The 56357-nt window shown below is 61.7% G+C and carries 52 protein-coding genes, 2 tRNA genes and 3 pseudogenes (1 of these 57 only partly in view); 22 read left to right on the forward strand and 35 right to left on the reverse strand.

The annotated features are described in order from the left end of the window. Both AC1DMK_RS18945 and AC1DMK_RS18950 read left to right on the forward strand, forming a co-directional pair. A protein-coding gene (locus tag AC1DMK_RS18945) for a L,D-transpeptidase (protein ID WP_477861048.1) crosses the window boundary here: on the forward strand, positions 1–471 show its 3' portion. 270 nt of this gene lie to the left of the window's left edge; the window shows 471 of its 741 coding nt (coding positions 271–741); its start codon lies off the left edge, out of view; its stop codon occupies positions 469–471. A 135-nt stretch (positions 472–606) separates the two neighbouring features. Further along, on the forward strand, positions 607–1287 hold the full coding sequence (locus tag AC1DMK_RS18950) for a L,D-transpeptidase (protein WP_037059656.1): 681 nt from the start codon (positions 607–609) through the stop codon (positions 1285–1287). A gap of 45 nt (positions 1288–1332) precedes the next feature. On the opposite strand, the gene AC1DMK_RS18955 is transcribed toward AC1DMK_RS18950, so the two are convergent. From AC1DMK_RS18955 to AC1DMK_RS18970, 4 genes are read right to left on the reverse strand one after another with little or no spacing between them, the layout of a single operon-like run. Then, positions 1333–1773 (reverse strand): hypothetical protein, encoded by a 441-nt coding sequence (locus tag AC1DMK_RS18955; RefSeq protein ID WP_477861051.1) that lies wholly within the window; start codon positions 1771–1773, stop codon positions 1333–1335. 35 nt (positions 1774–1808) lie between these two features. Then, the gene (glcF, locus tag AC1DMK_RS18960; RefSeq protein WP_477861053.1) at positions 1809–3122 is read right to left on the reverse strand and encodes a glycolate oxidase subunit GlcF; all 1314 of its coding nucleotides are present in this window, start codon (positions 3120–3122) and stop codon (positions 1809–1811) included. 3 nt (positions 3123–3125) lie between these two features. Further along, a complete protein-coding gene (locus AC1DMK_RS18965) occupies positions 3126–4331 on the reverse strand; it encodes an FAD-binding protein (protein ID WP_477861055.1) in 1206 nt (401 codons plus the stop codon). Beyond that, complete coding sequence (locus AC1DMK_RS18970; protein WP_037059648.1) at positions 4328–5767, reverse strand: FAD-linked oxidase C-terminal domain-containing protein; 1440 nt, start codon at positions 5765–5767, stop codon at positions 4328–4330. Before AC1DMK_RS18970 ends, AC1DMK_RS18965 begins: the two co-directional genes overlap by 4 nt. Before the next feature lie 135 nt (positions 5768–5902). On the opposite strand from AC1DMK_RS18970, the gene AC1DMK_RS18975 reads away from it, so the two are divergent. After that, on the forward strand, positions 5903–6799 hold the full coding sequence (locus AC1DMK_RS18975) for a LysR family transcriptional regulator (protein ID WP_477861057.1): 897 nt from the start codon (positions 5903–5905) through the stop codon (positions 6797–6799). A 4-nt stretch (positions 6800–6803) separates the two neighbouring features. On the opposite strand, the gene AC1DMK_RS18980 is transcribed toward AC1DMK_RS18975, so the two are convergent. Then, the gene (locus AC1DMK_RS18980; protein WP_037060017.1) at positions 6804–7655 is read right to left on the reverse strand and encodes a LysR family transcriptional regulator; all 852 of its coding nucleotides are present in this window, start codon (positions 7653–7655) and stop codon (positions 6804–6806) included. Between the two features lie 101 nt (positions 7656–7756). Between AC1DMK_RS18980 and AC1DMK_RS18985 the strand changes: the two genes are divergently transcribed. After that, complete coding sequence (locus tag AC1DMK_RS18985; protein ID WP_477861059.1) at positions 7757–8755, forward strand: zinc-dependent alcohol dehydrogenase family protein; 999 nt, start codon at positions 7757–7759, stop codon at positions 8753–8755. Positions 8756–8770: 15 nt separating this feature from the next. On the opposite strand, the gene AC1DMK_RS18990 is transcribed toward AC1DMK_RS18985, so the two are convergent. Further along, entirely contained in the window at positions 8771–9928 is a 1158-nt protein-coding gene (locus AC1DMK_RS18990; protein ID WP_477861061.1) for an adenosylhomocysteinase, read from the reverse strand. 457 nt (positions 9929–10385) lie between these two features. Here AC1DMK_RS18990 and AC1DMK_RS18995 point away from each other — a divergent pair, with 457 nt between their 5' ends. The 5 genes from AC1DMK_RS18995 (at position 10386) to AC1DMK_RS19015 (ending at position 15683) form a co-directional block, all read left to right on the forward strand. Then, positions 10386–10898: an NUDIX hydrolase gene (locus tag AC1DMK_RS18995; RefSeq protein WP_477861063.1), complete on the forward strand. Its 513-nt coding sequence runs from the start codon at positions 10386–10388 to the stop codon at positions 10896–10898. Positions 10899–10962: 64 nt separating this feature from the next. Beyond that, on the forward strand, positions 10963–12462 hold the full coding sequence (locus AC1DMK_RS19000; RefSeq protein WP_037059640.1) for an inorganic phosphate transporter: 1500 nt from the start codon (positions 10963–10965) through the stop codon (positions 12460–12462). Positions 12463–12475: 13 nt separating this feature from the next. Next, on the forward strand, positions 12476–13213 hold the full coding sequence (locus AC1DMK_RS19005; protein ID WP_477861066.1) for a 16S rRNA (uracil(1498)-N(3))-methyltransferase: 738 nt from the start codon (positions 12476–12478) through the stop codon (positions 13211–13213). 146 nt (positions 13214–13359) lie between these two features. Further along, positions 13360–14733, forward strand: a complete 1374-nt coding sequence (locus tag AC1DMK_RS19010) for a glutamate--cysteine ligase (RefSeq protein WP_477861068.1) — start codon at positions 13360–13362, stop codon at positions 14731–14733. Positions 14734–14819: 86 nt separating this feature from the next. After that, positions 14820–15683: a DUF937 domain-containing protein gene (locus AC1DMK_RS19015; RefSeq protein WP_477861070.1), complete on the forward strand. Its 864-nt coding sequence runs from the start codon at positions 14820–14822 to the stop codon at positions 15681–15683. Positions 15684–15769: 86 nt separating this feature from the next. Here AC1DMK_RS19015 and AC1DMK_RS19020 read toward each other — a convergent pair whose 3' ends face one another. Beyond that, positions 15770–16069 (reverse strand): YjiS-like domain-containing protein, encoded by a 300-nt coding sequence (locus AC1DMK_RS19020; protein WP_037059634.1) that lies wholly within the window; start codon positions 16067–16069, stop codon positions 15770–15772. Between the two features lie 201 nt (positions 16070–16270). Between AC1DMK_RS19020 and AC1DMK_RS19025 the strand changes: the two genes are divergently transcribed. Then, on the forward strand, positions 16271–17227 hold the full coding sequence (locus AC1DMK_RS19025) for a LysR substrate-binding domain-containing protein (protein WP_037059633.1): 957 nt from the start codon (positions 16271–16273) through the stop codon (positions 17225–17227). Between the two features lie 3 nt (positions 17228–17230). Here the strand turns inward: AC1DMK_RS19025 and AC1DMK_RS19030 are convergent, their stop codons facing one another. From AC1DMK_RS19030 to AC1DMK_RS19060, 7 genes and pseudogenes are all read right to left on the reverse strand, one after another. Beyond that, positions 17231–17860: a TetR/AcrR family transcriptional regulator gene (locus tag AC1DMK_RS19030; RefSeq protein WP_037060016.1), complete on the reverse strand. Its 630-nt coding sequence runs from the start codon at positions 17858–17860 to the stop codon at positions 17231–17233. Between the two features lie 166 nt (positions 17861–18026). After that, positions 18027–18403 (reverse strand): annotated as a pseudogene (locus AC1DMK_RS19035) (catalase-related domain-containing protein); the annotation flags it as partial. A gap of 12 nt (positions 18404–18415) precedes the next feature. Further along, a complete protein-coding gene (locus AC1DMK_RS19040; protein ID WP_477861073.1) occupies positions 18416–19291 on the reverse strand; it encodes a dienelactone hydrolase family protein in 876 nt (291 codons plus the stop codon). A 101-nt stretch (positions 19292–19392) separates the two neighbouring features. Next, the gene (locus tag AC1DMK_RS19045) at positions 19393–19815 is read right to left on the reverse strand and encodes an MAPEG family protein (RefSeq protein ID WP_477861143.1); all 423 of its coding nucleotides are present in this window, start codon (positions 19813–19815) and stop codon (positions 19393–19395) included. 243 nt (positions 19816–20058) lie between these two features. Then, the gene (locus tag AC1DMK_RS19050) at positions 20059–20625 is read right to left on the reverse strand and encodes a hypothetical protein (RefSeq protein ID WP_037059630.1); all 567 of its coding nucleotides are present in this window, start codon (positions 20623–20625) and stop codon (positions 20059–20061) included. Further along, positions 20625–22109 (reverse strand): IMP dehydrogenase, encoded by a 1485-nt coding sequence (gene guaB / locus AC1DMK_RS19055; protein WP_037059628.1) that lies wholly within the window; start codon positions 22107–22109, stop codon positions 20625–20627. Before guaB ends, AC1DMK_RS19050 begins: the two co-directional genes overlap by 1 nt. Positions 22110–22563: 454 nt before the next feature. Next, positions 22564–23179: pseudogene (locus tag AC1DMK_RS19060) on the reverse strand (MBL fold metallo-hydrolase). 253 nt (positions 23180–23432) lie between these two features. Here AC1DMK_RS19060 and AC1DMK_RS19065 point away from each other — a divergent pair. Further along, positions 23433–24845 (forward strand): MFS transporter, encoded by a 1413-nt coding sequence (locus AC1DMK_RS19065; protein WP_477861076.1) that lies wholly within the window; start codon positions 23433–23435, stop codon positions 24843–24845. Between the two features lie 13 nt (positions 24846–24858). On the opposite strand, the gene AC1DMK_RS19070 is transcribed toward AC1DMK_RS19065, so the two are convergent. The 3 genes from AC1DMK_RS19070 to AC1DMK_RS19080 are packed head-to-tail and all read right to left on the reverse strand — an operon-like array spanning position 24859 to position 27574. Then, on the reverse strand, positions 24859–25242 hold the full coding sequence (locus AC1DMK_RS19070) for a VOC family protein (protein ID WP_477861077.1): 384 nt from the start codon (positions 25240–25242) through the stop codon (positions 24859–24861). 58 nt (positions 25243–25300) lie between these two features. Continuing rightward, positions 25301–26020 carry an RlmE family RNA methyltransferase gene (locus AC1DMK_RS19075; RefSeq protein WP_037059625.1) on the reverse strand — a complete coding sequence of 240 codons (720 nt, stop codon included), beginning with the start codon at positions 26018–26020 and terminating at the stop codon, positions 25301–25303. A gap of 9 nt (positions 26021–26029) precedes the next feature. Then, positions 26030–27574 (reverse strand): Ppx/GppA phosphatase family protein, encoded by a 1545-nt coding sequence (locus AC1DMK_RS19080; protein ID WP_477861079.1) that lies wholly within the window; start codon positions 27572–27574, stop codon positions 26030–26032. Between the two features lie 246 nt (positions 27575–27820). Here AC1DMK_RS19080 and AC1DMK_RS19085 point away from each other — a divergent pair. From AC1DMK_RS19085 to pepT, 5 genes and pseudogenes are all read left to right on the forward strand, one after another. Then, a tRNA-Gln gene (locus tag AC1DMK_RS19085) sits at positions 27821–27894 on the forward strand. 39 nt (positions 27895–27933) lie between these two features. Next, positions 27934–28115 (forward strand): annotated as a pseudogene (locus AC1DMK_RS19090) (potassium-transporting ATPase subunit C); the annotation flags it as partial. Positions 28116–28315: 200 nt separating this feature from the next. Next, positions 28316–31018, forward strand: coding sequence for a DUF4118 domain-containing protein (locus tag AC1DMK_RS19095; protein WP_477861081.1), 2703 nt, complete (start codon positions 28316–28318; stop codon positions 31016–31018). Continuing rightward, the gene (locus AC1DMK_RS19100) at positions 31015–31716 is read left to right on the forward strand and encodes a response regulator transcription factor (protein ID WP_037059621.1); all 702 of its coding nucleotides are present in this window, start codon (positions 31015–31017) and stop codon (positions 31714–31716) included. The genes AC1DMK_RS19095 and AC1DMK_RS19100 overlap by 4 nt, the downstream gene beginning before the upstream one ends. 74 nt (positions 31717–31790) lie before the next feature. Next, positions 31791–33023 carry a peptidase T gene (gene pepT, locus AC1DMK_RS19105; protein WP_037060010.1) on the forward strand — a complete coding sequence of 411 codons (1233 nt, stop codon included), beginning with the start codon at positions 31791–31793 and terminating at the stop codon, positions 33021–33023. Between the two features lie 64 nt (positions 33024–33087). Here the strand turns inward: pepT and AC1DMK_RS19110 are convergent, their stop codons facing one another. After that, complete coding sequence (locus AC1DMK_RS19110; RefSeq protein WP_037059620.1) at positions 33088–34710, reverse strand: ABC-F family ATP-binding cassette domain-containing protein; 1623 nt, start codon at positions 34708–34710, stop codon at positions 33088–33090. Between the two features lie 217 nt (positions 34711–34927). Between AC1DMK_RS19110 and AC1DMK_RS19115 the strand changes: the two genes are divergently transcribed. Continuing rightward, on the forward strand, positions 34928–36991 hold the full coding sequence (locus tag AC1DMK_RS19115; protein WP_477861145.1) for an ATP-dependent helicase: 2064 nt from the start codon (positions 34928–34930) through the stop codon (positions 36989–36991). 170 nt (positions 36992–37161) lie between these two features. Here the strand turns inward: AC1DMK_RS19115 and AC1DMK_RS19120 are convergent, their stop codons facing one another. The 3 genes from AC1DMK_RS19120 to AC1DMK_RS19130 are packed head-to-tail and all read right to left on the reverse strand — an operon-like array spanning position 37162 to position 39154. Then, a complete protein-coding gene (locus AC1DMK_RS19120; RefSeq protein WP_477861083.1) occupies positions 37162–37959 on the reverse strand; it encodes an anti-sigma factor family protein in 798 nt (265 codons plus the stop codon). Next, positions 37956–38561 carry an RNA polymerase sigma factor gene (locus tag AC1DMK_RS19125; protein ID WP_477861085.1) on the reverse strand — a complete coding sequence of 202 codons (606 nt, stop codon included), beginning with the start codon at positions 38559–38561 and terminating at the stop codon, positions 37956–37958. Before AC1DMK_RS19125 ends, AC1DMK_RS19120 begins: the two co-directional genes overlap by 4 nt. A 47-nt stretch (positions 38562–38608) precedes the next feature. Then, the gene (locus AC1DMK_RS19130) at positions 38609–39154 is read right to left on the reverse strand and encodes a tetratricopeptide repeat protein (RefSeq protein ID WP_477861087.1); all 546 of its coding nucleotides are present in this window, start codon (positions 39152–39154) and stop codon (positions 38609–38611) included. Positions 39155–39320: 166 nt separating this feature from the next. Here AC1DMK_RS19130 and AC1DMK_RS19135 point away from each other — a divergent pair, with 166 nt between their 5' ends. From AC1DMK_RS19135 to AC1DMK_RS19145, 3 genes are all read left to right on the forward strand, one after another. After that, the gene (locus tag AC1DMK_RS19135; RefSeq protein ID WP_037059611.1) at positions 39321–40373 is read left to right on the forward strand and encodes a type III polyketide synthase; all 1053 of its coding nucleotides are present in this window, start codon (positions 39321–39323) and stop codon (positions 40371–40373) included. Next, on the forward strand, positions 40370–40873 hold the full coding sequence (locus AC1DMK_RS19140) for an isoprenylcysteine carboxylmethyltransferase family protein (RefSeq protein ID WP_037059609.1): 504 nt from the start codon (positions 40370–40372) through the stop codon (positions 40871–40873). The genes AC1DMK_RS19135 and AC1DMK_RS19140 overlap by 4 nt, the downstream gene beginning before the upstream one ends. A 77-nt stretch (positions 40874–40950) precedes the next feature. Continuing rightward, positions 40951–42198, forward strand: coding sequence for an NAD(P)/FAD-dependent oxidoreductase (locus AC1DMK_RS19145; protein WP_037060006.1), 1248 nt, complete (start codon positions 40951–40953; stop codon positions 42196–42198). Between the two features lie 26 nt (positions 42199–42224). On the opposite strand, the gene AC1DMK_RS19150 is transcribed toward AC1DMK_RS19145, so the two are convergent. The 8 genes from AC1DMK_RS19150 to AC1DMK_RS19185 form a co-directional block, all read right to left on the reverse strand. Next, the gene (locus AC1DMK_RS19150; RefSeq protein WP_037059608.1) at positions 42225–42758 is read right to left on the reverse strand and encodes a gluconokinase; all 534 of its coding nucleotides are present in this window, start codon (positions 42756–42758) and stop codon (positions 42225–42227) included. 57 nt (positions 42759–42815) lie between these two features. Continuing rightward, positions 42816–43655: a dipeptide ABC transporter ATP-binding protein gene (locus AC1DMK_RS19155; RefSeq protein ID WP_037059606.1), complete on the reverse strand. Its 840-nt coding sequence runs from the start codon at positions 43653–43655 to the stop codon at positions 42816–42818. After that, positions 43652–44506: an ABC transporter ATP-binding protein gene (locus tag AC1DMK_RS19160; protein WP_477861090.1), complete on the reverse strand. Its 855-nt coding sequence runs from the start codon at positions 44504–44506 to the stop codon at positions 43652–43654. Before AC1DMK_RS19160 ends, AC1DMK_RS19155 begins: the two co-directional genes overlap by 4 nt. A 1-nt stretch (position 44507) precedes the next feature. Further along, a complete protein-coding gene (locus AC1DMK_RS19165) occupies positions 44508–45395 on the reverse strand; it encodes an ABC transporter permease subunit (protein ID WP_037059605.1) in 888 nt (295 codons plus the stop codon). A 9-nt stretch (positions 45396–45404) separates the two neighbouring features. Continuing rightward, positions 45405–46409, reverse strand: a complete 1005-nt coding sequence (locus tag AC1DMK_RS19170; RefSeq protein WP_477861093.1) for an ABC transporter permease subunit — start codon at positions 46407–46409, stop codon at positions 45405–45407. A gap of 89 nt (positions 46410–46498) precedes the next feature. Next, complete coding sequence (locus tag AC1DMK_RS19175) at positions 46499–48094, reverse strand: ABC transporter substrate-binding protein (protein WP_037059601.1); 1596 nt, start codon at positions 48092–48094, stop codon at positions 46499–46501. A gap of 338 nt (positions 48095–48432) precedes the next feature. Next, on the reverse strand, positions 48433–48915 hold the full coding sequence (gene rirA / locus AC1DMK_RS19180; protein ID WP_037059600.1) for an iron-responsive transcriptional regulator RirA: 483 nt from the start codon (positions 48913–48915) through the stop codon (positions 48433–48435). A 173-nt stretch (positions 48916–49088) separates the two neighbouring features. Then, the gene (locus AC1DMK_RS19185; RefSeq protein WP_037059599.1) at positions 49089–50585 is read right to left on the reverse strand and encodes a CoA-acylating methylmalonate-semialdehyde dehydrogenase; all 1497 of its coding nucleotides are present in this window, start codon (positions 50583–50585) and stop codon (positions 49089–49091) included. Between the two features lie 111 nt (positions 50586–50696). Between AC1DMK_RS19185 and AC1DMK_RS19190 the strand changes: the two genes are divergently transcribed. Then, complete coding sequence (locus tag AC1DMK_RS19190; RefSeq protein ID WP_037059598.1) at positions 50697–51578, forward strand: LysR family transcriptional regulator; 882 nt, start codon at positions 50697–50699, stop codon at positions 51576–51578. Here the strand turns inward: AC1DMK_RS19190 and AC1DMK_RS19195 are convergent. The 3 genes from AC1DMK_RS19195 to AC1DMK_RS19205 all read right to left on the reverse strand — a co-directional run bounded on the left by AC1DMK_RS19195 (position 51575) and on the right by AC1DMK_RS19205 (position 52712). Next, positions 51575–51820, reverse strand: a complete 246-nt coding sequence (locus AC1DMK_RS19195) for a hypothetical protein (RefSeq protein ID WP_477861147.1) — start codon at positions 51818–51820, stop codon at positions 51575–51577. The two genes, AC1DMK_RS19190 and AC1DMK_RS19195, sit on opposite strands and share 4 nt — an antisense overlap. Beyond that, entirely contained in the window at positions 51783–52274 is a 492-nt protein-coding gene (locus AC1DMK_RS19200; RefSeq protein ID WP_477861096.1) for a DUF4174 domain-containing protein, read from the reverse strand. The genes AC1DMK_RS19195 and AC1DMK_RS19200 overlap by 38 nt, the downstream gene beginning before the upstream one ends. Before the next feature lie 192 nt (positions 52275–52466). Beyond that, on the reverse strand, positions 52467–52712 hold the full coding sequence (locus AC1DMK_RS19205; protein WP_037059595.1) for a helix-turn-helix domain-containing protein: 246 nt from the start codon (positions 52710–52712) through the stop codon (positions 52467–52469). Positions 52713–53097: 385 nt separating this feature from the next. Between AC1DMK_RS19205 and AC1DMK_RS19210 the strand changes: the two genes are divergently transcribed. After that, on the forward strand, positions 53098–53985 hold the full coding sequence (locus AC1DMK_RS19210) for a universal stress protein (protein ID WP_037060002.1): 888 nt from the start codon (positions 53098–53100) through the stop codon (positions 53983–53985). Positions 53986–54144: 159 nt separating this feature from the next. Here AC1DMK_RS19210 and AC1DMK_RS19215 read toward each other — a convergent pair whose 3' ends face one another. The 3 genes from AC1DMK_RS19215 to AC1DMK_RS19225 all read right to left on the reverse strand — a co-directional run bounded on the left by AC1DMK_RS19215 (position 54145) and on the right by AC1DMK_RS19225 (position 56344). After that, complete coding sequence (locus AC1DMK_RS19215; RefSeq protein WP_477861099.1) at positions 54145–54849, reverse strand: alpha/beta fold hydrolase; 705 nt, start codon at positions 54847–54849, stop codon at positions 54145–54147. Further along, positions 54830–55822: a carbon-nitrogen hydrolase family protein gene (locus tag AC1DMK_RS19220; protein ID WP_477861101.1), complete on the reverse strand. Its 993-nt coding sequence runs from the start codon at positions 55820–55822 to the stop codon at positions 54830–54832. The genes AC1DMK_RS19215 and AC1DMK_RS19220 overlap by 20 nt, the downstream gene beginning before the upstream one ends. Positions 55823–56267: 445 nt before the next feature. Beyond that, positions 56268–56344: transfer RNA gene (locus tag AC1DMK_RS19225), tRNA-His, on the reverse strand. Between the last annotated feature and the right edge of the window lie 13 nt (positions 56345–56357).

Below are 56357 nucleotides of genomic sequence, written 5' to 3' on the forward strand. Positions count from 1 at the left end.
ATCCGTCAGCGGGTCGAGCCGCAGTTCCTTCCGCAAATCGTCAGTTACGAGACAAGGGAACGACCGGGTACGATCGTCATCGATACCAACAACCGCTTCCTCTACCTCGTCATGGACGGCGGCAGGGCGCGGCGCTATGGCGTCGGCGTCGGCAAGCCCGGCTTCGAATGGGCGGGCGCGCACAAGGTCACCCGCAAGACTGAGTGGCCCGACTGGACGCCGCCTTCCGAGATGGTCAGCCGCGAGGCCGCAAAGGGGCACTACCTTCCGGCGCGGATGGACGGCGGCCCTGAGAACCCGCTTGGCGCCCGCGCCATGTATCTCGGCTCGACGCTCTACCGTATTCACGGCACCAACGCGCCATGGACGATCGGCAGCGCCGTATCTTCCGGTTGCATCCGGCTGCGCAATGAAGATGTCGTTGACCTTTACGAGCGCGTAAAGGTTGGAACGCGCGTCATCGTCATGTAGTGGGCTTGCCAATACTGCTGCGGGGCAAGAATAGACGCCGGATGGCGCCGAAATTGCCTTAATCGGCACCCAAGACCTTGAATCGGATCGAAGTTCGGGTAGCTTCGATCCGATTTTGCTTTGAGGGAATCAAACATGACGAAATTGACGACGGCTCTTACAGCCGCCGGGCTTATGCTCACCTTACTGTCGACTGCCGCTATGGCCCAGCCGAACACACCCGCCCAACAGGGCAGTCCGGTGGTTCGCGTGGCCCAGATGCCAAAAACCGTGAAGCCGCAATTCAAGCGCCAGAGCGTCCGCCTGGTGACGTCCGAAGCGCCGGGCACGATCATCATCGACACCAACCACAAGTATCTTTACCTCGTCGAAGGCAGGAACCGCGCTACGCGCTACGGTATCGGTGTCGGCCGCGAAGGTTTCGGCTGGTCGGGCGTCGTGAAGATCGGCCGCAAGGCTGAATGGCCGAGCTGGACACCACCGGCGGAAATGCGCGTTCGCGAAGCCGCCAAGGGCCATATCATTCCCGCTTTCCAGGAAGGCGGCGAAGACAATCCGCTCGGCGCACGCGCCATGTATCTCTACAAGGGCGGCAGGGACACGATCTTCCGCATCCATGGCACCAACCAGCCCTGGACGATCGGACTCAACATGTCTTCAGGGTGCATCCGCATGATGAACCAGGATGTGACGCACCTCTATGATCGTGCGCCTGTCGGTACGAAGGTTATCGTCGTCGGCCCCGGCAACAAGCAGGGCGAGGTCAGCTTCGATGACCGCGGTATCGACGTTCTGCGTACGATATTCGGCGGCTGAAGCCCCGACGATCGACAAGCCAGAGGCGGCTGACGCGTCGGCCGCCTACTTGGAGCCGCAACTGACCTTGCCGACGGCGGCAATGGGCTTTGCGCCACCTTCCACCACCATTTCGTAGGTCCCGGAGAATGCCGCAGCAGACTTTCCAGGCTGCTCGGCCGCGATCGCAAGGTTTAAGGTCTGCCCGCCGGCTTCATCGCCACCATTGTAGAATATCTCGAGCCGCAGCTCGCCGCCGTGCGACCAATGGTGCATCAGATTCGATGACGTGAGCACGATCTTCCTGAAGGCCGGCGTGAGTTCGGCGGTCTTGACCTGAATGGCGCCGCGAAAGTGATTGAGCTTGTGTCCCGCATCCGCCTCGAAGCCGCTTTCAATCGTAAAGCGCACATCCTTGTCGTCTGCCGAACAGAAGAACCGGCTGTCGGCGTGAGCGAGCTGGGTCGCTCCACATAGAACCGTTAGCGCGAGGATTGTGCGACGCATGCTGAGCTCCTGAGACTGCCGGACATCCGGCGGCGCTAACCTAGCGCCAGATCTCTTAATTTTTCCGGTACGTTGCCACCGTAGGCCCAGTCGAGCAGCTGGACCGTGTGCACGATCGGAATTGCAGTTCCGGATGCGATCTGGGTCATGCAGCCGATATTGCCGGTTGCGATGACATCAGGCTTCGTTGCCTCGATATTCTTGACCTTGCGCGTTTTGAGCACCTCGGAAATATCCGGCTGCATGATGTTGTAGGTGCCGGCAGAACCACAGCAAAGATGGCCCTCAGCCGGATCGCGGACGGTAAAACCTGCGGCCTTGAGAAGCAGCTTTGGCGCCGTCGTGATCTTCTGGCCGTGCTGCATCGAGCAGGCCGAGTGATAGGCAACGGTTAGGCCCTTCGTCAGTTGCGACGGCAGATCGAGCGTGGCTAGGTACTCGGTGATGTCCCTGGCCGTCGACGATACGCGGGCGGCCTTTTCGGCGTAGGCAGGATCCAGGCGCAGCATGTGGCCATAGTCCTTGATGGTCGTTCCGCAACCGGACGCCGTGATGATGATCGCATCGAGACCGCCGGTTTCGATCTCGCGTGTCCAGACGTCGACATTGGCGCGCGCGCTCGCCAGGGCTTGCTGCTCGCGTCCCATATGATGGACAAGCGCGCCGCAGCAGACCTCACCTTCCGGGAGGACGACCTCCACACCGAGGCGGGTCAGCAGCCTGATCGTCGCCTCGTTGATTCCAGGGTCGAGCACCGGCTGCGCGCAACCCGTGAGAATTGCGACGCGCCCCCGCTTTTCGGCGCCGGCTTCATGGATTCCCGGCGTGGAATAGGGCGAGGCGGCCGGCACACTGCGCGGCGCCAGCGCCAGCATCGCCGCGAACGGCTTGAGCGTCGGACTGCGCCGCAAGAAACCCGCAAACGGCCTTCCGAGGCGCGCCAGGGTGAGCGCCAGCCGGAAACGGCTCTGATAGGGCAGAACCGAGGCGAGAATGGCACGCGTCAGGCGATTCATGAACGGCCGTTTGTAGGTCTTCTCGATATGGACCCGGGCATGATCGACGAGATGCATATAGTCGACGCCGGAAGGACAGGTGGTCGTGCAGGCAAGACAGGACAGACAGCGGTCGATGTGGGTGACGACTTCGGCGTCCGCCGCCCGGCCGTTTTCCAGCATGTCCTTGATGAGATAGATGCGCCCGCGCGGGCTGTCGAGCTCGTTGCCGAGCGTCACATAGGTGGGACAGGTCGCGGTGCAGAAGCCGCAATGCACGCATCTGCGCAGGATCTGCTCGGACTCCGCCACATCAGGATCGGCAAGCTGGGCCAGGGTGAAGTTGGTCTGCATCGCCTAGGTCCCCGTCATCTTGCCCGGATTGAAAATGCCGGCCGGATCGAGCTTTGCCTTTACACGCGCAGACAGCAACTCCACCGCCTCCGGCTGCGGCTGGAAGGCGTTGGTGGTCACCCTAGCCTGCTCTGGGGCACGGATCAGCGTCGCATGACCGCCGCCGAGGGCCTTGAGGAAACGACGCAGCAGATCGGCTTCGGCATCCGCTTCCATCCGCATCCAGACGAGACCGCCCTGCCAGTCGTAGAAAGCGTCGACGCCTGTTTCGAGGCGAAGTGCCGCGACAAGCTGGTGGCCGACGCTCGGGGCAACGGAGACGCGCCAGACCGGGCGGGGCGTGCCGTCGGCATAAGGCAGGACATCGCGCACCTCCCGCCAGAGTTGGGCGCTGTCATTGCGATCCAGGTGCGAAACACGGCCGAACGCAGCCATTGCTGCAACAAGCTTTGCCGCCCTCGCTTCCACCGGACCGGGCAGGCCCTCGATCCTGAGGACGGTGGCCTCGGTCGGCGGCAACGTTCCGTCGAGAAACTTCCACGTGACCGTCATCGGCAGATGGGCCGCGCCCGAAACCTCCACCGGCAGCGCCATCGCCGTCGCCATGGCGTTCGTCGCCTCTGCGTCATTGAGCCCTTCGACTATGATCGTCGCTTCCGCCTTCGGCCGTGGCGGCGCCCGGAACGTGACTTCCGTGAGGAAGCCGAGCGTACCATGCGAGCCTGCCATCAGCTTGACGAGATCGAGGCCGGTGACATTCTTCATGACCCGGCCGCCGGACTTGATCAGTTCACCCTTGCCGTTGACGAAGCGCACACCGAGCAGGCTGTCACGCGCCGCACCCGCGACGACTCGGCGCGGTCCGGAGACGTTGGCAGCGAAGACGCCGCCGATCGTCGGTTCGCCTGCCGTCGCCATGACCGGCCGGTGGTCCATCGGTTCGAAGGCCATCATCTGGCCGTTTTCCGCCAAAGCTGCCTCAATCTCCAACAACGGGGTGCCCGCCCGCGCCGTCAGGACCATTTCGCCGGGATTGTAGGCGACGATGCCCGAAAGGTTGGTCGATCGAAGGCGGCTGACAGCCGTGACGGCATTGCCGAAGCCGGAACGCGTGTTGCCGCCACAGATCGCAAGCGTCTTTCCCGCCTGCGCGTGCGAGCGAACGATGTCGGCTGCGTCCTCTTCTGTCGTCGGGAACAGATCGATCATGCGGCAGAGCGTCCGTCGAGCGGGAAAACCTTGGATGGATTGAGAATCCAGTCCGGATCGAAGGCAGCCCGAACGGCCATCTGCTGCGCAAGGTCCGCCTCGGTATATTGGTGGCGCATCAGGTCGCGCTTCTCGATGCCGACGCCATGCTCTCCCGTCAGACAGCCGCCGGCATCGACGCAAAGCTTCAGAATGTCCATTCCCGCAGCTTCCGCCCGCGCCGCGTCCTCCGGATCGTTTGCGTTGAAGAGGATCAGCGGATGCATGTTGCCGTCGCCGGCGTGAAACACGTTGGCGACGCGCAAGCCGTAGTGCTCCACTATTTCAGCGGTCTTCCTCAAGACATAGGAGAGCTGGCTGAGGGGCACCGTCCCGTCCATGCAGATGTAATCGGCGATGCGTCCGGTGGCGCCAAAGGCAGATTTGCGGCCTTTCCAGATCAGCGCCGCCTCGGTTGCCGACTGACATTCGCGCACGGTCTTCACGCCATGCTTGCGGGCGATCTCGACAATGCTTTTCAGTATGTCGTCCATCTCCGCGTCAGACCCCTCGACTTCAACGATCAGCAGTGCGCCGACGTCAAGCGGATAGCCGGCCTTCGCGAAGGCTTCGCAGATCTCGATGGCCGGCTTGTCCATGAATTCGATGGCGACGGGAATGATGCCTGATGCAATGACGTCGGCAACGCAGGATCCTGCCTCCTCCGACGTTTCGAAGCCGAAAAGGACGGGACGCGCGCCTTCCGGCTTGGCGATCAGGCGAACGGTTGCTTCGGTGACGATGCCGAGCTGACCCTCGTGGCCGCAGACGAGGCCGAGAAGATCGTAGCCCGCCGCATCGAGCCCCTTGCCGCCGAGGTCGACCACCGTGCCATCGGTCAGCACCATCTTCACGCCAAGCAGGTTGTTGGTGGTGACCCCGTACTTCAGACAGTGCGCGCCACCGGAATTCATGCCGATGTTGCCACCGATCGTGCAGGCGAGCTGCGAACTCGGATCAGGCGCGTAGAAGAAACCGTCCGCCGAGACGGCTTCCGAGATATTCAGATTGGTAACACCCGCCTCGACGACGGCAGCGCGGTTCGCAAGATCGATGTCGAGAATGCGGTTCATTTTCGAAACGCAGACGACGACCGCGTCCTCTTGCGGGATCGCGCCGCCCGAAAGCGAGGTCCCGGCACCGCGCGGGACGACGGGAATGCCGTAGCGGTGGCAGTATTTCATCACCGCGGCGACTTCGGCCGTGCTTCGCGGGAGAGCCACCGCCAGCGGCACGCGACGATAGGAGACAAACGCGTCCGTCTCGAAAGGCACCAGTTCGCGCGCCTCATGCACCAGACATTCCGGCGGCAGCAGATCGACGAGGTCGGCCACGATGTGCCGACGGCGGGCAATCACATCGGCGCGTAGAGCGAGAAACGGAATGGCGTCGGACATGGCTCTCTCCCTTCGCCGGCGGCGACGAAAACCGGAGGCGATCCTCCTTGCCGCCGATCGCATGGGCTTAGCACTTTCCCTGATGTGGCGCAAATGCTAAGCACTTATGACAAAAGAAGAATATATCAGGTTCGCATGACCAATCTGGGTGATCTCGAAATCTTTGCCAAGGTCGCGGCGACCGGCAGCATGTCGCTGGCCGGCCGCGCGCTCGGCTTCTCGCCGGCCGTCGTTTCCAAGCGCATCAAACGGCTGGAAGACAGGCTCGGAACACGGCTCCTGCAGCGCACGACCCGGCAGATTTCGCTGACCGAGGCGGGCCAAGGTTTCTACGACCGCGTGCTCGGCATCCTCGCCGGGCTGGAGGAAGCGGAGTTTTATATTTCCGGCCGTTCCGCACAAATGCATGGGACGCTGAAAGTCTCTGCTCCGACGTCATTCGGCCGGATGCATATCGCCCCGCATCTGAAGGCCTTCATGGACGCGCATCCGGACCTCGCCATCAACCTGGTCCTGAGCGACGAGTTCAGCGACATCGTCGGCGGCGGGTTCGATCTCGCGATCAGGATCGCCGAATTGACCGATTCCAGCCTTGTCGCGCGGCGGCTTGCACCGGTGCGGCGCGTGCTGTGCGCCTCGCCGCTCTACCTGGCAACCCATGGCGCGCCAAACAGCATCGAAGACCTCAAGCATCACCGCTGCCTGCCAGCCCACAACAACGACATCTGGCGTCTGGATGGACCCGAAGGCGCATTGTCGATGCGGCCCGAGGGCATGCTCATCACTAATTCGAGCGAGGTCATTCGCGAGGCCGTGATCGCCGGGCTCGGCGTTGCGCTGCGCTCCACCTGGGATATCGGCGCGGAGCTGAAGAGCGGCCAACTCCTACAGGTGCTTCCGGCGTACGAGGGTTCGCGCAGCGTGACGCTCTCCGCGGTCTATCCAAGCCGCCAGTTTCTGCCGGCAAAGGTGCGCCTGTTCATCGACTATCTCGCCGAGCTCTATGGACCGGTTCCCTACTGGGAGCGGTGACGCTTCAGCGCGCCAGGCGTTCGAGGACGAGATCGAGCAAGGCGCGCAGCCGCGCCAGCCGTTTCATGTCACGGTGATAGCCGACCCAGGTGTCGCGGCCCGGCGGCGCTTCGCCAAGATCGACACTCTCGATGGCCGCGATCGAATCGCCAAGCGGCCGTGGCAGCACGGCGAGCCCTGCGCCATTGACGCAGAGTGCCGCCTGCACATCGCGGTTGTTGCTGCGCATGACGATCTCGGCCTTCGGCAGAATGCCCTTCAGCCAGACCACATCTGGCATGCCCCCGAATGCCTCGTCCATCGTCACCAAACGTGCGGCTGTTCCTTCGCCCGCCTTCGGGTGCTCGACGCCACGCCTTACATAGAGGCCATACTCGATATGAAGAAGCTTTCGCGAGATCACCTCCACCTCTGTAAAGGGCGCGATGCGAAAGACAAGATCGGCCTCCCTCCGGGACAGACTCAGCAGCCGGCTGTCGGTCAACAGTTCGACGACGACTTTCGGGTAGGCCTGCGAGAATTCCGCGAGAACCGGCGAGAGGACGTGCGCGCCGAACCAATCCGACGACGACAGCCGCAGGAAGCCGGTGAGCTGGCGGTCTTGCCCCGCGAGTTCGCGCTCCAGCCCGAGCGCTTCTTCCTCCATCCGTTCGGCGCGCGCAAGGACGGTCGCCCCCTCGTCCGTCAGCACAAAACCATCGGCTGTTCGCTGGAAGAGTGGCTGACCAAGCGACGCCTCCAGGACGCGCAGGCGCCGACCCATCGTCGGTTGGGTCAAACCGAGGCTGCGAGCGGCTGCTCCCAGGGTCCCGAGCCTGGCGATCGCCAGGAACAGCTTTAGGTCACTCCATTCCATGCGCACCCATACGAAATTGCATGATCCTTGTTCAGTATCTTTGGTTTCCATTCCCATTTCAACGGCGCAGTCTCCTCGCAACAAAACGAAAGGAGATTTCCATGTCCTCCAATACGCGGATGAAGGCACTTCTGGTCGAGTCGCAGAATGGCGCCTTCCGGCCGGTCCGGTTGGCCGTGCCTGTAGCTCGTGACGGTGAAGTCCTGGTTCGGATCGGCGCGAGCGGCGTCAATCCGCTCGACACGAAAATCCGCGCCGGTAATGCGGCCCATGCCCGCCATCCCTTGCCTGCAGTCCTCGGCATCGACATGGCCGGTGTCGTGGAGGACGTCGGACCCGGCGTTTCCGGCTTCCGACGCGGCGACGAGGTGTACGGCATGACGGGCGGCGTCGGCGGCATCCAGGGGTCGCTCGCAGAATTTGCGGCCGTCGATGTTCGCCTGATTGCGTTGAAACCCCACAATCTCTCGATGCGCGAAGCCGCAGCCCTACCGCTCATTTCCATCACGGCATGGGAAGGCTTGGTCGACCGCGCCAAGGTTCAGGCTGGGCAGCGCGTTCTCGTGATCGGCGGTGCGGGCGGCGTCGGCCATATGGCCGTGCAGATCGCCAGGGCCGCCGGCGCAGAGGTCTACGCGGTCGATGGCGCATCGAAGGCGGACTACATCAGCAGCCTTGGCGCCACACCCATCGACCGTGCGACTGATACCGTGGAGGACTTTGTGGCCAGGTATACCGCAGGACACGGCTTCGACATCGTCTACGACACCATTGGCGGCGACGGGCTGGATACGGCATTCAGCGCGGTCAACCGGTTCGGCCATGTCGTCAGCGCGCTCGGCTGGGGCACGCATGCGCTTGCGCCGCTGTCGTTCAAGGCCGCGACCTATTCCGGCGTCTTCACGCTGCTTCCGCTTCTGACCGGCGAAGGCCGCGCGCACCATGGCGAGATCATGCGGGAGATGACCAAGGTTGTCGAAGCGGGGCAGTTGGCGCCACGCCTGGACGACCGACGTTTCGGCCTCGCCAATGCTGCCGAAACGCATGAGTTGATCGAAACCAGCCAAACGAGAGGCAAGCTCGTCATCGAAATCGATTGAACAGAAGACGCGCCATTATCGCGCCAGATCGAGGTAGGCGCTCGCCACCATCGCATCGATATCCGCAGGCACCGGAACGATGCACGATTCAGCGCCGGCTTGGCGCCTGGCGACCCTTTCCAGGCAGCGAACCTGCAAAGCGAACCCGAGGTCCATCGACTCCACCGAGTTGCCGAGCGGTCGCGGGCCGGCAAGATTGGCCATGTGACCGCCGCCGAGAACGTGGATGGCGCGGCCGTCGTTCAGATGCAGCGTCTCGATGCCGTCAGCCTCGTACCGGTCGACCCCGATGACGTCGGCATGCTGCCTGAAGGCCGCGACATCGATCTCATTGGGAAAATGCCCGCCGTTCATCAGGATCGCGCCGTTCTTGATCAACGGCAGATCCTCGGCGGTCACGATGCCCGGATGGCCGGTGACGGTCACAAGGACATCGGCCGAGCGGATCGCATCGACACGCGACTGCGTCGCGAAGCCATCGAGATGAGCCTCGAGCGCCGTCACAGGATCGATTTCGACGACGCTGACCTGCGAGAAGGCATTGCGGAAGCAGGCGGCGGTCCCCTTGCCACAGGCGCCATACCCGAAGACCGTCACGCGCTTGCCGTTCGTCGAGCGGTTGGTGAAGCGCATGTAGCTTTCGAACAGGCTCTGCCCGACCGCATGCCTGTTTTCGGCGAACTGCTTGATCGGGCTGTCGTTGATGACGAGGATCGGCATGTTCAAACTGCCGCGCATCGGCAGGAGGCGCGTGCGGCCGGAGGTCGTCTCCTCGGTGCCGCCGAGAAGATTGGCATAGGGACGCTCTGCCGCGATGGCGAAGAGATCGCCGCCATTGTCCAGCAGCAGATCGGGCTTCTCGGCAACTACGGCTTCGAGGCTCTGGTGGTGGGCGACGGGGTCGGTCGTCTGCGTCGCGAAGACGGTCATCCCTTCGGAACGCAAGAAATCCACGGTCGAGGGCTGCGTGCTGTTGAGATTGCCGGTGCAGACGAGACGTGCGCCGCCGGCGCGCAGCGTCATCAGAAGCGCCACGGTCTTCGGCTCGAGGTGGATGCCGGTACCGATCGTCAGACGGTCGAATGGTCTCGTCTCCCTGAACTCCGCGGCTGTTGCCTGCAACAACCGGCAACCGTTGCTGATCCATTCGATGCGCGTTGCGCTTCTTGACATGGGTTGATCCTTTCGCTTTGCGGCATTGTTAGGCCGAATGCGATCTGGCGAACATGGACATATTTCTACGAAAAGCGCAGAAAATCTGCTTGGCCTCCCGACTGCATTCGACCAAAAACGGGTCGCCACGGCGCACTGAAAAACCTGCCGGCAATATTAGCCGGCAATCTTTTTTACGCATTCCGGACGCATAATCACCATAGTGCCGACTTAACGGTGCACGACATGCCGGCGTCATTGATTGCAGTGCGATGGAAGCGCATATTCATTGGCGTGTGACGTGACGGAATCAGAGCATTTCATGACGGTTTCCTCAACTCGAAACCAAAACGAAACGCTCTATTGGTAACTATGAATGCTGATACGAAGAACTGCGACGCATGGATCGCGCAAGCTTTCCATAAGATACTAGTAATATAATCGACCAACGAACCAAACGATAAAGGTGACCCGACCGTTGACTCTTCTTGCCCGCCTGGCCTCCGATGTGCAGCTGATGTTCCGGCGCCCCCCGCGCCAGCAGTATGCTGCGCTCTGCTACAGGGTAAAGCAGAAGACCACCGATCTCGAGGTGCTTTTGCTAACAAGCCGCGACACCGGCCGCTGGGTCATTCCCAAGGGCTGGCCGATGGAGGGACGCACCTCCTATGAAGTGGCTGCGCGCGAAGCCTACGAAGAGGCCGGCGTGCGCGGCACGGTGGAGAGCCAGACGATCGGCTGCTATCACTATCCCAAGGTCCTCAAGAACGGACTGACGGTGACCTGCAAGGTTCAGGTCTACGCTCTTGAAACCGCGACCATCGCCAAGAATTTCAAGGAGAAGGGCGAGCGTCGCTTCGAATGGGTCTCCTGCGACGAAGCTGCAAAGCGCGTTCGCGAGCCCGAACTTCGCGATCTCTTCCTGCTGTTCAAGCGCCGTATGACGGAAGAGCTTGCCGGACGGTTGCCCAAGCAAATTCCGGCGGAATGAATCCTGCCGCCTTGCGCTGTCGAACGGGACGGCGCTAAAGCAGGATTCAGCCACAGGGAACAGCATGCCAGACCGCCCCACCACTCTCACAAAACGAACGCTCGACAAGGATCTCGACAGGCTGACGCAGGTTGAGGACGCGGCGAAGCATGTTTCGCGGAAGCTCGTCGGGCCCGGCATCGGGTTGGTCTTCCTCGGCCTCGCGATGCTGTTTGCGGGCGTCTATGTCTTCAACCGGCCTGGCGCCGTTCTCGTGATTGCCGCAGTAGCGCTCGCCGCCTACATGGCCATGAACATCGGCGCGAACGATGTGACGAACAATGTGGGCGCAGCCGTCGGCGCACGCGCCATGACCATGGGCCAGGCGCTGGTCATTGCGGCAATTTTCGAAATTCTCGGCGCTACCATCGCCGGCGGCGAGGTGGTGAAGACGATCTCGTCCAGCATCATCGATGCCGTTCAGGTGCCGGCCGGCATGCTAGCTTGGATCATGATGGCGGCGCTGATGGCGGCCGCGTTGTGGATCAACCTTGCCACCTGGATGAACGCGCCGGTCTCGACCACCCACTCGATCGTCGGCGCAGTGATCGGCGCCGGCATTGGTGCGGTCGGACCCGGTCCGGTGAATTGGCGCGTGATGGCGGAGATCACATCCAGCTGGGTGACGTCGCCGTTGATCGGCGGGATCATTGCCGCCGGCCTGCTCTACCTGGTCAAAACCCTCATCATCTACCGCGAGGACAAGATCGCCGCCGCAAAGCGTTGGGTGCCGGTTCTGATCGCCGTCATGGTCGGCGCCTTCACCGCTTACATGATCCTCCAGCTCGAATCCACCGGAACGTTCTCCTCGACAACCATCGCCCTGCTGGGCGTGGCTGCGGGGTTCATCGCCTGGTTTGTCGGACGACCGCTGCTCCATCGGCGGGCGCAGGGCCTGGAGAACCGCAACAGCTCGCTTCGCGTCCTTTTCCAGCTCCCGCTGATCGGATCGGCGGCGCTGCTGTCCTTCGCCCACGGCGCAAACGACGTCTCCAACGCGGTCGGACCGCTGTCGGCCATCGTGCGCGTTTCGATCGGGCAGCCGCTCGGCGACGACGCTCCTCCTCCGCTTTGGGTCATGCTGATCGGGGCGCTCGGCATCTCGGTCGGCCTGCTGCTGTTCGGCCCGCGCCTGATCCGGCTGGTCGGCGAACAGATCACCAAGCTCAATCCGATGCGTGCCTATTGCGTGGCGCTTTCGACAGCATTCACTGTCATCGTCGCCTCATGGCTCGGGCTTCCCGTCAGCACGACGCATATCGCCGTGGGCGCCGTGTTCGGCGTCGGCTTCTTCCGCGAGTGGTATACCCGCCACTCGAAGCGCCGGATCGAATACATGCGCCGAAAGGCGGAGGTCTGGATGGTCGAGGAACCGGACGACCCGAATACCCACGAGGTTCGCCGCCGCTTCCTCGTTCGTCGCTCGCATTTCATGACGATCATCGCCGCCTGGATCATCACCGTGCCTGCGTCCGCCGCGCTTGCAGCGATGATCTATTGGGTTATGTTCGCGCTCTTTGTCTAGGCAGGACTTTTCGATGCGAGCCAATTTCCGGATGCAACGCCTGTTCGTCGATGCGCCTCTCGCTGCGGGGGGACCCGTCGATGCCACCGCGGACCAGTTCAACTATCTCGCAAACGTGCTGCGGATGCCCGACGGTGCTGAGATCCTCGTCTTCAATGGCCGCGACGGCGAATGGAAGGCCCGCGTCTCCTTTCCGACCCGCAAGCGCATCCTGCTTGTTGCCGAGGAACAGACCCGGCCGCAGCCTGATACCTCCGATCTGCACTACCTGTTTGCGCCGCTGAAGGTAGGGCGGCTCGACTATCTCGTGCAGAAGGCCGTAGAAATGGGCGCCGGCCTGCTGCAGCCAGTGATGACGCAGCATGTGCAAGGAAAGATCACCAACGTCGACAAGCTCAAGGCCAACGTCATCGAAGCGGCCGAACAATGCGGCATCCTTGGGATCCCCGACGTCCAAGAGCCGATCAGGCTGTTCGATCTGCTCGACGGATGGTCGCCTGAGCGGCGGATCATCTATTGCGACGAGGGCGATGCGGGGCAAAACCCGCTGCCGTTGCTCTCCAGGATCATGGAGCGCAAGCTTGCGCTGCTCGTGGGGCCGGAGGGCGGCTTTTCCGAGGAGGAACGCTCGCGCCTGCGCAGCCTCGACTTTGTCACCGCCATTCCGCTCGGCCCGCGGATCCTGCGCGCGGATACGGCCGCTGTCGCCGCCATGGCGGTCATCCAGGCAGCGATCGGCGACTGGAATTGAGCTTCGAGGAGGTTCGTCGCGAATGCGCTGCTATTTTTTTGATGAGCCGTTGAAACATTTTCACTTGCAACATACCTGCCAGCGGTCCTAATCACCCTTCCAATTGTCCGCTCCCCCCGGGCGTTTTCCAAATACAGGTTACTTGAATGGCTCGCGACACCACCGACCAGACGCCGCTCTCTTCGGTTCAGGAGCTGACCGATTATCTTGCTGCGGGCAACAAACCAAAAGAGAACTTCCGCATCGGTACGGAGCACGAGAAATTTGCCTTCTTCCGTGCCGACAACAGCCCGGTTCCGTACTTCGGCGAAAGCAGCATTTCGGGCCTGTTGAAGGGGTTGCAGCAGAAGAGCGGCTGGGATCCGATCCTTGACGGCGACAACATCATCGGGCTTGGCGCGCCAAATGGCATGGGCGCGATTTCGATCGAACCCGGCGGTCAGTTCGAACTCTCGGGTGCGCCGCTGGAAACGATCCACGAGACCTGCAAGGAATCGAATACGCACCTGGCAACACTCCGGGAAATCGCCGAACCGATGGGCATCCGTTTCCTCGGCATCGGCGGCAGCCCGAAATGGACACTCGCAGAGACACCCGTCATGCCGAAATCTCGCTACGAGATCATGAGCCGCTACATGCCGAAGGTCGGCACCAAGGGCCTCGACATGATGTACCGCACCTGCACGATCCAGGTGAATCTCGACTTCTCGTCGGAAGCGGACATGCGCAAGAAAATGCGCGTCTCGATGAAGCTGCAGTCGCTGGCAACCGCGCTCTTTGCCTCCTCCCCGTTCACCGAGGGCAAACTCAATGGCCTGCTGTCCTGGCGCGGCGATATCTGGCGCGATACCGACAACCGTCGTTCCGGCCTGCTTGACTTCACCTTCCGCGACGACTTCGGCTTCCATGACTATGTCAAATGGGCGCTCGACGTGCCGATGTATTTCATCGTCCGTGACAGCCGCTACCATGACTGTACCCACGTCACCTTCCGCCAGTTCATGAACGGTGCACTGAAGGGCGAGGTTGCCGCCTGGGAGCCGACGATGGGCGACTGGACGAACCATCTCTCGACGCTGTTTCCCGATGTGCGCCTGAAGCGCTTCCTGGAGATGCGCGGTGCGGACGGCGGTCCCTGGAGGCGCATCTGCGGGCTGCCGGCGTTCTGGGTCGGACTGCTCTACGACGACGGGGCGCTCGATGCAGCTGACATGCTGACCAAGGACTGGACGTTCGACGAGGTGGATGCGCTACGCAACGCCGTTCCGGCCGAGGGTCTGAAGGCGAAGTTCCGTGGCCATGCGCTCTACGAGACGGCGCGCGAAGTCATTGCCGTTTCGAAGGCTGGCCTCAAGGCACGCGGCAGGCTCAACAAGGAAGGTCAGGACGAAACGATCTTCCTTTCCCCACTCGATGAAGTCATGGCGAAGAAGGCGACTCTCGCCGAGGATCTGCTGGCGCTTTACCACGGCCGCTGGGGCGGTTCGGTAGAACCGGTGTTTGACGAGTATCAATACTAACCCCTTCTGCAAAAAGCGGTTTGCGCGTCCCTTTTTCGGGCTATAGTGACACGATTGAGCGTCGCGAACCGGGGAAAGGGATTTCCATGCTGCCACTCTTCGACATGATGATGCAGGCGCAGAACGGCGCGGCGATGGACGCGGTCTCCAAGCAGTTCAATCTCGCGCAGGAGCAGGCGACCAAGGCCATGGCAGCCCTGATGCCGGCCTTCTCTGCGGGATTGAAACGCAGCACCAGCAACCCCTACGACTTCATGGGGCTGATGCAGGCTGTGTCCTCGGGCAACTACGCGACATACTTCGAGGACATGGGCCGGGCCTTCACGCCGCAAGGCATTTCCGACGGCAACAACATCCTTGCGCAGCTGTTCGGCTCCAAGGAGGTTTCGCGTGCTGTGGCCGCGCAGGCAGCCCAGATGACCGGCATCGGCCAGGAGATCTACAAGCAGATGCTGCCGGTCATGGCAGGGACGCTGATGGGCGGCCTGTTCAAGCAGTCGATGGGGCAGATGAGCGCGCCGGTGAACCCCTTCGTGAACACCGCCATGGGGGAATCCATCCAGAAATGGCTGGAGAGCACCGGCTTCGCCCCCAAGCAGAACACCGCTCCCGAGCCCAGCATCTTCGACAATCCCTTCACGCAGGCCATGCAGCTGATGTTCAGCGCCGCGAAGCCGGTGCCAGAGAAGCCGGCGGCGAACCCGTTCCTCGACAATCCCTTTGCCAAGGCTTTCCAGGAAATGATGGGCAACCTCGGAAAGCCCGTCGCGCCAAAGCCTGCCGAGCCGCCAAAAGAGGAGGCGAAAGCGGCGACGGAAGGTTACATGGATATGTTGAACACGATGTTCGACAGCGGCCTCGAAGTGCAAAAGAGCTATCAGAAGAACATGGAAGCGATCTTCGATACCTATACGCCGAAGGCGCCCGCCGCCCCTCCTCCAAAGGCATAAAAAAACCCGGAGACGGCTGGGAGGCCGGTCACCGGGCAAGAGGCAGGGCTATTGGCTATCACCCTGCGGGGAAAACTGGACCGGCCCTATTCCTTGTGGGACCGGAAGATCGAATTGCGCCCGCGATTGCGCACGGTACGCGTCAGGTGATCCGACGGGTCCTCGAAGAAGGTCGACGCCAGGAACGCCGAGGTCAGATCGGCCCTGCTAAGGCCGATATCCTTCAACTGATTGTCGTCGAGCTCGTGCAGCCGGTTGATCTCCATACGATTGCGGAACACGCGCAGTACGGATGCCAGCGTTGCGAAACCGTTTGCGAGACGTCGGGAAAACGTCATCGTGGTCTGGCTGCAGTCGAGTTCTAATATCCGGTCTGTCGTGCGCATGGGACGATCCTTTCATTGGCGCGCAACAACCCACCCCTCCCGCGAGGTCGAACGGGAGGAAGTCAGGTTGAAATCGGGGCGGACAGTCAGGGTGTCCGTCCATCACTTTCTTGATTTGCATCCCGAAGATGCCAAACGCCTATTGATCAGTCCAACGAATGTTTCTAATGATTATCATCAGAGATCGTTATAGGTGGGATCATGGCCGCGCCTCTTGATATTGACCAGTTGCAGACCTTCATCGCAATTGTCGACTCCGGCAGCTTCACCAAGGCCGCCGACCGGGTCTACAAGACGCAGTCGGCGGTCTCCATGCAGATGCGACGGCTGGAAGAGCGCGTCGGCAAGCAGTTGTTCATCAAGGACGGGCGCGGCAACCGGCTCACCGTCGAAGGCGAAAAGCTGCTCAATTACGCGCGGCGCATCATCCGCCTCAACAACGAGGCGATCGCAGCCTTCGACGACAATCGCCTCGAGGGCATGCTACGCATCGGCACACCCGATGACTATGCCGACCGCTACATGCCGGAGATCATCGGACGTTTCGCCAAGACGCATCCGAACGTGGAACTCTACATCGTCTGCGAACCTTCGGTGGACCTTGCAGAGCGAATGCATCGCGGCGAGCTCGATATCGCGCTGGTGACGCATAACCCGCGCGAGCGCATGTCCGATGTCGTGCGGACGGAACCGCTCTGCTGGGTCGGCTCTGCCAACCATCCGATCCGTGACGACGCGCCGGTGCCGCTTGCGGTGGGCCGTCGCGACTGCCAGTGGCGCCAGCTCGCCTGCTCGGCGCTCGATGCGGTAGGCCGCGAGCATCAAATCCTGTTCACCAGCTGGTCATGCACGGTTGTTGCTGCTGCGGTTCTTGCCGGCATGGCCGTGTCCGTCATGCCGGAATCGGCGCTGCGCACTGGCATGAAGGTGCTGAGCCAGGCGGACGGCTTCCCCGCCCTGCCCCCGGTTCAGATCGGCATCATGAAGCGGCCGGGCGTTTCGATTTCGTTGATGAACGCGATCACGGCGCACATCACGGCCTGTCTCGACAACATCACGCCGGCGGTTGTCGACGACAATCTCGAAGCCGACCTGAAAAACGCCTATGGCCGGGTACAACCCCGGCTCAAGGTCGCAAATACGGTGACCAGCTGGTGAGCTTCAGACAGCTGCTGTCGAGAAGAAGGATGAGCGGACCACAGCCTTCCACTCGTTCAGAATGCGCTTGGCCAGCGAAGCCTCGCTAACGACGGCAAGCCGGATCGACGCACCGATCAGGTGACTGAAGAGATAGGTGCGGGCCTGCATGTCGACAGCTGCCAGGTCCGGCGCAACGCGCCGCACCGTATCGTGGAAAATGTCGGCAATTCGGGTGCTGTGTTCGATATTCAGCTGCAGCAGATCCTGATCGGTCTCCGTCCCCATCCAGATACCGAGATAGCTGGCATCGCTGCGGCAATCGTCATAGTGCCAATCGATCGTTGACGCGAGTACGTCGAGCGCGTGCTCGACGGACTGAACTGACGCAAAGGCTTCCGCTATTCTTGCCTGAATGGCGGAAGCATGCCGATCGAAGAGCGCTTTGACGATGGCGGCCTTTTCCGGGAAATACTGATAGACGGAACCGATGGGAACCTGGGCGGCGACGGCCAGTTCGGTCATGCGCATGGCGCTGACGCCCTTTTCGGCAATCAGCCGCGCCGCAGCGGATAAGATGAGATCCAGTCTCTGGATACTGCGTTCCTGTTTCGGCTTCCTGCGCAGTCCAATGCGATCCAATGCGACGTTCATGTCGTTCCCCATCCACCTTTATTTGCATTCAAATCGGTGCTTTTGGCGGATATGACATGCAGGTCTTCAGGGTGGGTAAACGACAACAGTCGGATTTTAACGATTTCGAAAAGCATAAACAAATCGGGGTGATACACCCCGATTTGGTCGTTTTTCGATGGTGGGCCTACTCGGCGGCGGCCGGCTGTGCGTTGATCGTATCGACCTTGTAGCCGTGCTGCTTTTCAAGGGCCGCGCGAACACCTGATTCGTAGTCCGGGTGGACCAGCTCGAAGTGTGCGAGCTGGCGCTCGACGATCGTGCCCGGTACGCCGCCCATCGCCGCCGCGACGTTGGAGAACAGCCCTCCTGCTCAACGTCGAACAGATTGAACAGCGCCCGCACCTAGCCGTAGTCGTCGTTGCCGACGCGATGATTGTAGCGGGCAACGTCGCCGTCGACCTTCAGCGGCGGCTCCTTGGTGGATGCATCCTCGAAGGGGCTACCATTGAGATGGAGGCGCTGGCGGAGGCAATCATAGCGATCGCCCCCGCTCCGCACGCCGTCGCGGCCTGATCAGGCGAGGTTCTTCTTCAGGAACTCGACCGTGCGGCCCCAGGCAAGGTCCGCCGCCTTCTTGTCGTAGCGTGCCGCCGAGGTGTCGTTGTTGAAGGCATGGTTGGCGCCGTCGTAGACGAAGATCTGGACATCCTTGCCGTTTGCCTCGAGCGCTTTCTTGTACGCATCGATGCCGGCATTGATCCGATCGTCCAGGCCCGCATAGTGCAGCATCAACGCGGCCTTTATGTTTGGCACCTCGGCCGCCTGCGGCTGCGCTCCATAGTAGGCGACGCCGGCCTTCAGCTCCGGAGACTTCGTCGCGAAGTTGTTGACAAGCCCGCCGCCCCAGCAAAAGCCAACGGCTCCTACCTTGCCGTTTGCGTCCTCCAGCTTCGACACATAGGCGAGGCTCGCTTCTGCGTTGGCCACGGTTACGGCAGGATCGAGCTTGCCGAACATCTCGCGTGCCTGATCCTCGTTCTCGGGCGTGCCGCCGGCGGGCGACAGGAAATCCGGTGCGAGTGCAATGAAGCCTTCCAGGGCCATGCGGCGGGCGACGTCGCGAATATGCGGGTTGAGGCCGCGGTTTTCGTGAATGACGATCACCGCGCCGAGTTTGCCGGGGGGGTCCTTCGGCTCGACCAGGTAGCCTTTCATCTCACCGCCGCTGCCGGGATAGGTGACGTCTTCCGCCGTCAACCGTTCATCGCCGGCTGGGACCATCTCGGCGCTCGCCTTGCTTGCGGCCAGCATCGGCGCGATGGCGGCGGCGGCACTGGCGGAACCGGCAAGCTTGGCCAGCTTGTCCATGAAGTTGCGCCGATCGAGCGTCAGGTGCGTGTATTCGTCATAGGCGTTTATCATCGCCTGCGTGATTTCCGGCTTTTCCATTTCAGCCTCCTCTTCCCTACCCAGGCATTTGCCTGAATGAAGATAAGCCAGTCACCGGTAACGCAGGAACAAAACTGCGTTACTTCACGCTGCCGAAGACATCACCCGTTCGGGAAGGCCATCCATACGGCAAGCCAGACCCACATGGCGCCGAGAACGATGTAACCGACGGCAAACAGGGGGCTGCGATAGCGGATGCGGTTGCTGGTGACATGCACGAAGGCCTGGGCGTAGCGAAGCGCCACGAATATCCACGCGAGGATCACCGCGACGAGGTTATCGGCTTCAGTAACATATAGAAGGATGCAGCAGGCGTAGAAAAGCACCGGCAGCTCGAACTGGTTTGCGATGCAGTTTTTGACGAACAGGCTTTCAGGCGGTTCGTCGCGGTTTTCGCGGTAACTTGAGAGTCTGACTTTCCCGGCCTGGACCACTTTCCGGCGGCGGTAGCCGAGCAGCATGTAGAGGATATAGATCAGGGCCACGTGGGCGATGATTGGCCAGAACATTTCGTAGCCGGTCATTGCGCTCATATGGTCTTCTCCTTGCCGCTTCTGCTTTGATTTCAGAGCTGTAGAGGAAAAGATTCGGCCTTTCCAGTCAAATGCCCGCCGCAGACGGCGCGGCGGGCATGCCTTGATCAGGCCTGGGCGATAGAAATACGGCTGCCCCAGCATCCGCGCGATCTGGCCGCACATCATTGCTATGCCTACGGCCCGCGGCGGGACGTCTGGCGGCGACGAGGAAGTCGTGGCCGCGCTGATCGACTATTGCGCACCCTGATCGCCGGGAGGTATCAGGCGCACGATGGCAAAGCGGATGATGACGATCAGCGATATGGCGAGGGCCGCGAATTTCAGACTGCTCGCCCATGGCAGCAGGGCTGCGGCGAAGCTCCAGGCAACACCGTCATCGAACACGTTCGTCGTCAGTATGTTCTCGGCATAGTCGGCGACACCGTAGATCAACGGCAGGGCATAGAACGCCCCGATCAGAAGAGGATGCATCGGGCGGCCGAAATAGACCCCGCCCGGCTGCAGCTTGACGATGACCGCGACGATCAGCACCGTCATCAGTGCGGGAAAGACGAGTTCCGGCCCGGCATGCATGCCGAACAGAAGATCGCGCGCTGCGGGCGTCCTGGCGAAAACGCCGCGCATGGCATCGATGTCGGTCGCATCGTAGCCGGCCAGGCGCGTTTCGAGCATCCACGTCCTCGTCAGCTCCCGGAAGGGCAGAACAAAACCGAAGGCCGACCATGCGAACACGGCGAGGCATAGGGCTGCGAGCAGCGCGACGATCCCAAGTGGAATACGGCTGCCCGCGTTTGCCATCAAGCGCCGGAGCCAGGGTAGTTCGGGCTCTCACGGGTGATCGTCACGTCATGCGGATGGCTTTCGCGAAGGCCGGCGCCCGAAATGCGCACGAAGGTCGCGCGTTCCTGGAACTCCTTGAGGTCCTTGCCGCCGACATAGCCCATCGCCGCCTTGAGCCCGCCCGCGAGCTGGTGCAGCACGCCGGAGACCGGCCCCTTGTAGGGAACCTGACCTTCGATGCCTTCCGGCACGAGCTTCAGCGTGTCGCGTACTTCCGCCTGGAAGTAGCGGTCAGCCGAGCCGCGGGCCATTGCGCCGACGGAGCCCATGCCGCGATAGGCTTTGAACGAACGACCCTGGTAGAGGTAGACCTCACCCGGGCTTTCATCGGTGCCGGCGAGCAGCGAGCCGATCATGACGGCGGAAGCGCCGGACGCGATCGCCTTGGCGACATCGCCGGAGAACTTGATGCCGCCGTCTGCGATGACGGGAATGTCCTGCGCCTGCGCGGCTTCGACAGCCGACATGATGGCGGCAAGCTGGGGAACGCCGACACCGGCGACGATGCGCGTCGTGCAGATCGAGCCCGGGCCGATACCGACCTTGACCGCATCCGCGCCGGCATCGATCAGCGCCTTGGTGCCCTCCGATGTCGCCACGTTGCCGGCCATGATACGCACCGAGTTCGAGAGCTTCTTGACGCGGGTGACGGCTTCGAGCACGCGCGCCGAATGGCCATGCGCGGTATCGACGACGAGCAGGTCGACGCCTGCCTCGATCAACCGCTCGGCGCGCTCGAAACCATCTTCACCGACGCCGATGGCAGCTGCGGCGCGCAGCCGGCCCTGAACATCCTTGGAGGCATTCGGGTTCAGCTGGGACTTTTCGATATCCTTGACGGTGATCAGACCGACGCAGCGGCCTTCGCCGTCGACAACCAGCAGCTTCTCGATGCGGTGCGAGTGCAGCAAGCGCTTAGCTTCCTGCTGATCGACGTTTTCCTTGACCGTGATCAGGCCTTCGCGCGTCATCAGTTCGTAGATTTTCTGCGACGGATCGGACGCGAAGCGAACGTCGCGGTTGGTCAGGATGCCAACGAGACGACCGGACTTCTCGACAACCGGAATGCCGGAGATGCTGTAGGTTTTCATCAGCCCAAGCGCATCGGCCAGCGTCGCATCGGGGCCGATCGTCACCGGGTTGACGACCATGCCGCTTTCGAACTTCTTGACCTGGCGGACCTGTTCGGCCTGTTCGACCGGCGACAGGTTCTTGTGGATGACACCGAGCCCGCCTGCCTGCGCCATGGCGATGGCAAGACGGCTTTCGGTGACGGTATCCATGGCCGAGGAGATGATCGGGATGTTCAGCTCGAAATCGGTCGCGATCCGCGTTGCGACGCTCGTCTGGCCGGGCAGGACCTCCGAATGACCGGGCTGCAGCAGCACGTCGTCGAAGGTGAGAGCGTCTAACCCGGTTGGCGTTTCGATGATGCGAGCCATGGCCAATTTCCTCAATTACGAAAAATGCGACGCCACCCGGAACGAATCGTCCGCACCGGCGGTGTGCAAGGGTTGCTTTGGAAGTTGGCGAGGGCTGGTAACACGTCTATGACACGAAGGGAATAGAAAAAAGGCGCGCGGGGCCGCCGAAGCTGGATCGCAGGCAAAGCCGATTGTGCGCGCCACAAAACGTTCGACGAGCGATGGCTCCCATTCGGCGGGCCCCTAAAACGCCCCTCGTCCCTGTGCTCGTCAAAGTGATCCAGCGCATTCAAGTCCTTGGGTGTAAAAGACTCTTCTCAAGGCACCGACGCGCCGTGGCTGAATTCTTGTGACAAGCACAGGAATGTCGGCCGGAGGAAAGAGGTTGCTAAAAAAGGACTACAACAGATCGATTTCAGTGGCATGAACCCGGGGTGTCCGGCGGGCTTGGTATGGCTGCCATGCAGCAACGTCACAGATCGAACTGATAGGTCTTCGGTACGAAGCGGTATCCGGTGTCATATGTCTCGACAAAGCCCACGGCCGGGAACGGCATGTGGTAGCCGAGGAAAGCGACCCTGTCGGTCGCAATCATGTCGAACACCTTTTTTGCGCGATGCGGCTGCTTGCGCCTTGTCCATGTCGCAACGGACCTCCCATTCGGGTTTTTGCAGCGACAGAATGTAGTGGTTGGCGGTGTCGCCGGTGGCAACGAGACGTTTGCCGTCGGATTCGACATGAAAGACCATATGGCCCGGCGTGTGGCCCGGTGCCAGCATCGCCGCGATGCCGGTTGCGACCTTGTCGCCTTCTCCGATGAAGGTCGTCTTTTCGGCGAGCGGCACGACATTTGCCAACACCGCCTCGGCAGGAAGTTCTTCGCCAACAACTCCCGGACCGTTTCCGGCTTATGATTTGTGCCAGCCGAGCTTGAACTGATTGAACCGGGGCTGCGTCGTCGCATCCATCTTGGTCGTGTCTCCGCTTGCGGCCATTGCGGCCGTTTGTCTCAAAATCACCGGCGCCGCCAGCAGGCCAACGCCTGCAGCAAAGAACGCACGCCGCCTTATCCTCGTCGACACTGCCATATCCCGTCCTTCCAATAGCGCACGACGTCGTCATCGCACAGACCTCCGTCGCGACGGACCGATGCCGTGTTGCAATCGGCCGCGACAGACATATGTCAATCTTGATCGTTGAAATTGCTGGGCAAGCAGTCTCACGCAGACGTGATGCAAACCTGTCTCCGCAGCCTGTTGAGGGGTTGGCAGAGGCTGATGCGAGGACTACAGAGCAGTGGCTTTCCGAGCCGCCTTCGCCAGACCTTCAAGGCATTCGTGTATGAACCGCGTCGTCCCGTTGATCCTCGCCGTCGCTCTCTTCATGGAGCAGATGGACTCCACCGTTATTGCAACCGCTCTGCCCGCGATCGCCAATGACCTGCATGTCGGGCCGATCACCCTGAAGCTGGCGCTGACCTCCTACATGGTCTCGCTCGCGGTCTTCATTCCGATCAGCGGCTGGATGGCGGACAGGTTCGGCGCCAAGCGCATCTTCCGGCTGGCGATCTGCGTCTTCGTCATCGGCTCGATCTTCTGCGCGGCATCCTCCGGCCTCATCGAATTCGTCTGCGCCCGCTTCTTGCAGGGCATGGGCGGCGCGATGATGACACCTGTCGGGCGGCTGGTTCTGCTGAGAACGACGAAGCGAAGCGATCTCGTCTCCGCCATGGCGCTGCTGACGATCCCCGCCCTCGTCGGGCCGCTTGCCGGACCGCCGCTCGGCGGCTTCATCACCACCTATTTCACTTGGCACTGGATTTTTCTGATCAACGTTCCGGTCGGCATCGTCGGCGTCTGGCTTGCAACGATCTTCCTGCCGGAGGTGGAGGCAACGGCTCCGCCGAAGCTCGACGTCACCGGCTTCGTGCTGACCTCGTTTGCCGCCGCCGGCGTGGTCCTCGGACTGTCGGTCGTCAGCCTGCCGGCGCTGCCGCCGATCATCGGCATCGGCGCAACGGCGATCGGCATCGTCTGCGGCGTGCTTTACGTGCGTCACGCCAAGCGGCATCCGGCGCCGATCCTCAACCTCAAGCTCTTCCGCAATCCGACCTTCCGGGCATCGACGACCGGTGGAACACTGTTTCGCATCTGCATCGGCGCCATGCCTTTCCTGACCCCACTGATGCTGCAGCTCGGTTTCGGGCTGACGCCTTTCCAGTCCGGCCTCATCACCTTTGCCGGCGCGATCGGCGCGATCACCACGAAATTCATGGCGCGGCGCGTTTTTGCGGCTGTCGGCTTCCGCACGACGCTGCTTTCAGCGGCTGCCGTGACAACCGTGGTGACCGCCACGACCGGGTTTTTCACGCCGGAAACGCCGCATCTCGTCATCATCGGCATTCTTCTGATCGGCGGCTTCTCGCGTTCGTTCTTCTTCACCGGCGTCAATGCGCTCGCCTATGCGGACATCGATGATGCGCAGGCAAGCCAGGCAACCTCGATGAGCTCGGTGATACAGCAGATCAGCCTGGCGCTCGGCGTTGCTGTTGCCGCGGCGATCTTGGAAACCTCGATCTACCTGCGCGGCGAAACCCTGCAGGTGGTGGATTTCCACGTCGCCTTCTACGTCATCGCGTTGCTGACCGTGGTGGCCACCATCCCGTTCATCCGAATGGACAAAAGCGCCGGCGCGCTGGTGTCGGGCCACCGCGCGACGCCGATGACCGCAGCTGCGGTGGAGGCCGAGCAGTAGGCAGTGAAGTAGCCTATTCCGGCGTTTCGCAGACCGCGCTCAGCTTGTTGCCGTCCGGATCGCGTACGTAGGCGGCATAGAAGCTCGCATGAAACGGCCGGAGCCCCGGCTCGCCCTCGTCGGTGCCGCCGGCGGCTATGGCCGCGGCATAAAAGGCATCGACATCGGCTCTCGTTTCAGCCGCAAGCGCGACCATGGAGCCGTTGCCATTCGAGGCCCGTCGACGATTGAAAGGCGTCACGATCCAGAGCCGGCAACGGGTGTCGCCATCGGCCGCATAGCCGATTTCCTCCTCGGAATAGCGCTGGCGCCTATAGCCGAGCAATGGCAGCACGACGTCGTAGAAACGCCGGGCCCGATCGATATCGTTTGTTCCGAGAGTAACGTAGAGCAGCATTATCAGCGGGTCATTCCGGTCATGGGAAGCTCATATTCCACCCAGAACGGCCCAAAGATCAAGCTTCCGTCACGTCAGGCTGCACTTTACGGCCTTTGAAGCCCTTTGCGAGCAGGAACATTTCGACCGATTCGGCACGCGACGATGCCGGCTTGACGTGCACCACCTGCTTGAAATGCTGCTTCAACATGGTCAAAAGTTCGCGCTCGGCGCCGCCCTGGAAGGTCTTGGCCAGGAAATGACCGCCTTCGCCAAGGACTTCGACCGCGAAATGGGCCGCGACCTCGCAGAGATGCATGGTGCGCAGGTGATCGGTGCGGTGGTGGCCGGTGGTCGGCGCCGCCATGTCGGAGACAACCAGATCCGGCGTACCACCGACAGCTTCCAAAAGCTGAGCCGGCGCGGATGGATCGAGGAAGTCGAGCTGCAGGATCTTGACACCCGGGATCTGGGCCATCTCGAGAAAGTCGATCGCCGCAACGCGGATATCGTCGTCGGTGGAACCCGTGACCTTGGCGGCAATCTGCGACCAGCTGCCCGGTGCTGCGCCAAGATCGATGATGCGGCGCGCACCCTTCAGGATGCCATGCTTCTCGTCGATCTCCAGCAGCTTGAATGCGGCGCGGGCGCGATAGCCTTCCAGCTGGGCACGCTGCACGTAGGGATCATTGATATGACGCTGCAGCCACTGCCGCGACGACGCCTTCATCTTCTTGTTCTTGACGCGCTGGCCGAGCTTGCGGCCGGTGCGGTTGCCCGCAATCGTAGGCTTGGTCATGCTTGTCCCCTATTTGCCGCGCTGACCGCGGCGGTTGCGGTTGCGCCGCCAGACGCCGTCGTCGGCCATCATGTCCGTCAGCAGGCCCTCCCTCAAGCCGCGATCTGCAACACGCATGCGCGGGCTCGGCCAGCGGCGTCGGATCGCTTCCAGGATCGCGCAGCCGGCAAGAACGAGATCCGCCCGGTCCGGCCCGATGCAGGGATTGGCGGCGCGGCTCGCAAAATCCCAAGAGAGCAGCTTGGCCTGCATCGCCGAGACCTCGTCATCGGACAGCCATATGCCGTCGACCTTGCGCCGGTCATAGCGCGGCAGATCGAGATGCACGCCGGCAAGGGTCGTGACCGTGCCGGAGGTGCCGATCAGGTGAAAATCCCCCTGTTGTCCGGCGTCGATCGCGGGGCAATCGAAACCGGAGAGCATGCCTGCAACCTCCAGCACCATGCCCTCGAACACGTCAGGCGTGACGTCGCGGCCGCCATGCCGCTCCGACAGGGTGACGACGCCGACGGGCAGCGACGTCCAATGCGTGATGTGATTGGCCAGCCTGTTGAACCTGCTGTCGCCGATGCGGATGACGGCAATTTCGGAGGACCCGCCGCCGATATCGAAGAGGACGACGGAGCGGGTTTCGCGGCCGACCAGCGAGGCGCAGCCGGAAACGGCAAGGCGTGCTTCGGTCTCGCGATCGATGATCTCAAGCTCGAGGCCGGTCTCCGCCACCACCCGCTCGAGGAACTGCGCACCGTTGCTCGCCTGGCGGCAGGCTTCGGTCGCAATCAACCGCATGCGGCGAATTTCGCGGTTCTTCAGCTTGGATGCGCAGACGCGCAACGCATCGACGGCACGATCCATCGCGTCGTCGGACAAGCGGCCGCTCGCCGCCAGGCCTTCGCCGAGCCGAACGATACGGGAAAAGGCATCGACGACGCGAAACTGACCCGGCCGGGTTGGCTGCGCGATCAGAAGGCGGCAATTGTTGGTTCCCAGGTCAAGCGCGGCATAGAGCTCATCGGGCCAGGGCTGCGCGGAAGCGGGGCGCTGCTCGCGCTCGGCATGACGCACCTGATTGTCGTTCTGGCCGATCCGGCCATCATTCGCAACGCCGCGCACGGCAAGTGCCGGCTGCTGCACGGTCTGACCGGCTGGTTTCGACTGGGCGAGCGGCCGCCCCTGCAAGCCGCGCTTGCCCCGGTGCTTGCGACGGTTGCGTTTGCTGGACGCCGATTCGCCGTCATCGCGGGCGGCACGCTCCGCCGAAACGGCGCTCGTGTTTTGCGGTTGATTTGCCGCGGTCTCGCCCGGCCGGCCGGAAGCCCGACGCCGCCGCTTTCGCTTGCGCGCCGAACCTTCGGCGGCATTGTCTGCTGTATTGTCCAATGGGCGCGCTGCCTCGCCGACACTGCCGGAGGGGACCTGCGAAGCGGGCTGGCTCGCATTGCGGGATTGCCCGCCACGCTTGCCTTTACGGCGCCTGGATTTTTTTCCATCCCTGCGCCCTGCCGCCGACGCCCCGTCAGATTGCGGCTTTACGCCGCCTTCGGGGTCTTCCACGTTCGTTTTCCATCGCGCCGCGCAAGTTCCCTGGAGGTATGCAGCTGGCGCTCATTCGATTTTGCGTTGCGGCAAGAATATCAGTGCGCGGCGGAATCACCAAATTCTTTTTGCTTGCGCTCCCAAATCCCACTCCGGAAGCCCTCAAAAGCACCGGGCGATTTTTTTCAAAACAGGTATTTGCAATCCGCGAGCTTTTGGTTATAAGCGCCGCACAGCAGCCAAGCCGCACGCGGCAGCGCCTGTTGGGGAATAGTTCAATGGTAGAACGACGGACTCTGACTCCGTTAATCTTGGTTCGAGTCCAGGTTCCCCAGCCAAATTTTCCGCAACGATTTGACGTGAGTTGAGAGGGTGCCGATCTGGTGAGCGGCTTCGATAGCGGCCTTGATCCCTACATCTCCCCCGCAGCCGTCTAATTCCGGGTACCGCGCGTCGCCAAACTGCGCGCCGTGGAGGGCGTGAACTCGGCTTCCTCGGCGAGCCTGTCGTCAATGTTCTAGCGTTGAACCGGAGCCTTGATGCTTCTATGACTCAGTAAAAGCAGGAGGTTGGGCGCTTGCTTTTTTTCCCTCATTCCTGTGTTCGCCACAGGAACCAGCTACGCGATGTCCTTCGCGCGAAGGAGGTTTCCCGCGCTGCGGACGCGGCGCTGCTGGAACCCCGCGACAAGCACAGGAATGGGGGGCGTTTGATGCGTACCCAACTTTGAATTCGGCATCATGAAAGAGACCAGACCGCATGCCAGACGACAACCGCGACCAGGCCGGCAGGCCCTCGCCCGATGCTCTTCTTGAGAAGGCCCGGGCCGAAACGCGCGGGCGTCTGAAGATATTCCTCGGCGCGGCGCCCGGCGTCGGCAAGACTTACGAGATGCTGGTGTCCGGCCATGCGAAGATCGCCGACGGCGTCGATGTCGTGGTCGGCGTCGTCGAAACCCATGGACGCATGGAAACGAAGGCACTGCTCGACGGCTTCGAGATCGTCCCGCGCGTGCAGATGGACTACAAGGGCCGGCTGCTGGAGGAAATGGACCTCGACGCCATTCTTGCCCGCGGGCCCGGCCTCGTTCTCGTTGACGAGCTTGCGCACACCAATGCCGAGGGCAGCCGCCACCCGAAACGCTATCTCGACGTCAAAGAGCTGCTGGATCGCGGCATCGACGTCTATTCGACGCTGAACATCCAGCATGTCGAAAGCCTGAACGACGTCGTGTCGCAGATCACCCGTATCCGCGTGCGCGAGACGGTCCCGGATTCGGTGATCGACATGGCCGACGACGTCGAGATCATCGATCTCACGCCTGACGACCTCATCAAGCGGCTGCATGACGGCAAGGTCTATGTCACGAAGACGGCCGAAAAGGCGCTGACAAACTACTTTACGCCCGGCAACCTGACGGCGCTGCGCGAACTGGCGCTGCGTAGGACGGCCCAGCGCGTCGACGACCAGTTGCTCATCCACATGCAGGCGCATTCGATCTCGGGGCCATGGGCGGCGGGAGAGCGCGTTCTGGTGTCGGTCGACCATCATCCGAGCTCCGCGTCACTGGTGCGCTACGCCGCGCGCATGGCCTCCCGGTTGCGGGCGCCGTGGGTCGCGGTCAACGTCGAGACCAACCGCTCGATCAACCTGACGGAGGCGCAACGCGACACGATCGCGGCAACCCTGCGTCTTGCCGAGCAGCTGGGCGGCGAAGCGATCACGGTTCCCGGACGCGAGACATCCGAGGAGCTCATGCGCTATGCGGCTGCGAACAACGTCACCCACATCGTGAGCGGCGCACCGAAGCAGCCTGCGTGGCGCGAATGGCTCCATCCCTCGACCGCCAGCCTGTTGATCCGCAAGGCGGGCGACATCAGCGTCCACGTCATATCGGGCGCCGCCCAGCGGGAGACCCCCCGGCGTAGCGTGAAAGCGGCGGCACCGGCGCTCGATGTCCGGGCCTACCTGCTCGCAACCGCCTATGTGGCCATTGCGCTTGCCGCGGGGATCGTGCTCGATCAGGTGCTGGACGTGCGCAACCTTGCCCTCGTCTTCCTGATGGCGGTTCTCACCTCGGCCGTCCTGCACGGACTGCGTCCGGCGCTCTATTCCTGTATCCTCGGCGCGTTTTCGTTCAATTTCTTCTTCCTGCGGCCGCGCTACACGCTGACGATCAACGATCCGGACAGTGTGCTCGCACTGTTTTTCTTCCTTGGCGTTGCGATCATCGCCAGCAATCTGACGGCAACGGTCCAGCGGCAGGCCGCAGCGGCCCGACAACGGGCGCGTAAGACGGAAGACCTCTACCTGTTTTCGAAGAAGCTTGCCGGGACCGGCACGCTCGACGACGTGCTCTGGGCAACGGCATTCCAGCTTGCCTCGATGCTGAAGGTTCGTGTCGTGCTGCTGCTGCCCGAGGACGGAACGATTGCCGTCAAAGCCGGCTATCCGCCCGATGACACGCTCGACGACGCAGACATCGCTGCTGCCAGCTGGGCCTGGGAACACAATCATCCGGCGGGTCGGGGCGCAGATACCCTGCCCGGCGCCAAGCGCCTTTATGTGCCGCTGCGCACCGGCCGGACGGCGGTCGGCGTCATCGGCCTCGACGGCGACCGCCGCGATGGTCCACTGCTGACGCCCGAGCAGCAGCGCCTGCTCGACGCACTGGCCGATCAAGCCGCCCTTGCCATCGAACGCATCCAGCTCGTTGCCGCCATGGACCAGGCAACGCTTGCGGCCGAAGCCGATCGGCTTCGTTCCGCCTTGCTGACCTCGATCTCGCACGACTTGAAGACGCCGCTTGCTGCAGTCCTCGGCGCATCCACGACGCTGCGCGATTACTTCGCCCCGATGTCGGAAGAGGACCGTAAGGACCTGCTCTCGACCATCGTGGACGAATCGGAGCGCCTCAATCGCTTCATTGCCAACCTCCTCGACATGACGAGGATCGAGTCTGGCGCGATGGAACCGAATTATGCGCTGCACGATATCGGCGACGTCGTCGGCAGCGCCTTGCGGCGGGGCGCGAAGATCCTCGGCGGGCATGCGGTCAACGTACGGATCCCCGAGGATCTGCCTGTTGTGCGCGTCGATCCGGTCCTCTTCGAGCAGGTGTTCTTCAACCTGCTCGACAACGCCGCGAAGTATGCCCCGGAGGGCTCCACGATCGACATCACCGGGTGGACCGGGACCGACGCCATCGTCGTGCAGGTCGCCGACGCGGGGCCAGGCATTCCGCCAGGCGACCTCGATCGCATCTTCGACACATTCTATCGGGTGCGCAAAGGCGACCAGGTTCGCGCCGGCACCGGCCTCGGCCTCTCCATCTGCCGCGGCTTCATCGAGGCGATGGGCGGGACGATCACAGCGGGCAACCGGACGGATCGCGCGGGAGCCGTCTTCACCATACGCCTGCCCAAACCCAACGATGTTCTCAAGCTGGATGAGCTCAAATGACCGGTTCGCCCGTTAAGATCCTCGTCGTCGACGACGAGCCGCCGATCCGCAAACTGCTCCGCGTCGGCTTGACCGCGCAGGGATATGAAGTGCATGAGGCCGCCGACGCCGCGGCCGCCCGCCGTACCACGCAGGAAGCCTCGCCCGACCTCATCGTGCTCGATCTCGGCCTGCCGGATCAACCCGGCCATGACCTCCTTAGGGAATGGCGTGAGCAGGGGCTTGCGACGCCCGTCGTCATCCTATCGAGCCGCACCGACGAAGCCGGCATCGTCAAGGCACTCGAAACCGGCGCCGACGACTACGTGACCAAGCCGTTCGGCATGAACGAACTCGGCGCCCGCATTCGCGTGGCGTTGCGCCACCGCCTGCAGCAGCAGGGCGAAAGTGCCGTCTTCCGCACGGGGGGCCTGTCGATCGACCTCGTCAAGCGCATCGTCAAGGTCGACGATCACGAGATCAAGCTGTCGCCGAAGGAGTACGACATCCTGCGGGTGCTGGCACAGCATTCCGGTAAGGTATTGACGCACCAGTTCATGCTCAAGCAGATCTGGGGACCGGCGGCCGACGTGCAGTATCTGCGCGTCTATGTGCGCCAACTCCGCCAGAAAATCGAAGCGAGCCCCGATCAGCCCCAGTACATCACCACCGAGGCCGGCGTCGGCTATCGGCTCAGGGAAGCCGACCTGACCACGTAAGCGACGAAAATGCTTCACGCAGAGGCGGAGGAAGGCTACAGCGGTTGGTTGACGCACAAGAACTGGACGGGCCCATGACCGACACTGTTACCGATCGTTTCCTTCGCTATGTCGTTATCGACACGCAGTCGGACGCAAAGTCACCGACACAACCCTCGACCGACAAGCAGAAGAATCTTGGCCGTGTGCTGGTCGAGGAACTGCTGGCGATCGGCCTTTCGGATGCGCATCTCGACGAGCATGGCTACATCTATGCGACCATTCCATCCAACGTCGACAAGCCGGTGCCGGTCATCTGCTTCTGCTCGCACATGGATACGGCACCTGACTTCAGCGGGACGGACGTCAAGCCGCAGATCGTGCGGAACTACGGCGGCGGCGACATCCAGCTTGCCGGCGATCCGCAACAAATCATCCGCGTCGTCGATCATCCCGCGCTCGAGGATCAGATCGGCAACGACCTCGTCACTACGGATGGCACGACGCTGCTCGGCGCCGACGACAAGGCCGGCATTGCCGAGATCATGACGGCAGCGCAGTTCCTTGTTGCCAATCCCGAGATCAAGCATGGGACGATCAAGATCCTGTTCACGCCGGATGAGGAAATCGGCCGCGGGGTCGACAAGGTCGATCTGGCCAAGCTCGGCGCGCAGTTCGCCTACACCATGGACGGCTCAACGGCCGGCCACATAGAGGACGAGACATTCTCGGCGGATGGCGTGGAGATTAATATCCAGGGCGTCGCCATCCATCCGGGCTTTGCCATCGGCAAGATGGAGAACGCCATCAAGATAGCCGGCGGGATAATCGACCGGCTGCCGAGGGATGTCGCTCCGGAGACGACATCGGGCACGGAAGGCTTCGTGCATCCGACCGGCGTGACCGGTTCGATGGAAAAGGCAGCCATCGGCCTGATCGTCCGCGACTTCAGCGATGATGGCCTCGCTACCAAGGAAGCCATGCTCGAGGCGATCGTGAAGGAGGTCATGGCTGGCTATCCCGGCTCGACCTACACCTTCGACGTGACGCAGCAGTATCGGAACATGAAGGTGGTGCTCGACCGCCATCCGGAGATTGTCGACCACGCCGTGGAGGCCATACGGCGCGCCGGCATGGAGCCGGTGCGCGGCAGCATCCGCGGCGGCACCGACGGGTCGCGGCTGTCGTTCATGGGCCTGCCCTGCCCCAATATCTTCGCTGGCGGCCACGCCTTCCACTCGCCGCTCGAATGGGTCAGCCGGCAGGACATGGAAAAAGCAGTAAAGACGATCGTCGAGCTGGCCAGGGTCTGGGAAGAGCGCGCCTGAGCGCGCGCCTTTCCGCGAGGTTTGCCGGGTCTCGCGGCCCGGCAAACATCCGTAGCGTCAACACTCAGCCGCGCAGGCCGGGCGCTTCCTGGCCGGTGCGTTCCACGTATTCGGTGTAGCCGCCGCCATATTGCTGGATGCCATCCGGCGTCAGTTCCAGGACGCGGTTCGACAGGGCCGCCAGGAAATGGCGGTCGTGCGAGACGAAGAGCATGGTGCCTTCGTACTGCGACAGCGCCTTGATCAGCATTTCCTTCGTGTCGAGATCCAGATGGTTGGTCGGCTCGTCGAGCACCAGCAGGTTGGGCGGGTCGAAGAGCATCTTGGCCATGACCAGCCGCGCCTTCTCGCCGCCCGACAGCACGCGGCACCTCTTTTCCACGTCGTCGCCGGAAAAGCCGAAGCAGCCTGCCAGTGCGCGCAAGGGCGCCTGACCGGCCTGCGGGAAGGAATCCTCCAGCCACTCTAGCACCGTGCGTTCGCCATCGAGGAGATCCATCGCGTGCTGGGCGAAGTAGCCCATCTTGACGCTGGCGCCTAGGGCGACGCTACCCTGATCGGGCTCCGCAGAGCCTGCCACCAGCTTCAGCAGGGTCGACTTGCCGGCGCCATTGATGCCCATGATGCACCAGCGCTCCTTGCGGCGGACCATGAAGTCCAGGCCTTCGTAGATGGTCCGGCTGCCGTATTTCTTGTGCACGTTCTTCAGGTTGATCACGTCTTCGCCGGAACGAGGTGCCGGAAGGAAGTCGAACGCGACGGTCTGACGGCGCTTGGGCGGCTCGACGCGGTCGATCTTCTCCAGCTTTTTCACACGGCTCTGCACCTGTGACGCGTGCGAGGCGCGCGCCTTGAAGCGCTCGATGAACTTGATTTCCTTGGCGAGCATCGCCTGCTGGCGCTCGAACTGCGCCTGCTGCTGCTTCTCGTTTTGAGCCCGCTGCTGCTCATAGAAGCCATAGTCGCCGGAGTAGCTGTTTAGCGAACCGCCGTCGATCTCGATGATCTTGCTGACGATGCGGTTCATGAATTCGCGGTCGTGCGAGGTCATCAACAGCGCGCCGTCATAGGTCTTCAGGAATTCTTCCAGCCAGATGAGGCTTTCGAGATCCAGATGGTTGCTCGGTTCGTCGAGCAGCATGACATCGGGGCGCATGAGGAGAATGCGGCCCAGCGCCACGCGCATCTTCCAGCCGCCCGAAAGCGCGCCGACGTCGCCGTCCATCATCTCCTGGGTGAAGCTCAAGCCGGCCAGCACTTCGCGCGCCCGGCCCTCCAGCGCGTAGCCGTCCAGCTCCTCGTAGCGGGCCTGGACTTCGCCGTAGCGCTCGATGATCCGGTCCATTTCGTCCAGTTTGTCAGGGTCGACCATCTCCGCCTCGAGCTCGCGCAGCTCGGCAGCCACGACACTCACGGGGCCTGCGCCCTCCATGACTTCGGCAACGGCGCTGCGGCCTTCCATCTCGCCGACGTCCTGATTGAAGTAGCCGATCGTGACGCCTTTTTCGCCGGAGACCTGGCCCTCGTCGGGCTGCTCCTGACCGGTGATCATGCGGAAGAGTGTCGTCTTGCCGGCGCCGTTCGGACCGACAAGGCCGATCTTCTCGCCCTTGTTGAGCGCTGCCGAGGCCTCGATGAAGAGGATACGGTGGCTGTTCTGCTTGCTGATATTTTCTATACGGATCATATGCGGATGAGGTCCAAAACACGTTTTCGGCGCCCTTATGCCATGCAACGCAGGGCCTGTCGCCCGTTTTCCGCACTGCACCAAACGAATGCCGCCGCGACTTTCCCGTCGCTGCAGTCCCGCGGGCCTTCCAAAGAATCGCCAGCACTGGTACGTTCCACGTTTGTTCCGAGTCGCCGTTTGCGCGGCGATCTCGATGCGAAAGGCTGAAGAACTGATGCAGGCCGCGGCCTATCTTGAAAAACTGAACGAGCAGCAACGTTTGGCCGTTGTACACGGTGTGGGCAAAGAAGACTCTGGCGGACCGCTGCTGATCATTGCGGGCGCGGGATCGGGCAAGACCAATACGCTGGCGCACCGGGTCGCGCATCTGATCGTCAACGGCGCCGATCCGCGCCGCATCCTGCTCATGACGTTTTCGCGCCGTGCCGCCTCGGAAATGTCGCGCCGCGTCGAGCGCATCTGCAAGCAGGTGCTCGGCGCCCAGTCGGCCGTGATGACCGATGCGCTGAGCTGGGCCGGTACTTTCCATGGCATTGGCGCGCGCCTCCTCAGGATCTATGCCGAGCAGATCGGGTTGAACGTGGATTTCACCATCCATGATCGCGAGGATGGCGCCGACCTGATGAACATCGTCCGGCACGAGCTTGGCTTCTCCAAGACCGAGAGCCGATTTCCGACCAAGGGCACCTGCCTTTCGATATATTCGCGCACGGTGAATTCCGAAACGCCGCTGAACGAGGTCTTGAAGACCTGGTATCCCTGGGTTTCCAGCTGGGAACCGCAGTTGAGGGAGCTGTTTGCAGCCTATGTCGAGGCCAAGCAGGCGCAGAACGTTCTCGACTACGACGACCTGCTTTTGTACTGGGCGCAGATGGTTGGCGATGCCGAGCTTGCAGACGACATTGGCCAGCGTTTCGACCATATCATGGTGGATGAATATCAGGATACCAACAGGCTGCAATCGTCGGTCCTGATCGCGCTGAAGCCCAGCGGACGCGGACTGACTGTCGTTGGCGACGACGCGCAATCGATCTATTCGTTCCGTGCAGCGACCATCCGCAACATCCTCGATTTTCCCAAGACCTTTTCGCCGCCGGCCGACATCATCACACTCGACCGGAACTACCGTTCGACGACAACGATCCTGGCGGCGGCCAACGGGGTCATCGACCTGGCGCGCGAACGCTTCACCAAGAACCTGTGGACGGACAGGCAATCGGCCGAGCGGCCGAAGCTTCTGACCGTGAAGGACGAGAACGATCAGGCGGGATACATCGTCGAGCAGGTTCTCGCCAATCGCGAGGTCGGCATGACGCTGAAGCAGCAGGCAGTGCTCTTCCGCACGTCGAGCCACAGCGGCCCGCTTGAGGTGGAGCTGACACGGCGGAATATTCCTTTCGTCAAGTTCGGCGGGCTGAAATTCCTGGACTCGGCGCATGTGAAGGACATGCTGGCGGTCCTTCGCTTCGCGCAGAACCCGCGCGATCGGGTGTCGGGCTTCAGACTGCTGCAGATGCTGCCGGGGATCGGACCGCAGACTGCGGGCAAGATCCTCGATACGATCGCTGCCGATCCCGAGCCGCTGATGGCGCTCGCGGAGATTCCGCCGCCGGCGAAGACAGGCGAGAGCTGGCCCGCGCTGGTCCAACTGCTGGAAGGGCTGCGCAAGTCGGGTGGGCAGTGGCCGGAGGAAATCGCGCTGGCTCGGGAATGGTACGAGCCGCATCTCGACCGTATCCACGAGGATGCGGACACCCGCAAGGCCGACCTGCTGCAGCTCGAGCAGGTTGCGTCCGGCTACGCCAACCGCGAACGCTTCCTCACGGAACTGACGCTGGACCCGCCGGATGCGACGAGCGATCAGGCGGGTGTGCCGCTTCTCGATGAAGACTATCTCATTCTCTCGACCATCCACTCCGCCAAGGGGCAGGAATGGCGGGCCGTCTTCATGCTCAACGTCGTGGACGGCTGCATCCCCTCCGACCTCGCAGTTGGAACGACCCACGAGATCGAGGAGGAACGCCGCCTTCTCTACGTCGGCATGACGAGGGCAAAGGACAGCCTCACGTTGATCACCCCGCAACGCTTCTTCACCAGCGGCCAGCACGGCCAGGGTGACCGGCACGTCTATGCCTCGCGCACCCGGTTCATCCCCGTGACGCTGCTGCAATATTTCGAGACTGCCGCCTGGCCGATCGTCAGCGCGTCGGCGTCCGAGCGAAGCACCAAGCAGATCCGTGTTGATGTCGGCGCGCGCATGCGCACCATGTGGCGATGACGGTGTGCACTCGTTTGATGGGCCTGACGGCTGATGCCGCACCGTGCGGCGCCCTTACTCTCCCCGCGGGGAGAGGGGGAGCAAGGCTGTTGGCATCGCCACACATCCCTTCTCCTTTCGGGGAGACGGTGCCCGAAGGGCGGATGAGGGGCTGCGTGCCACCTCACCGGTCAAACCGCCAATCGCGCCCTGACATCCTCGACAATCGCCTGCATCCGGTCGAGCGGCGCGTGGCCGATCAGCATGAAAGCGTGCGATGGGTTCGACCAGTAGACAACGTTCATGCCCTTGCGGCCCTCGACCTCAGGCGGCTTTGCGCCGTCGTCGGAGCGAACGATGCAGAGCGCCATCGGGCCGCTTTCCGGATCGAGATAGGCGATCTGGGCCAGCGGCTTGTCGTCGTATTGCAACAACAGGGCCCGCTTGAAATCGACACCCGGCAGGGTGATCGTTTCCGGCGCAAGCGAAAGGCCAAGCTTTCCCCCAGGAATGGCAAGCTGCGCGGCCTGCGCCTCGCGCGACGGCACGGGACCGGCCAGCGTATCGGGCGTGTAGAGTGCGATGTACTCGGCAACGGCCGCGCGCCACTCGCTGCTCTCGTCCCTGGCGACCAGGCGTCGTTGGAGGCCCATGAAGGTGCGGTCCACGACCACGCCGGCAACAAGGCAGGCTGCGAGGGCACCGAGAAAGCCTCGACGGCTGGTGCGGACCGGTATCGGAGTCGGCTTTGCCTCAACGGACAGGGCCTCAAGCATCGCTTCCAACTCCGCCTTCGGCGCAGCCTCAAGCAGCGGCTTGAAGGCTTGCCCGAAGGGAAGGCTGCTGCGCGACAGGAACGTCAGCCTTGCCGCCACGCGCTCGTCGGCATCAAGGATCGCCTCGACGCGCGCGGCTTCATCCGGTGGCAACTCGCCATCGATATAGGCCGTCAGCTGTTCGTCGGTGAGGAATATGCTTTCGTTGCTCATAGTGCCCCCTCCTCCGAAACGTTGCCGGAGAGCTTTGCGCGCGCGGCGGCAAGACGGCTCATCACGGTCCCGATCGGTATCTCCAATACGCTTGCCACCTCCCGATAGGACAGGCCTTCGACATAGGCCAGGAATACAGCCGCGCGTTGCGCATCGGGGAGCGCGTTCACGAGCCTCAAAACCTGGTTTGCCATGACGTGCATTTCCGTCTCATGGGCGCCGTCGAACACCAGCACCTCGTCGGCATCGACGAAGCCCTGACCCTGGCGCACGCGCCGGGAACGGACTTCGTTGAGCCAGATCGAATGCAAGATCGAAAGAAGCCAGCGATCAACGCGCGTACCAGCCTCGAATTGTGCCGAACGCTCGAGGGCTCGCACGCATGTCTGCTGCACCAGATCGTCGGCCACGTCGCGGCGATGCGACAGCACAAGACCGTAGCGCCAGAGCCGCGACAGGTTTTCCGTCAGGCCGCGCTTTATATCCACTTCGCTTGCGATGGCCGCCTCCGCCACGGGTTTTGCAATGGAACCCGCCGGACTGGCCTGCGGGTTCCGCGTTGCGCGACTATAGGCAGGAAATTTGGTGTAGGCGACCGGCATTGGAAAATCCCTCCTCAAGAGCGCCTCAACCTCCCGTCCATGGTCCGTCAGATCTTCGAAGGATCGGCGATGGCTTCGTTGAGGTCCTGATATTCCTCGCACCCGGTGCCGCAGATCGTCTTGATCGTATTCAGTTGATCCTTGGCGAGATCGATGCGTCCTTTGACGACGTAGGCCTCGCCGAGATACTCGCGGACCTTGGCGTATTGGGGATCGAGCTCGACAGACTTGAGATAGTAGGAGATGCCCTCGTCCGTGCGCCCGAGCTTGCGTGTGGCATAACCGCGGTAATTCAGAGCCTCGGCAGTATTCTGATTTTTCAACGTGTCGAGCATGGCAAGCGCTTCGTCATAACGGCCGGCCTTGGCCAGCGAATACGCGTATTCGGTACGGTTTTCGTCCGTCACGTTCGCACTCGCCTGCCTGACGCATTTCTGGGTCTTCTTGTCATACATCTGCCCCTTCTTGCAGACCGGTGTGGTGGCGCCGCCGCCGTCTCCCCCGCCCACAGCGAAAGCTGGCGCCGACATGGTCACAGCGGCAATGACGCCACCAAATAGGATGGATGCAATCCGAACAGTTGCAGTCGTCATGGAATATCTCCTTCAAAGACAGGGTTGCGGAGGATGAACACCGCGACGGTCTGCTTTATTCGGTGGACTTCTTCTTTTTTCCGATCACTGTCTTGTGACAGCCGGCGAGCGAATAAACGGACCTTTCAAGTGTTTGCCCCTTGCGTCGGGCAACAAGGAGCATTCCGTGAACGACACCGTAAAACTACTCAGTCTCGCCGTTGCGGCGCCCGAACACGTCATCACGCAGGAGGAGGCAGCCGAAACGTCAGCCCGGCTGTTTTCCAGCCGGTTACGCGATTTCCAGCATCTCGCCAGCGTCTTCGGCAATGCCGGCATCCGCACACGCCATGCCGCGCGGCCGCTCCAATGGTTCATCGAGCCGCATGGATGGGAGGACCGAATGGCAGCCTATGGCGAGGTCGCGCGAAGCCTGTTTCTCGAAACGGCAACGAAAGCACTCGACCGGGCCGGCCTCAAGGGATCGGACGTCGATTGCATCGTCACCATCTCCTCGACCGGGATCGCGACCCCGAGCCTCGACGCCCAGCTTGCCGCGACGATGGGGTTTCGTTCCGACGTGGAGCGCGTGCCTGTGTTCGGCCTCGGCTGCGCGGCCGGCGTCTCCGGCTTTGCCATCGCCACCCGGCTTGCGCGGAGCCGGCCAGGCGCCACCGTGCTGTTTGTCGCGATCGAACTCTGTACACTCGCCTTCCGGCTGGACGAGCTGACGCGTGCAAACATCATCGCCACGGCGCTCTTCGGCGACGGCGCTGCGGCGTGCGTGTTGCGAACCGGCCCGTCAGGCCAAGCCGAGGTGGAGACGACGGGCGAACACCTCTTTCCCGATACGCTCGGCATCATGGGCTGGAAGATCGACGACACGGGCTTCGGCGTGGTTCTCGCACAATCATTGCCGCCGTTTGCGGAGGCGGAACTCGGCCCGGCAGTGGATGGAATTCTCGCGCGCCACGGCCTTGCCCGCAAGGACATCGACCGCTTCATCTGCCATCCCGGCGGAACGAGAGTGCTGACCGCACTGGAAAGCACATTATCGCTTCCGTCAGGATCCCTCGACCACGAACGCGACGTGCTCGCCGAGTACGGCAACATGTCTTCGCCGACCGTGCTCTTCGTGCTTGAGCGGGTGCTGCAAGCGGGCCTTCCGGAACGTGCCGCGATGGTCGCCATGGGACCGGGTTTTGCCGCAAGCTGCGTGACCCTGAAGAGGGTCGCCTGATGTGGATTTCGATTGGCCTGCTGGCCTTCGTGACAGCACAACGCCTTGCCGAGCTCGTGCTTGCCCAGCGCAACACGCGCGCGCTGATCGCGAAGGGCGGGCGGGAAATCGGCGCCCAACACTATCCCTATATGGTCGCGCTGCACAGCTGCTGGATCGCCGGCCTCTGGTTCCTGGCACCCGGACGACCCGTGGAGCCAGCATGGCTTGCGGTCTTCGCCCTGCTGCAGATCGGTCGCTTGTGGGTCATCGCCACGCTGAAGGGCCGGTGGACCACTCGAATCATCGTTTTGCCCGGCGCACCTCTCGTGAGCACGGGCCCCTATCGGTTCTTCTCGCATCCGAACTACGCCGTCGTCGTCGGCGAGATCGCGGTGCTGCCGCTGGCCTTCGGCATGCCCGTCTACGCGGCCATCTTCTCGGTGCTGAACGCGCTCATGCTGCGGGTTCGCATCACCGCCGAGGACAGGGCGCTGAAGGCGGCAATGTTTTTGAAATAGAATGCGATTTTTCGTTTGCGCGGCGCCTGCCGGAGAGGCATTTTCGTTCCCCTAAAGCAAGGTTGGACTACGCGATAATGAAGAAGAACGTGATCGTGCTCGGCGCCGGCATCGTCGGGGTGTCGACTGCCATTCATCTGCAGCGACGCGGGCGGCAGGTGACGCTGATCGACCGGAAAGCGCCCGGCAAGGAGACGTCCTTCGGCAATGCCGGCCTGATCCAGCGGGAGGGTGTCGTGCCCTACGGTTTTCCGCAGCAGCTCGGGCTCCTGATCCGCTACGCCTTCAACAATCGCATCGACGCCCACTATCACCTGAAGGCTCTGCCGGGGCAGCTTGCCTTCCTTGCTCGATATTGGTGGAACTCCAATACCAAGCGGCATGAGATGATTTCGAAGGCCTACGCGCCGCTGATCGCGCACTCGATCTCGGAGCACAACGATCTGATCGAGGCCTCGCAGGCGGAACACCTGATCCGCAAGAACGGATGGATGGAAATCTTCCGGACGTCGGCCAGGCGGGATGCGGAATTTGCCGAAGCCGAGCGGCTGCAGAAGGAATTCGGCGTCGGCCACGAGCCGCTCAGCGCCATCGACATCGCGCAGCTGGAACCGGATATCAAAGGCGATTTCGTCGGCGGCCTGCGATGGCGCGACCCCTGGTCGGTTCTCGACCCGCATGGGCTGACGGCTGCCTATCGCACTTACTTTGAAAGCCTGGGCGGCAAGTTCGCCAGCGGCGACGCAAACTCGCTCGGCCGGTTCGGCTCCGGCTGGAAGGTGGAAACGAGCGGGGGATCGCTGGAGGCAGACGACGCTGTGCTGGCGCTCGGCCCGTGGGCGGCAGTGGCAACGCGGCGACTCGGTTATGCGTTCCCGCTCGGCGTCAAACGCGGCTATCACATGCACTACTCGGCGCAAGGCAACGCAGTCCTCAACAACTGGACGATGGATTCAGAACGGGGCTATTTTCTGGCGCCGATGAGCCGAGGCATCCGCCTGACGACCGGTGCGGAGTTCGCGGCCATGGATGCGCCGAAGACGCCGGTGCAGCTCGACCGCGCCGAGACCGTGGCGCGCACCGTGTTTCCGCTCGGCGAAAGGCTCGATCCGGAACCGTGGATGGGAGCCCGCCCCTGCACGCCCGACATGATGCCGGTTATCGGCAAGGCGCCGCGCCATGAGGGGCTCTGGTTCGCCTTTGGCCATGCGCATCATGGGCTGACGCTCGGTCCGGTGACCGGCCGGGTGCTTGCCGAACTGATCACCGGCGAGACGCCGTTCATCGATGTTTCGGCCTATTCGCCGCAGCGTTTCAATCCATAGGCGCGAAAAGTTTCTTCAACGCGACATCAGACAACACCGAGCAAGGACAGGTCGCGGAGTGCCGCCGTCGCGATCCCGTCGATCGTATCGTCGATGCCGACGGTCGCGACACCCGGTTCGCCGGTCGGCACCTCAAGCGTCGCAAGCTGGCTTTGCAGCAGCGAAGGGGGCATGAAGTGCCCCTTGCGTTCGCCCATGCGCCTCGTGAGCAGTTCCTTGGAGCCGTGCAGGTAAACGAAGAAGAGATTGCCGTCGACGGCAGCGCGCAGACGGTCGCGATAGCTTCGCTTCAGCGCCGAGCAGGAAACGACGATGCCTTCGTTGCGCTCAAGCGTAGCCTTCATCGTCTCGCCGATCACGTCCAGCCAGGGCATTCTGTCTTCGTCCGTGAGCGGAGTGCCGTGCGACATCTTTTCAACGTTGGACCCTGGATGGAGCTGGTCGCCCTCGACGAATTCGAGGCCGAGTGCCTCGGATATGGCCACGCCCACCGAGGACTTGCCGCAGCCGCTGACACCCATGACGATGATGGCATGGGGGTCCGCACTCGTTTCAGTCATTGCTGATCTCGCTCATCACTTCGACACCGGTGCCCACCAACGCTGGAGGAGCGAACCCTAGGACGCTACCAGGGCCGCATTCTTGCGCGCAAGACGCGCCCTAATGGTCCCGACATCGGCGCGCGGCGTGGCCGCAAACAATGTCTTGGTATAGCTGTGCTGCGGATCGTTGAACACCTGATCCCGGGTTCCGTATTCGACAGCCTCGCCGAAATACATCACCATGACGTCGTCGGCCATATAGCGAACGACCGAGAGATCGTGGCTGATGAAGACATAAGTGAGGTTCAGTTCGTCCTGCAGGTCCGCAAGCAGATTGAGCACCTGCGCCTGAACCGAAAGGTCCAGCGCCGAAACGGGCTCGTCGAGAACCAGAAGCCGCGGGTTCAGCATCAAGGCGCGGGCAATGGCGATACGCTGACGCTGGCCGCCCGAGAACATATGCGGGTAGCGGTTGAAATGGATCTCCTGAAGGCCGACCTTCTTCAGCATCGACATCGCCAAGGCCCGCCGCTCGGCAGCGGGCGTATTGGTGTTGATGATCAAAGGCTCCATCAGGATGTCGCCGACCTTCTTGCGCGGATTGAGCGACCCGTAAGGGTTCTGGAAGACGATCTGCACCTTGCGGCGCACTTCCGGCGTCAGGTCGCCCGCGGCGATGTCGACCTTGTTGCCATCGATGAACAGTTCGCCGCCGCTCGCGGGATCGATCATCGTGACGATGCGGGCAAGGGTGGACTTGCCGCAGCCGCTTTCTCCGACGATCGCGAGCGTCTTGCCCTGTTCTACCTTGAAGCTCACGCCCTTGACGGCGTTCACCGTTTTCTCTTTCTTGAAGAGGCCGCCCGGCAGATAGTAATTGCGGACAATGTCTTTTGCTTCGAGGACTGGCGTCATTGGGCCGCTCCCTCCACGGTCTTATCCTGGTTGAAAATTTCGCCAATCGTCGGCAGGCGGTCGCCGGTCGCATTGTCCGGCAAGGCGGCAAGCAGCGCCCTTGTGTAATCGCTCTTCGGCGATTCGAAGAGCGACAGCACGTCGGCCTCCTCCATCTTGCGACCCTTGTATTGAACGATCACCCGATCGGCCGTTTCGGCGACCACGCCCATATTGTGCGTGATCATGATCAGGCCCATGCGATGCTCCGTCTGCAGGCGCATCAGCAGATCGAGTATCTGCTTCTGAATGGTCACGTCGAGCGCGGTCGTGGGTTCGTCGGCGATCAGAAGCTTCGGATTGCAGGCGATCGCAATGGCGATCATCACACGCTGACACTGGCCGCCCGACATCTGGTGCGGGAAATGGCCAAGCCGTTCGGCAGGGTTGGGAATACCAACGGCCTCGAACAGTTCGACGGCACGCTTGCGCCGCGCAGCCTTGTCCATGCGAAGGTGGATTCGCAGAACCTCTTCGATCTGGAAGCCGACCGTGAAGCAGGGATTGAGGCTGGCGATGGGCTCCTGGAAGATCATCGACATATCCTTGCCGACGATGTTGCGCCGCTCCCTTGGCGACATTCCAAGCAGATTGCGGCCATCAAAGACCATCTTGTCGGCGGTCACCTTTGCCGTCCACGGCAGAAGGCCCATCGCCGCGAGCATGGAGACCGACTTTCCGGATCCCGACTCGCCAACGATTGCAAGGACTTCGCCGGCATCGACCTTGAGCGACACGCCATCGACGGCGCGAAACGGACCGGTCGAGGTCTGGAATTCGACGACGAGATTTTCGATTTCAAGAAGTGCCATTTCAGGACCTCTTCAGTTTGGGATCGAGTGCATCGCGCAGACCGTCGCCCATCAGGTTGATGGCCAGAACGGTGATCAGGATGCAGAGACCCGGGAAAGTGACGAGCCAAGGGTTGCTTTGGAGGAACTCGCGCGAATCTGCGAGCATCGTACCCCATTCGGGCGTCGGCGGCTGGGCGCCTTGGCCGAGGAACCCGAGAGCCGCTGCATCGAGGATCGCGGCGGAGAATGCGAGCGTCGCCTGGACGATCAGCGGTGCCAGGCAATTCGGCAGAATCGTCTTGAACATCAGACGCAACGTGCCGGCACCGGCCACACGCGACGCCACGACATATTCCTTCTCGCGCTCGCTCATCACGGCCGCACGCGTCAGGCGGACGAAGTGCGGCTGGTTGACGATCGAGATCGCAATCATGGCGTTCAGCAGGCCCGGGCCGAGCACCGCAACAAGCACCAGGGCGAGCAGCAGTGAGGGAAAAGCCAGAATGATGTCCATGACGCGCATAATGATTGTATCCGTACGGCCGCGGAAATAGCCGGCGATAAGACCGAACAGCACACCGGCCACAGCCGACAGCGAGGCGACGACAAGGCCAATGAAAAGTGAGAAACGGGTGCCGTAGATCAAGCGCGTCAGCATGTCGCGGCCAACGGCGTCGGTACCCAACAGATACGAACTGTTGCCGTTTGCCGACCACGCCGGAGGAAGGCGCTGCATGCCGGACGGAATGTTCGGATCGTGCGGTGCGATCCACGGCGCGAAGATCGCCATGAACAGCACGATGAGAAAGACGAAGAGGCCGATGACCGCGCCCTTGTTACGGGAGAAATAGTACCAGAACTCCGCCAGAGCGGAGGGTTGGGCAGACTTTGTGGTTGCCGTGCTCATGAGCCGCTCCTAGTGCCTGATGCGTGGGTTGATGAGACCGTACATGAGGTCGACGATCAGATTGACGAGCATGATGATGCCGGCGATCAGCAGCAGACCGCCCTGAACGACTGTATAGTCACGCTTGAAGACCGCATCGACCATCCACTTGCCGATACCGGGCCAGGAGAAGATCGTTTCGGTCAGGATCGCACCGCCGAGCAGAACGCCGACCTGCAGGCCGATCGAGGTGACGACGGGGATCATGGCATTGCGCAGCGCATGGACGCCGACGACGCGAAGCGGCGCGAGGCCCTTGGAGCGAGCCGTGCGAACATAGTCTTCGCCGAGAACTTCGAGCATGGCCGAGCGCGTCTGGCGCGCTATAACGGCAAGCGGAATGGTCCCAAGGACGATCGTCGGCAGGATCAGCGACAGGAAGGCCGACTTGAAAGCTCCGGCCTGGCCGGACAGCAGACTATCGATCAGCATGAACCCGGTGACCGGCTTGAAGAAATACATCAGGCCGATACGGCCGGATACCGGCGTCCAGTGCAGCGTATTGGAGAATAGAACGATGAGCAGCAGGCCCCACCAGAAGATCGGCATCGAATAACCGACAAGCGCCACGCCCATGGCGCCCTGGTCGAACCAGGTTCCCCGTTTGACGGCGGCGAATATGCCGGCGGGGACGCCAAGCAGGATGGCAAACAGCATGGCGCAGAGCGACAGCTCCAGCGTTGCCGGGAACAGCGTGCCGAACTCATGCAGGACCGGGCGCTTGGTCACGATCGACGACCCGAGATCGCCCTGCAACACGTTGCCGAGGTAACCGAGATATTGAACGTAGACCGGCCGGTCGAGACCGAGGTCATGCATGATTTCGGCATGACGTTCAGGCGCCATCACGCGTTCGCCCGACATCAGCATGACCGGGTCACCGGGCAGCAGGCGGATGAAGGAGAAGGCGATGATGGAAACACCGAGGAAAGTGGGGATCAGGACCGCTAGGCGCCCGAAGAAAAATCGCAACATGGCATATGTCCATATTAGTCCGGCGGTCAGGTATCAAACCTGACCGCCGGCCGGGCCCGGTCTTGCCGGGCATCTTCGCATAGTTTCGGTTATTCGGCGATATCAACGCCATCGAAGCGGTGAACGCCGACCGGATCCTGCACATAGCCGGAAACCTTGGCACTCATCGGAACGAATTCGGTGGAGTGATCGATCGTCGCCCAAGGCGCTTCCTTCTTGAAGAGGACCTGCGCTTCTTCGTAGAGCTTGGTACGTTCGCCGACATCGGCAGTCTTCTTGGCCTTCTTCACGAGGGCGTCGAACTCCTTGTTGCACCACTGCGCGCGGTTGTTGCCGCCGACAGCTTCGCAGCCGAGGAGCGTGTCGAGGAAGTTGTCCGGATCGCCGTTATCGCCCGTCCAGCCAAGGATCGCGGCGCCATCGCGGGCCTTGTCCTTGGAGAGCTTCAAGTATTCTGCCCATTCGTGCGTGACGATCTCGACCTTGACGCCAACCTTGGCGAGGTCGGCCTGCATCAGTTCGGCAGCGCGACGTGCGTTGAGCATGTACGGACGCGAAACCGGCATCGCCCAGATCTTCATGCTGAGGTCTTTGACGCCAGCGGCTTCAAGCATCTTCTTAGCTTCATCAGGGTTGTATTCGTCGTCCTTGACGGCATCGTTGTACGACCACATCGTCGGCGGGATCGGGTTCTTGGCAACCTGGCCGGCACCCTGGAAGACGGCGTCGACGATCGCCTGCTTGTTGATCGCCATGTTCAGCGCCCGGCGCACTTCAGGCTTGTCGAACGGCGCCTGCAGCGTGTTGTAGGCGAGGTAGGAAACGTTCAGGCCCGGCTGCTCGAGAACCTTGAGGTTCGAGTCAGCCTTGAGGTCCTTGACGTCTGCGGCGTTCGGATAAGGCATGATGTGGCATTCGCCGGCCTTGAGCTTCTGGGCGCGGACAGATGCGTCAGGCGTGATCGCGAAGACGAGATCGTCGATCTTTTCCTTACCCTTGAAGTAGGTTTCGTTGGCCTTGTAGCGGATGACGGCATCCGGCTGGTAGGCAACGAAGGTGAACGGACCGGTGCCGAGCGGCATTTGGTTCATCTGTTCCATCTTGCCGTCGGCCTGAAGCTTGTCGGCATACTCCTTGGACACAACAGATGCGAAGTCCATCGCGAGGTCGGCGAGGAAAGGAGCTTCGGGATGGTTGAGCGTGAATTTGACCGTCAGGTCATCGACCTTCTCGACCGACTTGATGAGTTCCGGGAAGCCCATGCCGGCGGCGTACTCATAGGAAACGCCTGCGACATACTTGGCCCACGGGCTGTCGGCCTTCAGCTGGCGCTCGAACGAGAAGACGACGTCGTCAGCCGTCAGGTCGCGGCTCGGAGTGAAGAAGTCGGTCGTCTGGAACTTGACACCCGGGCGCAGCTTGAAGGTGTACTGCGTGCCGTCATCGGAAACCGTCCAGCTTTCGGCGAGGCCCGGCTCGACTTCGGTCTTGCCATGGGTGAACTCGACGAGGCGGCTGTAGACCGTGCGCGACGACGCATCGAAGGTGGTGCCCGCCGTGTAGATGCCGGGATCGAAGCCTTCCGGCGATCCTTCAGAGCAGTAAACAAGCGTTTTCGACCAAGCCGCCGACGCCATGGCAGAAGCCAAGACGGTCGCTGCCAGGAGGACAGAGATCTTTTTCATGATTTCGTTTCCCAGGTTTGTTCTTTTTTAAGTTTTGAGATCGCGGATAGGCATCCGGACCGACGGCAGATGGAACGATATTTATTTGCTGAAATCAACGACCCCAGTGGAAAATTTTTCCAGACGGGCAACTTTAGTAATTTTCCGCCGAAAATAGGCCGCATTTGGAAATATTCGCACTGAATAAACCGAGATTTTGTCACATTTGGTATAATTTCGCGCCAACCGCACCAAGCAGGCACTCGCTTGCCGCGAGTCTTCGGTCGAAACCCCAAGAAACTAACAACCGCAGACACCCAGGGCGCTGCGGTTGCGTCAAATCAGGGGCTGTTATTGCGTCAAGCTGCCGGAGCGGTCACCGGCGGCTTGCGGTATGCCTGCTCGCCCGTGATGCCGAGCAGGAAGTTGATCTGCGGACGCGCCTTCACGAGGTCGTCGATGGAATACTGCGCCAGCACGTCGAAGAAGGCATTCAACGCCTTGCGCAGAGCCGAGTTCAGGCCGCAGCTGTCAACCAGCGGGCATTCGACCACACCGTCGTCCTCGAAGCATTCCGCCATCGCGAAACTGTCCTCCGTCACGCGGACCACGTCGAAAAGGCTGATATCCTTGGCAGGCTTGCCAAGACGAACACCGCCATTGCGTCCCCGCACGGTTTCGACCAGACCAGCCTTGTTCAGCGGCTGCAGGATCTTGAACAGAAAGAGTTCGGAGACACCGTAGGCCCGGGCAATCTCCGGAATGCGGCTCAGATATCCATCATTGGCAGCGCAGTACATCAACATGCGAACCGCATAGTTGGTCTGTTTCGTCAAACGCATGCCGATCTCCAGAATCGTTCTCGTCGTCAAGTGTATATAGTGGCTTTGATAGTTTTGAACAATTCCAAAATATGAAAATGATATTCATCTTATCTGAGGCTGATTGCCGCTGTTCTAAACGAAATCGGGCCCCCTGAGGAGCCCGGTTCCGAAAGCAAGCTGGTTGAGGGACGTTACTTCATTGTCGGCATGACGAATTCGGCGCCGTCCTTGATGCCAGAGGGCCAGCGGCTTGTGACCGTCTTGGTGCGGGTCCAGAACTTGATCGAGTCCGTGCCGTGCTGGTTCAAATCGCCGAAGGACGAGGACTTCCAGCCGCCGAAGGAGTGATAGGCGAGCGGAACCGGGATCGGCACGTTGACGCCGACCATGCCGATGTTGATGCGCGAAGCGAAGTCGCGGGCGGCATCGCCGTCGCGGGTGTAGATTGCAACGCCGTTGCCATATTCATGCTTCATCGGCAGGTCCAGGGCTTCCTCGTAGTTCTTGGCCCGCACGACGGAAAGAACCGGTCCGAAGATTTCGGTTTTGTAGATGTCCATGTCCGGCGTGACATTGTCGAACAGGCAGCCGCCGACGAAATGGCCATTCTCATACCCCTGCAGCTTGAAATCGCGGCCGTCGACGACAAGCTCGGCACCTTGCTCGACACCCTTGTTGATCAGCCCAAGAATGCGCTCCTTGGCTTCCTTGGTGACGACCGGGCCAAGGTCGGCCTTTTCGTCGGTGTAAGGGCCGATGCGCAGGCTTTCGACCATCGGCGTCAGCTTTGCAATCAGACGGTCGGCGGTTTCCTTGCCGACCGGAACTGCAACCGAGATCGCCATGCAGCGTTCCCCGGCCGATCCATAGCCCGCGCCCATCAGGGCGTTTGCCGCCTGGTCGAGATCGGCGTCCGGCATGATGATCATGTGATTCTTTGCGCCGCCGAAGCACTGCGCGCGCTTGCCGTTCATCGCAGCCGTGCCATAGACATAACGGGCGATCGGCGTCGAGCCGACGAAGGAGACAGCCGAGATATCCGGATGCGTCAGGATCGCATCGACGGCGCCCTTGTCACCGTTGACGACGTTGAGGATGCCTGCCGGCAGGCCTGCTTCGATCATCAGTTCGGCAAGGCGGAGCGGCACGGACGGGTCGCGCTCCGAGGGCTTCAGGATGAAGGCATTGCCGCAGGCGATGGCAGGCGCGAACATCCACATCGGGATCATGGCCGGGAAGTTGAACGGCGTGATGCCGGCGCCGATGCCGACCGCCTGGCGGATCGAATACATGTCGATATTCGGGCCGGCGCCTTCGGTGAACTCGCTCTTGGCGAGGTGAGGAATGCCGATCACGAACTCGCAGACTTCGAGGCCGCGGATGACGTCGCCCTTGGCATCCTCGATCGTCTTACCATGCTCCTTGGAGAGCAGTTCAGCCAGTTCATCCATGTTGTCGTTCAGCAGCTGGACGAATTTCATAAAGACGCGGGCGCGGCGCTGCGGGTTGGTGGCGGCCCACTTCGGCTGCGCGGCCTTGGCGTTCTGAACGGCTGCATCCAGTTCCGCGTCGCTTGCCAGTGCAACGGTCGCCTGCACTTCGCCCGTTGCCGGATTGAAGACGTTGCTCGAGCGACCGCTGGTGCCTACGACATGCTTGCCGCCGATGAAATGACCGATCTCACGCATGGATGTGCCTCCTCTTGATTTACTGGATGGCGAACAATCGCACTTCAATTTGCACAAATCAATGAGCTGATATAAGCAACCGTTGTGCAAAAATTAAAGCCGGAGGCCGCCTTGGACTGGGATGACGTGCGCATGTTCCTGGCCGTGGCCCGCACAGGGCAGATACTCGCCGCCTCCAAACGGCTCGGCGTCAATCATGCGACGCTCAGCCGCCGCGTCACCACCTTGGAAGAGCGGCTGAAGACGCGGCTGCTCGTGCGACGCACCAACGGCTGCGACCTGACGGCGGAAGGCGAGATCTTCCTGCACGCCGCCGAGCGGATGGAAACCGAGATGCTGCGTGCGCAGGCAAGCCTCGGCCATCTCGACAGCACGATCGCCGGCACGGTGCGGATCGGCGCGCCCGACGGTTTCGGCGTCTCGTTTCTCGCGCCGCGCCTCGGGCAACTGATACAGCGCCATCCGGAGCTTCGGATACAGCTCGTGCCGGTGCCGCGCTCCTTTTCGCTTTCGCAGCGCGAGGCAGACATTGCAATCACCCTGGAGCGACCGGAACAGGGGCGCCTCGTCTCGTCCAAGCTCACGGACTATACTCTCGGACTCTATGCCTCGCAGAACTATCTGCACACCCACGACGCGCCCGCCGACATCGACGCGCTGAAGGTACATCCGCGAATTGGCTACGTCGAGGACCTGATCTTTACGGCGTCGCTCAATTTCTCCTCGGCTGTCATGCGCAGCTGGGATGCGTCGTTTGAAATCTCCACGGCCATCGGCCAGACCGAGGCGGTGCGCTCAGGTGCCGGTATCGGCATTCTGCACGACTATATCGCCCGCCAATATCCTGAACTGATCCGCATTCTGCCGGAGGTTTCGATCCAGCGCGCCTACTGGACCACCTATCATGAAAGTGCTCGCGATCTCGTTCGCGTCCGCACAGTGGTCGATTTCCTGCAGGAGCTTGTCGGTGCGGAGCGGCATATCTTCCTCTAGCACGTGAGCACATGCTTTGCCGGGCTGTCGTTTTCATCGGGATTGGGATTAGGCAGCTCATCCGGCAATACATCGGGCTCCGGTTCCTTGATGGGTGGCTCCGGGATCCGGCCCGGTGGCAGCGGGACTGGAATGGGTTCGTGGGGCACGGACATGGTCTGCTCCTTGCCGTTCTCTTGTTTCGCAACGAAGGTGACCGCCGGGTCAGCGGGCTTTGTCGTCCCTTCGATGAGGGCCTTCATCTGGCGCCGTCTTGCCGGATGCCGCGCCTTCCGCAGCGCGCATAGGCATGGCGTCGATGATCGCGAAGAGCTCTCCGCTGCTGATCGGCTCATGCACATTGAGCTTGACCGTGCCGTCCTTACCGACGAGCACGGCAGCGAACTCTCCGGCTTGCGGGCCATCGCGGTGGGCAAGGTCCCGAGCTATGGCTTCGGCGTCCAGCGTCTCGCCGACGCCGAACAGCAGCCGGACGGTGCCGCCGACGACCTTCAGCAGCACGATGTCGCGCACCTCCAGCGCCGATCGATCGGCCAGCAGCTGGTTTTCCTGGTGCGCGGATCGCGCGTTGCCCGTATCGGCAAAGATGACGACAACACGGTTCTTCCACTGGAATTGTTCAAGACTTGCGACAGCGGCATATGCGACGTTCGTCTCGTCTACCTTGGTCGCACCGTATAGAAGCGTCTTCGACATTTCATTCTCCCGTCCGAAGGCAAACGCCCGACCGGCGGGACCGGTTCCATTTGAGACCGGAGAAAGCGAAGAAGCCGAGCAGCGCCACGCGCCTTCAGGCGACTGCCAATATTGTTCCAACGGGAATTCGGGGTCTGCAGGGTTGAGGCGGGGCCAGAGGGGAAATGCCCTGCCGGCCCCGTAAGCCTACGATCACTCTGGAATGAACGCCGTCAGCGGTATCTGCAACGCGGCAGCGATCCGCTTCAGCTTGGCGGGATCCGTATCCTCGCCGTTCTCGACCTCCTGGATCTCGCTGACGAGGAGGCCGCAGGTGACCGCAAGATCGTCAACGCTGTAGCCGATGGCTTCTCGCGCCGCCCTTATTGCAGCCGAGGCGTTGATTGCGGAAACAGCCTCTGCGTTGGATCTATCCAGATTGTTGAGCGAAATGGACATTAAAGTCTCCTTCTAAAATCACTCTGAATTTACCCCCGCGCGGAAAATGGCATTCTCGATCACATTTTGCAACGCAATATAACCAACATCGGGTGTATCAGGGCGTGCCGGCTTAACTAGGCACTGATTTTTCTGGCAACCTTCGCTTGAGGACGGCAACATACAAACTGGCCGCGCCAGGCGTTCGAGAGCGACTTCATTTCAACCAAAGCGGCTAGTCGAGTGTGCGCCACTTCAAGCGATTTCAGGGTCTTAGCGACAACACGGATGGCGTTGCGAGTTGCACGATGCAGGAGTAGAATCACTGCCGTCGCGGCCCGTCGTGATGATAGAGCAAAACCAGTCATTGACCAATACGGGCGATGCGGCATCGAGCAGGTCCGCCATGTTCAGCAGCGAAATCAGACCGCCAACGATCGGGACTGCCAGCGGGACCGGTGGCCATCCTTATCCGTCGACGAGCCAAGCCGACGTCTTGGCGCTGCTGCCGGATCCTGAAACCGCGAAGATCTGCCTGGACATTGCCGAGGACGCGGCACAGCTCGTGCACGGCAGCATGGCCGCCGTTCACGTCGGGGCGAGGCCACTGGGAATGATCGTCTCTCCGGAGGAGATCGACCTGCAGATGCTGAGGGATCTTGCCGAAGGTACCTCCCTGCAGCGTTTCGAACTGGTCAACCGGATCTTCCACAGCTGGAGACGCGACGGGCCCGACCGCAGAGAGCTGCTCATGGACGATTGCCGCGGCGATCTGGACCGCTGCGTGGCGACCCAATGTCATGAGAGCGCGCTTGTGGTTGCCCCGTGCCATGGCAATTTGGATGCGCGCGACGCCTTCCACGCCATCATCTTCAACGAGCGCAAGCTCGTGCTGGTGCCGCCTCCGGGGAGATATGCCGGGCACCTGTTGGGGCATGTCGTGATCGGCTGGAAGCCGCACCATCATGCAAGAAGTGCGGTGGTCGCAGCGAAGCGCTGGCTGACAGCCGCCGAGCGCATCACCGTTCTCTGCGTCAACGACACCGCCGACGGCACCTACCAGGCTACGGCAAGGGAACTTCTGGCTGAGCTCGGGCTTCAGGCCGATTTCGTTGCGCTGAGGTCCGAAAACCGATCGGTCGGCGAAACCATCTTGAATTTCGCGCGGTCGGAGCGCGCGACCTGCCTGCTGATCGGCGCCTTCAGGCATAGCTATTTTCTGGAGCTGCTCCTCGGCCGCGTCACCCGCTACGTGCTCTCGCGCGCAACGATACCGCTGATGATGAAGCATTGAGGACTGGTGGTATGCAACCGCGCGACGCCGTTCCAGAAGACCATCGCTTATTGCCTGCACATGACGGACTGCCGAAGTCACAGCTTCATCAAGCTAGTATTACGACATCATCGCGGCATTCAGTTCCTGTTCGGCTATCACTTCGCAGAGGATCGAATTTTATGCTTCTGGTCGCTCCAGCGGCACGTAATGTCCGCATTCAGGGATAATGTGCAGCCGACCGTGTTGAGCCATCTTGGCCTGTTTGGCGCTGATTTTGGGCCCCGGTGCGACGTCCTCTTCTCCCGTGACGACGATAACCGGGCGTGGAAAGGTCGAAAGTACATGATCTCGGCTCGGGCGCGTATGGAAAACAGTGACGCCACGCGCCACGTCTTCCAGGGGTTGAAGCATCGCCATGCGCTTTGCTTCACCGATTGCCTGAGGCGAGGCTTTTGCTGCAAACAGCGGCTCCCAATAAAGGTACCACGCGGTTTCGAGGCCCTTTTCGCGCAGTGTTTCGAGAGCCGAACCATGATACACCGGGTCCAATCGTCGCCATGCCTTGGTTCCAATCAGAACCAGAGCCGCGACGCGGTCAGGGGCAAGAGCGGCAACCTCCAACGCGCAAGATCCCCCAACAGAACAACCAACGACGATCAGGCGGTTGCCTTTCGCCAGCGCCAAAGCTTCGGCCGCCCATCCTTCGATACGGTCCCCATGCGAGTAGAGCGTGGGCGCGTAGGTCGCACCCGGCAAGAGTTCCATCTGATTGACCCACATGGCTCCATTCAAGGGAAGCGCATGTAGCAACAGCAACTCGGCTTCTGAGCTGTTTTCATGCGATCTCCTTTGCCGCGGCTGCTCAGAATAGGTTGCGGCCATCGCTCCGTGGATCGCTGGTTACATGATGCTGAACGTACAGGTCGGAGCGAGCCTTTCGCCGCCACGGCCGCGCGGGATCCTCTGGATCAGTCCGGATATCCGCAACGGCGATAGCCGGTGCTCCATCTGAAGAGCATTGCACGGCCCATTGGCCATCGGGAGCGGCTATTCCAGATGGGGCTGTCACACTTTGCGGAGAGTGGGCGGAGTAGCTGACCCAGTATCTATTGCTGGCTGCATGCCCCAACACCTCTGCTGCGAAAGGCGGCGCAGCGGAAGGGCTCTCCCCTGAGGTCGAGAACAGTACACAGTCTACATCGAGCCCCTCGTACTCAATGAATATTTCTGGGTAATGCGACTCCATGCCGAGCGCGCTGCCGAAACGGACACCATCAATCTCGAAGGTCACCGGCGCTTTTCCCGGCGAATACATGAACGAGATCTTCGTATTCGACAGCAGACGTTCATCGTAGCGCGTCACCAGCTCTCCGCGATCGGAGAGAACATATAAGCTGTTATGCGGCCGGTGGGGTGGAGTGAGCAAATGCACCGAACCCAATACCGTCCATAGCTCAAGGTCCCTCGCAAGCCTTCTTGTCACTTCCAGTTCCTCGCGCAGAACCTCCCATTCAAACCGGGTCCAGTCAGAAGGGCCGATTTCTTTGGGGCCGATTTCAGACATGATGCGTTTATTCGGCCAGCAGGTTGTACCCTCGGGGAAGTGGATAAGCCGCGCGCCAGCCTTCTGCGCATTGCGCATCAAGCGCCGCATTTCTGCTCCGCTGGCACGAAGCGCAGTCATATCGCGGGGGTCATTGAAAAGCGACGTTTGCGCTACAGCCAACCGCACTGATTTTGGCTCAGGACGGTCGGGCACCGTTTGGCGAAGATGTCTGAGGGCTGCGGTGTAGGACTCGCCTGTTTTGGCCGCGCGAGCGCGTACACGACGTTTGAGATTTCCGTTCTGCGTCATTGTCAGGCCTTTCACGTCCCGGACGCAAGTCCCCCAGCAACGACGCCCGAAACGATCGGACCAAGATAGCGACCCAAGACTGCAGTCCCTTTGCCTCCGTTTAAGACCATGCTGGGGAAGGTCTTTGGAGGTTGTGCGCGGGTCACGCCAGAAAAGGATGTCGATCAGATCTCGATTCGTCAAGGCGTCGCAAATACCCTGAGTTTTTCGGGTTTTGCGCCTGATATTCGAGGGGTGGTATCCGCAACGGCTGGAAATGCCGGGACCCTGGACCAAGGACGTCGCTTGCGGAATCCGCACAGCCGGTCGGAGCACTAAAAGCCCCAACAATTGTCTATCAGGAACACGCCAAATGTTCCATGCGTCTTCCAAAGCGGCGTTCTCGGCATAGCTGCCTCGCGGAGCGAGCGATCCTACCAAGCTTGTGATTTTATCGTGGAAGAAATGGTACGGTTGGGGGGTCTCGAACCTCCGACCTCAGGTGCCACAAACCTGCGCTCTAACCAACTGAGCTACAACCGCACAATCGCGCTTG

It is taken from the genome of Rhizobium sp. 05L419, assembly GCF_056397845.1.

Coding starts and splice junctions, on each gene's coding strand:
- AC1DMK_RS19065 (WP_477861076.1), top strand. CDS start 23,433: ATGAACCGCGTCGTCCCGTTGATCCTCGCCGTCGCTCTCTTCATGGAG.
- AC1DMK_RS19220 (WP_477861101.1), bottom strand. CDS start 55,822: ATGACGCAGAACGGAAATCTCAAACGTCGTGTACGCGCTCGCGCGGCC.
- AC1DMK_RS18965 (WP_477861055.1), bottom strand. CDS start 4,331: ATGATCGATCTGTTCCCGACGACAGAAGAGGACGCAGCCGACATCGTT.
- AC1DMK_RS19010 (WP_477861068.1), top strand. CDS start 13,360: ATGGCTCGCGACACCACCGACCAGACGCCGCTCTCTTCGGTTCAGGAG.
- AC1DMK_RS19165 (WP_037059605.1), bottom strand. CDS start 45,395: ATGAGCACGGCAACCACAAAGTCTGCCCAACCCTCCGCTCTGGCGGAG.
- AC1DMK_RS19025 (WP_037059633.1), top strand. CDS start 16,271: ATGGCCGCGCCTCTTGATATTGACCAGTTGCAGACCTTCATCGCAATT.
- AC1DMK_RS19170 (WP_477861093.1), bottom strand. CDS start 46,409: ATGTTGCGATTTTTCTTCGGGCGCCTAGCGGTCCTGATCCCCACTTTC.
- AC1DMK_RS19100 (WP_037059621.1), top strand. CDS start 31,015: ATGACCGGTTCGCCCGTTAAGATCCTCGTCGTCGACGACGAGCCGCCG.
- AC1DMK_RS18975 (WP_477861057.1), top strand. CDS start 5,903: ATGACCAATCTGGGTGATCTCGAAATCTTTGCCAAGGTCGCGGCGACC.
- AC1DMK_RS19050 (WP_037059630.1), bottom strand. CDS start 20,625: ATGGCAAACGCGGGCAGCCGTATTCCACTTGGGATCGTCGCGCTGCTC.
- AC1DMK_RS19110 (WP_037059620.1), bottom strand. CDS start 34,710: ATGATCCGTATAGAAAATATCAGCAAGCAGAACAGCCACCGTATCCTC.
- AC1DMK_RS19195 (WP_477861147.1), bottom strand. CDS start 51,820: ATGAAGGCCCTCATCGAAGGGACGACAAAGCCCGCTGACCCGGCGGTC.
- AC1DMK_RS19095 (WP_477861081.1), top strand. CDS start 28,316: ATGCCAGACGACAACCGCGACCAGGCCGGCAGGCCCTCGCCCGATGCT.
- rirA (WP_037059600.1), bottom strand. CDS start 48,915: ATGCGTTTGACGAAACAGACCAACTATGCGGTTCGCATGTTGATGTAC.
- AC1DMK_RS19040 (WP_477861073.1), bottom strand. CDS start 19,291: ATGGAAAAGCCGGAAATCACGCAGGCGATGATAAACGCCTATGACGAA.
- AC1DMK_RS19045 (WP_477861143.1), bottom strand. CDS start 19,815: ATGACCGGCTACGAAATGTTCTGGCCAATCATCGCCCACGTGGCCCTG.
- AC1DMK_RS19150 (WP_037059608.1), bottom strand. CDS start 42,758: ATGACTGAAACGAGTGCGGACCCCCATGCCATCATCGTCATGGGTGTC.
- AC1DMK_RS18970 (WP_037059648.1), bottom strand. CDS start 5,767: ATGTCCGACGCCATTCCGTTTCTCGCTCTACGCGCCGATGTGATTGCC.
- AC1DMK_RS19215 (WP_477861099.1), bottom strand. CDS start 54,849: ATGGCCGCAACCTATTCTGAGCAGCCGCGGCAAAGGAGATCGCATGAA.
- guaB (WP_037059628.1), bottom strand. CDS start 22,109: ATGGCTCGCATCATCGAAACGCCAACCGGGTTAGACGCTCTCACCTTC.
- AC1DMK_RS19160 (WP_477861090.1), bottom strand. CDS start 44,506: ATGGCACTTCTTGAAATCGAAAATCTCGTCGTCGAATTCCAGACCTCG.
- AC1DMK_RS19120 (WP_477861083.1), bottom strand. CDS start 37,959: ATGAGCAACGAAAGCATATTCCTCACCGACGAACAGCTGACGGCCTAT.
- AC1DMK_RS19175 (WP_037059601.1), bottom strand. CDS start 48,094: ATGAAAAAGATCTCTGTCCTCCTGGCAGCGACCGTCTTGGCTTCTGCC.
- AC1DMK_RS19000 (WP_037059640.1), top strand. CDS start 10,963: ATGCCAGACCGCCCCACCACTCTCACAAAACGAACGCTCGACAAGGAT.
- AC1DMK_RS18985 (WP_477861059.1), top strand. CDS start 7,757: ATGTCCTCCAATACGCGGATGAAGGCACTTCTGGTCGAGTCGCAGAAT.
- AC1DMK_RS19075 (WP_037059625.1), bottom strand. CDS start 26,020: ATGACCAAGCCTACGATTGCGGGCAACCGCACCGGCCGCAAGCTCGGC.
- AC1DMK_RS19145 (WP_037060006.1), top strand. CDS start 40,951: ATGAAGAAGAACGTGATCGTGCTCGGCGCCGGCATCGTCGGGGTGTCG.
- AC1DMK_RS19200 (WP_477861096.1), bottom strand. CDS start 52,274: ATGTCGAAGACGCTTCTATACGGTGCGACCAAGGTAGACGAGACGAAC.
- AC1DMK_RS19185 (WP_037059599.1), bottom strand. CDS start 50,585: ATGCGTGAGATCGGTCATTTCATCGGCGGCAAGCATGTCGTAGGCACC.
- AC1DMK_RS19030 (WP_037060016.1), bottom strand. CDS start 17,860: ATGAACGTCGCATTGGATCGCATTGGACTGCGCAGGAAGCCGAAACAG.
- AC1DMK_RS19020 (WP_037059634.1), bottom strand. CDS start 16,069: ATGCGCACGACAGACCGGATATTAGAACTCGACTGCAGCCAGACCACG.
- AC1DMK_RS18955 (WP_477861051.1), bottom strand. CDS start 1,773: ATGCGTCGCACAATCCTCGCGCTAACGGTTCTATGTGGAGCGACCCAG.
- AC1DMK_RS19070 (WP_477861077.1), bottom strand. CDS start 25,242: ATGCTGCTCTACGTTACTCTCGGAACAAACGATATCGATCGGGCCCGG.
- AC1DMK_RS19005 (WP_477861066.1), top strand. CDS start 12,476: ATGCGAGCCAATTTCCGGATGCAACGCCTGTTCGTCGATGCGCCTCTC.
- AC1DMK_RS19015 (WP_477861070.1), top strand. CDS start 14,820: ATGCTGCCACTCTTCGACATGATGATGCAGGCGCAGAACGGCGCGGCG.
- AC1DMK_RS18980 (WP_037060017.1), bottom strand. CDS start 7,655: ATGGAATGGAGTGACCTAAAGCTGTTCCTGGCGATCGCCAGGCTCGGG.
- AC1DMK_RS19125 (WP_477861085.1), bottom strand. CDS start 38,561: ATGCCGGTCGCCTACACCAAATTTCCTGCCTATAGTCGCGCAACGCGG.
- glcF (WP_477861053.1), bottom strand. CDS start 3,122: ATGCAGACCAACTTCACCCTGGCCCAGCTTGCCGATCCTGATGTGGCG.
- AC1DMK_RS18990 (WP_477861061.1), bottom strand. CDS start 9,928: ATGTCAAGAAGCGCAACGCGCATCGAATGGATCAGCAACGGTTGCCGG.
- AC1DMK_RS19155 (WP_037059606.1), bottom strand. CDS start 43,655: ATGACGCCAGTCCTCGAAGCAAAAGACATTGTCCGCAATTACTATCTG.
- AC1DMK_RS19205 (WP_037059595.1), bottom strand. CDS start 52,712: ATGTCCATTTCGCTCAACAATCTGGATAGATCCAACGCAGAGGCTGTT.
- pepT (WP_037060010.1), top strand. CDS start 31,791: ATGACCGACACTGTTACCGATCGTTTCCTTCGCTATGTCGTTATCGAC.
- AC1DMK_RS19115 (WP_477861145.1), top strand. CDS start 34,928: ATGCAGGCCGCGGCCTATCTTGAAAAACTGAACGAGCAGCAACGTTTG.
- AC1DMK_RS18950 (WP_037059656.1), top strand. CDS start 607: ATGACGAAATTGACGACGGCTCTTACAGCCGCCGGGCTTATGCTCACC.
- AC1DMK_RS19130 (WP_477861087.1), bottom strand. CDS start 39,154: ATGACGACTGCAACTGTTCGGATTGCATCCATCCTATTTGGTGGCGTC.
- AC1DMK_RS19210 (WP_037060002.1), top strand. CDS start 53,098: ATGTTCAGCAGCGAAATCAGACCGCCAACGATCGGGACTGCCAGCGGG.